Source organism: Rheinheimera gaetbuli, assembly GCF_054781935.1.
Window position 1 is genome coordinate 228,787 of sequence record NZ_BAAGTL010000024.1, and the last position, 57,671, is coordinate 286,457.

51 protein-coding genes (2 of these 51 only partly in view) are annotated in these 57,671 nt (G+C 50.8%); 24 read left to right on the forward strand and 27 right to left on the reverse strand.

The genetic code is table 11. The features are described from left to right. The 4 genes from ACYVIC_RS14825 to ACYVIC_RS14840 all read left to right on the forward strand — a co-directional run. Positions 1-896, forward strand: partial view of an HlyD family secretion protein gene (locus ACYVIC_RS14825; RefSeq protein ID WP_460861185.1) — the 3' portion only. Its footprint begins 118 nt before the window's first position; the window shows 896 of its 1,014 coding nt (coding positions 119-1,014); the start codon falls outside the window, past its left edge; it ends in the stop codon at positions 894-896. Further along, positions 886-2,079, forward strand: coding sequence for an efflux RND transporter periplasmic adaptor subunit (locus tag ACYVIC_RS14830; protein ID WP_460861187.1), 1,194 nt, complete (start codon positions 886-888; stop codon positions 2,077-2,079). Before ACYVIC_RS14825 ends, ACYVIC_RS14830 begins: the two co-directional genes overlap by 11 nt. Continuing rightward, positions 2,079-3,314: an ABC transporter permease gene (locus ACYVIC_RS14835; RefSeq protein ID WP_460861190.1), complete on the forward strand. Its 1,236-nt coding sequence runs from the start codon at positions 2,079-2,081 to the stop codon at positions 3,312-3,314. Before ACYVIC_RS14830 ends, ACYVIC_RS14835 begins: the two co-directional genes overlap by 1 nt. 120 nt (positions 3,315-3,434) lie before the next feature. Next, entirely contained in the window at positions 3,435-4,994 is a 1,560-nt protein-coding gene (locus ACYVIC_RS14840) for an EAL domain-containing protein (RefSeq protein ID WP_460861192.1), read from the forward strand. A gap of 24 nt (positions 4,995-5,018) precedes the next feature. Here the strand turns inward: ACYVIC_RS14840 and ACYVIC_RS14845 are convergent, their stop codons facing one another. Next, positions 5,019-5,618 (reverse strand): redoxin domain-containing protein, encoded by a 600-nt coding sequence (locus tag ACYVIC_RS14845; RefSeq protein WP_460861194.1) that lies wholly within the window; start codon positions 5,616-5,618, stop codon positions 5,019-5,021. 33 nt (positions 5,619-5,651) lie between these two features. After that, positions 5,652-7,715 carry a protein-disulfide reductase DsbD family protein gene (locus tag ACYVIC_RS14850; RefSeq protein WP_460861196.1) on the reverse strand — a complete coding sequence of 688 codons (2,064 nt, stop codon included), beginning with the start codon at positions 7,713-7,715 and terminating at the stop codon, positions 5,652-5,654. Positions 7,716-7,934: 219 nt separating this feature from the next. Between ACYVIC_RS14850 and ACYVIC_RS14855 the strand changes: the two genes are divergently transcribed. From ACYVIC_RS14855 to msrA, 3 genes are all read left to right on the forward strand, one after another. After that, complete coding sequence (locus ACYVIC_RS14855; RefSeq protein WP_460861197.1) at positions 7,935-10,178, forward strand: TonB-dependent receptor; 2,244 nt, start codon at positions 7,935-7,937, stop codon at positions 10,176-10,178. A 145-nt stretch (positions 10,179-10,323) separates the two neighbouring features. After that, a complete protein-coding gene (gene ltaE, locus ACYVIC_RS14860) occupies positions 10,324-11,406 on the forward strand; it encodes a low-specificity L-threonine aldolase (RefSeq protein WP_460861199.1) in 1,083 nt (360 codons plus the stop codon). A gap of 98 nt (positions 11,407-11,504) precedes the next feature. Beyond that, positions 11,505-12,776 (forward strand): peptide-methionine (S)-S-oxide reductase MsrA, encoded by a 1,272-nt coding sequence (gene msrA / locus ACYVIC_RS14865; protein WP_460861201.1) that lies wholly within the window; start codon positions 11,505-11,507, stop codon positions 12,774-12,776. A 5-nt stretch (positions 12,777-12,781) separates the two neighbouring features. Here msrA and ACYVIC_RS14870 read toward each other — a convergent pair whose 3' ends face one another. Beyond that, positions 12,782-13,711 (reverse strand): DMT family transporter, encoded by a 930-nt coding sequence (locus tag ACYVIC_RS14870; protein ID WP_460861203.1) that lies wholly within the window; start codon positions 13,709-13,711, stop codon positions 12,782-12,784. Between the two features lie 210 nt (positions 13,712-13,921). Further along, positions 13,922-16,552 (reverse strand): phosphoenolpyruvate carboxylase, encoded by a 2,631-nt coding sequence (gene ppc, locus ACYVIC_RS14875; RefSeq protein WP_460861205.1) that lies wholly within the window; start codon positions 16,550-16,552, stop codon positions 13,922-13,924. Positions 16,553-16,844: 292 nt separating this feature from the next. Between ppc and ACYVIC_RS14880 the strand changes: the two genes are divergently transcribed. Next, positions 16,845-17,555: a VC0807 family protein gene (locus ACYVIC_RS14880; protein WP_460861207.1), complete on the forward strand. Its 711-nt coding sequence runs from the start codon at positions 16,845-16,847 to the stop codon at positions 17,553-17,555. On the opposite strand, the gene ACYVIC_RS14885 is transcribed toward ACYVIC_RS14880, so the two are convergent. After that, on the reverse strand, positions 17,542-18,378 hold the full coding sequence (locus ACYVIC_RS14885) for an ion transporter (protein WP_460861209.1): 837 nt from the start codon (positions 18,376-18,378) through the stop codon (positions 17,542-17,544). The genes ACYVIC_RS14880 and ACYVIC_RS14885 overlap by 14 nt on opposite strands. Positions 18,379-18,503: 125 nt before the next feature. After that, positions 18,504-21,359, reverse strand: coding sequence for a TonB-dependent receptor domain-containing protein (locus ACYVIC_RS14890; protein WP_460861211.1), 2,856 nt, complete (start codon positions 21,357-21,359; stop codon positions 18,504-18,506). Between the two features lie 534 nt (positions 21,360-21,893). Here ACYVIC_RS14890 and ACYVIC_RS14895 point away from each other — a divergent pair. The 7 genes from ACYVIC_RS14895 to ACYVIC_RS14925 all read left to right on the forward strand — a co-directional run bounded on the left by ACYVIC_RS14895 (position 21,894) and on the right by ACYVIC_RS14925 (position 28,378). Further along, positions 21,894-23,345: a pectate lyase family protein gene (locus ACYVIC_RS14895; RefSeq protein WP_460861213.1), complete on the forward strand. Its 1,452-nt coding sequence runs from the start codon at positions 21,894-21,896 to the stop codon at positions 23,343-23,345. Positions 23,346-23,671: 326 nt separating this feature from the next. After that, positions 23,672-24,103, forward strand: a complete 432-nt coding sequence (locus ACYVIC_RS14900) for a WapI family immunity protein (RefSeq protein WP_460861215.1) — start codon at positions 23,672-23,674, stop codon at positions 24,101-24,103. 100 nt (positions 24,104-24,203) lie between these two features. Next, on the forward strand, positions 24,204-24,953 hold the full coding sequence (locus ACYVIC_RS14905; protein WP_460861216.1) for a hypothetical protein: 750 nt from the start codon (positions 24,204-24,206) through the stop codon (positions 24,951-24,953). Between the two features lie 115 nt (positions 24,954-25,068). Further along, on the forward strand, positions 25,069-25,626 hold the full coding sequence (locus ACYVIC_RS14910) for a GNAT family N-acetyltransferase (RefSeq protein WP_460861218.1): 558 nt from the start codon (positions 25,069-25,071) through the stop codon (positions 25,624-25,626). A 121-nt stretch (positions 25,627-25,747) separates the two neighbouring features. Beyond that, a complete protein-coding gene (locus ACYVIC_RS14915; protein ID WP_460861220.1) occupies positions 25,748-26,881 on the forward strand; it encodes an alpha/beta hydrolase in 1,134 nt (377 codons plus the stop codon). 105 nt (positions 26,882-26,986) lie between these two features. After that, a complete protein-coding gene (locus ACYVIC_RS14920) occupies positions 26,987-28,048 on the forward strand; it encodes a hypothetical protein (RefSeq protein ID WP_460861221.1) in 1,062 nt (353 codons plus the stop codon). Between the two features lie 15 nt (positions 28,049-28,063). Next, the gene (locus tag ACYVIC_RS14925; protein WP_460861222.1) at positions 28,064-28,378 is read left to right on the forward strand and encodes a hypothetical protein; all 315 of its coding nucleotides are present in this window, start codon (positions 28,064-28,066) and stop codon (positions 28,376-28,378) included. Positions 28,379-28,631: 253 nt separating this feature from the next. Here the strand turns inward: ACYVIC_RS14925 and ACYVIC_RS14930 are convergent, their stop codons facing one another. Next, positions 28,632-29,804 carry a cystathionine beta-lyase gene (locus tag ACYVIC_RS14930; protein ID WP_460861224.1) on the reverse strand — a complete coding sequence of 391 codons (1,173 nt, stop codon included), beginning with the start codon at positions 29,802-29,804 and terminating at the stop codon, positions 28,632-28,634. Between the two features lie 186 nt (positions 29,805-29,990). On the opposite strand from ACYVIC_RS14930, the gene ACYVIC_RS14935 reads away from it, so the two are divergent. Then, the gene (locus tag ACYVIC_RS14935) at positions 29,991-32,501 is read left to right on the forward strand and encodes a TonB-dependent receptor plug domain-containing protein (RefSeq protein WP_460861226.1); all 2,511 of its coding nucleotides are present in this window, start codon (positions 29,991-29,993) and stop codon (positions 32,499-32,501) included. 30 nt (positions 32,502-32,531) lie between these two features. Here ACYVIC_RS14935 and ACYVIC_RS14940 read toward each other — a convergent pair whose 3' ends face one another. The 10 genes from ACYVIC_RS14940 to ACYVIC_RS14985 form a co-directional block, all read right to left on the reverse strand. Continuing rightward, positions 32,532-33,302, reverse strand: a complete 771-nt coding sequence (locus tag ACYVIC_RS14940) for an EAL domain-containing protein (protein WP_460861229.1) — start codon at positions 33,300-33,302, stop codon at positions 32,532-32,534. A gap of 84 nt (positions 33,303-33,386) precedes the next feature. Beyond that, a complete protein-coding gene (locus ACYVIC_RS14945; protein ID WP_460861231.1) occupies positions 33,387-34,028 on the reverse strand; it encodes a class II aldolase/adducin family protein in 642 nt (213 codons plus the stop codon). Between the two features lie 115 nt (positions 34,029-34,143). Then, entirely contained in the window at positions 34,144-35,034 is an 891-nt protein-coding gene (locus tag ACYVIC_RS14950; protein ID WP_460861235.1) for an ABC transporter ATP-binding protein, read from the reverse strand. Continuing rightward, positions 35,031-35,885 carry an ABC transporter permease gene (locus ACYVIC_RS14955; RefSeq protein ID WP_460861237.1) on the reverse strand — a complete coding sequence of 285 codons (855 nt, stop codon included), beginning with the start codon at positions 35,883-35,885 and terminating at the stop codon, positions 35,031-35,033. The genes ACYVIC_RS14950 and ACYVIC_RS14955 overlap by 4 nt, the downstream gene beginning before the upstream one ends. Then, a complete protein-coding gene (locus tag ACYVIC_RS14960) occupies positions 35,869-36,909 on the reverse strand; it encodes a putative urea ABC transporter substrate-binding protein (protein ID WP_460861238.1) in 1,041 nt (346 codons plus the stop codon). The genes ACYVIC_RS14955 and ACYVIC_RS14960 overlap by 17 nt, the downstream gene beginning before the upstream one ends. Positions 36,910-36,915: 6 nt before the next feature. After that, positions 36,916-38,163: a toxic anion resistance protein gene (locus ACYVIC_RS14965; RefSeq protein ID WP_460861240.1), complete on the reverse strand. Its 1,248-nt coding sequence runs from the start codon at positions 38,161-38,163 to the stop codon at positions 36,916-36,918. A gap of 18 nt (positions 38,164-38,181) precedes the next feature. After that, positions 38,182-38,967, reverse strand: coding sequence for a hypothetical protein (locus ACYVIC_RS14970; RefSeq protein WP_460861242.1), 786 nt, complete (start codon positions 38,965-38,967; stop codon positions 38,182-38,184). A gap of 2 nt (positions 38,968-38,969) precedes the next feature. Further along, complete coding sequence (locus ACYVIC_RS14975; RefSeq protein WP_460861244.1) at positions 38,970-40,511, reverse strand: phosphate ABC transporter substrate-binding/OmpA family protein; 1,542 nt, start codon at positions 40,509-40,511, stop codon at positions 38,970-38,972. Then, on the reverse strand, positions 40,508-41,269 hold the full coding sequence (locus ACYVIC_RS14980) for a vWA domain-containing protein (RefSeq protein WP_460861246.1): 762 nt from the start codon (positions 41,267-41,269) through the stop codon (positions 40,508-40,510). The genes ACYVIC_RS14975 and ACYVIC_RS14980 overlap by 4 nt, the downstream gene beginning before the upstream one ends. Before the next feature lie 12 nt (positions 41,270-41,281). Beyond that, positions 41,282-42,982 carry an ABC transporter substrate-binding protein gene (locus ACYVIC_RS14985; RefSeq protein WP_460861248.1) on the reverse strand — a complete coding sequence of 567 codons (1,701 nt, stop codon included), beginning with the start codon at positions 42,980-42,982 and terminating at the stop codon, positions 41,282-41,284. A gap of 90 nt (positions 42,983-43,072) precedes the next feature. Here ACYVIC_RS14985 and ACYVIC_RS14990 point away from each other — a divergent pair, with 90 nt between their 5' ends. The 4 genes from ACYVIC_RS14990 (at position 43,073) to fre (ending at position 45,971) form a co-directional block, all read left to right on the forward strand. Beyond that, the gene (locus ACYVIC_RS14990) at positions 43,073-43,336 is read left to right on the forward strand and encodes a DUF6471 domain-containing protein (RefSeq protein ID WP_460861252.1); all 264 of its coding nucleotides are present in this window, start codon (positions 43,073-43,075) and stop codon (positions 43,334-43,336) included. Positions 43,337-43,471: 135 nt separating this feature from the next. Then, complete coding sequence (ubiD, locus tag ACYVIC_RS14995; protein ID WP_460861253.1) at positions 43,472-44,962, forward strand: 4-hydroxy-3-polyprenylbenzoate decarboxylase; 1,491 nt, start codon at positions 43,472-43,474, stop codon at positions 44,960-44,962. Next, positions 44,959-45,237, forward strand: a complete 279-nt coding sequence (locus tag ACYVIC_RS15000; protein WP_460861255.1) for a 2Fe-2S iron-sulfur cluster-binding protein — start codon at positions 44,959-44,961, stop codon at positions 45,235-45,237. Before ubiD ends, ACYVIC_RS15000 begins: the two co-directional genes overlap by 4 nt. Before the next feature lie 26 nt (positions 45,238-45,263). After that, entirely contained in the window at positions 45,264-45,971 is a 708-nt protein-coding gene (fre, locus tag ACYVIC_RS15005) for an NAD(P)H-flavin reductase (RefSeq protein ID WP_460861257.1), read from the forward strand. A gap of 49 nt (positions 45,972-46,020) precedes the next feature. On the opposite strand, the gene ACYVIC_RS15010 is transcribed toward fre, so the two are convergent. Beyond that, entirely contained in the window at positions 46,021-47,370 is a 1,350-nt protein-coding gene (locus ACYVIC_RS15010) for an energy transducer TonB (RefSeq protein ID WP_460861259.1), read from the reverse strand. Between the two features lie 161 nt (positions 47,371-47,531). Between ACYVIC_RS15010 and ACYVIC_RS15015 the strand changes: the two genes are divergently transcribed. Next, on the forward strand, positions 47,532-47,942 hold the full coding sequence (locus tag ACYVIC_RS15015; RefSeq protein ID WP_460861260.1) for an acyl-CoA thioesterase: 411 nt from the start codon (positions 47,532-47,534) through the stop codon (positions 47,940-47,942). Here ACYVIC_RS15015 and ACYVIC_RS15020 read toward each other — a convergent pair whose 3' ends face one another. From ACYVIC_RS15020 to cyaY, 9 genes are all read right to left on the reverse strand, one after another. After that, positions 47,943-48,680: a hypothetical protein gene (locus tag ACYVIC_RS15020; protein ID WP_460861262.1), complete on the reverse strand. Its 738-nt coding sequence runs from the start codon at positions 48,678-48,680 to the stop codon at positions 47,943-47,945. It lies immediately after the preceding gene. A 103-nt stretch (positions 48,681-48,783) separates the two neighbouring features. Beyond that, positions 48,784-50,178 (reverse strand): cyanophycinase, encoded by a 1,395-nt coding sequence (locus ACYVIC_RS15025; protein ID WP_460861263.1) that lies wholly within the window; start codon positions 50,176-50,178, stop codon positions 48,784-48,786. 342 nt (positions 50,179-50,520) lie between these two features. After that, entirely contained in the window at positions 50,521-51,069 is a 549-nt protein-coding gene (locus ACYVIC_RS15030) for a DNA-deoxyinosine glycosylase (protein ID WP_460861265.1), read from the reverse strand. Then, entirely contained in the window at positions 51,027-52,106 is a 1,080-nt protein-coding gene (locus ACYVIC_RS15035; protein ID WP_460861266.1) for a heme biosynthesis HemY N-terminal domain-containing protein, read from the reverse strand. Before ACYVIC_RS15035 ends, ACYVIC_RS15030 begins: the two co-directional genes overlap by 43 nt. Further along, positions 52,103-53,224 carry a uroporphyrinogen-III C-methyltransferase gene (locus tag ACYVIC_RS15040; RefSeq protein WP_460861267.1) on the reverse strand — a complete coding sequence of 374 codons (1,122 nt, stop codon included), beginning with the start codon at positions 53,222-53,224 and terminating at the stop codon, positions 52,103-52,105. The genes ACYVIC_RS15035 and ACYVIC_RS15040 overlap by 4 nt, the downstream gene beginning before the upstream one ends. Then, a complete protein-coding gene (locus tag ACYVIC_RS15045; RefSeq protein WP_460861269.1) occupies positions 53,221-53,985 on the reverse strand; it encodes a uroporphyrinogen-III synthase in 765 nt (254 codons plus the stop codon). Before ACYVIC_RS15045 ends, ACYVIC_RS15040 begins: the two co-directional genes overlap by 4 nt. Beyond that, entirely contained in the window at positions 53,982-54,911 is a 930-nt protein-coding gene (hemC, locus tag ACYVIC_RS15050) for a hydroxymethylbilane synthase (protein WP_460861270.1), read from the reverse strand. Before hemC ends, ACYVIC_RS15045 begins: the two co-directional genes overlap by 4 nt. Before the next feature lies 1 nt (position 54,912). Beyond that, complete coding sequence (locus ACYVIC_RS15055; protein ID WP_460861272.1) at positions 54,913-55,593, reverse strand: alpha/beta hydrolase; 681 nt, start codon at positions 55,591-55,593, stop codon at positions 54,913-54,915. 24 nt (positions 55,594-55,617) lie between these two features. Further along, the gene (gene cyaY, locus ACYVIC_RS15060; RefSeq protein WP_460861274.1) at positions 55,618-55,935 is read right to left on the reverse strand and encodes an iron donor protein CyaY; all 318 of its coding nucleotides are present in this window, start codon (positions 55,933-55,935) and stop codon (positions 55,618-55,620) included. 71 nt (positions 55,936-56,006) lie between these two features. On the opposite strand from cyaY, the gene lptM reads away from it, so the two are divergent. The 3 genes in view from lptM to dapF are tightly spaced (at most 12 nt apart) and all read left to right on the forward strand, a layout consistent with a single transcriptional unit that may run on beyond the window. Then, positions 56,007-56,195 carry an LPS translocon maturation chaperone LptM gene (lptM, locus tag ACYVIC_RS15065; protein ID WP_460861275.1) on the forward strand — a complete coding sequence of 63 codons (189 nt, stop codon included), beginning with the start codon at positions 56,007-56,009 and terminating at the stop codon, positions 56,193-56,195. Then, positions 56,182-57,438 (forward strand): diaminopimelate decarboxylase, encoded by a 1,257-nt coding sequence (gene lysA, locus ACYVIC_RS15070; protein ID WP_460861277.1) that lies wholly within the window; start codon positions 56,182-56,184, stop codon positions 57,436-57,438. The genes lptM and lysA overlap by 14 nt, the downstream gene beginning before the upstream one ends. Before the next feature lie 12 nt (positions 57,439-57,450). Then, on the forward strand, positions 57,451-57,671 hold the 5' end (the start) of the coding sequence (gene dapF, locus ACYVIC_RS15075) for a diaminopimelate epimerase (protein WP_460861279.1). It continues 610 nt past the right edge of the window; the window shows 221 of its 831 coding nt (coding positions 1-221); it begins with the start codon at positions 57,451-57,453; the stop codon falls past the right edge of the window.

A 57,671-nucleotide genomic window follows, 5' to 3' on the forward strand; every position in this document is an offset into this window, starting at 1 on the left:
AGCTCACTGCCGCTACCGCATTTAGAGCCTCACCGCCAAGTGTAAAAAAGCTTTGGCAATACAATATTAAACAGCTAACGCCGGAAAGCAGCCTGCTACAAGCGCAGGATCTGGTGGTGGCCTTTGATGCCCAGAGTTTGGCTGACGATCTGAAGAATAAAACCATTGAGTTGCAAAGCGCCGAGCAGGAACTGGCCAACCGTTTACGCAGCGACGAGCAACGTTTTGAAGAGCTGAAACTGGCATTGGCCGAGCGCAAAATGGAATATGATAAAAATCAGCGCAAAGCCACCATTGTTGATCAGTCGCGGTCTGACAACGACCGGCGCAAAGCACAAATAGATTTCACCATTGCCGACAACCAGCTGAAATTAGCGCAGGCCAGGCTGGCCAGCCATCAACAACAACGCCAGGCCGAAGAGCAAATGCTACTGGCAAAGGTTGCCCGGTTGCGCACCGAAGTTGAAGAACTGAAGAACAGTATCGCCAGCATGCAGGTTAAAGCCCCGTTTGCCGGCGTAATGGTGTATAGCCAGAATTTTGAAGGCGAAAAGTTCTCGGCTGGCGACACAGTGCAGTTTGGCCAACCGGTCGCCGAGATTAGCCAGCTAGACAGCCTGTATGTTAAAGCAGAAATTGATGAGATTGATTTACAACAGCTGCGTGCCGGCCTTAGCGTAGAAGTGACGCTTGATGCCTATCCGGAGCGCCGCTTTAGCGGTGTGCTGCATAGCCTGGGTAATGCCGTGCGGGATAAGTCACGCGATAATTTGCGCCGGGTAGTCGATGCCAGAGTTAATCTGCACAGCCTGGATACCGACATTATGCGCCCGGGTATGACGGCGCGGCTGACGATCAACCTTGGCAATACCGATGGAGTAGCCGATGCGCATTAACCATTCGCTGCCTGCCGTGTTGGCAGCGCTGTGCATTGTTTCCTGCAGCGAACCCGCATTGCAGGTACCCTTGTATCAGCTTAAAAATGACACCCTCATACACAGCGTTAATGCCGAGGGTGAATTGTTTGCCGTTAATTCGGTGAGCATTAGTGCCCCGGGCACGTTGCAGGGGCCGCGTTTTATCGCCTCGCTGACCAGCGAGTACAGTGAAGTACAAGCCGGAGACATTGTTGTCACCTTTGATGCCAGCCAGTTAAAAAAAGCCAAAGTAAAAGCCAGTACCGGGCTGGGTGCGGTAGTGGCCGACGAGCAACAAAAACAAGCTGAACAACTAAAAGAGCAAACCACACTGGGGCTGGAGCAGCGCTTAATCGGCCACGAGTTTAGCTTTGCGGAGCGCTTTACTATCGATGATGTACAGATCCGCTCGCGGCTGGAAATTATCGATTCTATGCAAAACAAAGAATACCTCGGCGACAAACAGGCCTACTTAGGCTGGCAGGAACAAAGCTTCAGCCAACGCAGCCAGGGCGAATTAGAGCTGCTGCAGCTACAACGTGGCCAGCAGCAAAGCCTGTTGCAGCAAGCCGAAACCGGATTGGAGCAACTCGAGGTGCGGGCGCCACATCAGGGCATTATCTTGTATGAAACAAATTGGCGCGGTGAAAAGCCAGAAGTAGGCGGTATGGTATTTCCCGGCCATCGCATCGGCAGTATTCCGGATCTTAGCCTGCAGCATCTTAAACTGCATGTGATAGAGCAGGAAGCCGTTGGCCTGCTGCCTGGGCAACAGGTCAACTTTTCATTAACGGCCTGGCCCGATGAAACATTAAGTGGGCAAATTGTCTCTGTTGCCCCGGTGGCACAGTCGCGTGAGCGCCGTGACCCGCGTAAGTATATTGAAGTACGCGTAGCGCCCAACGCCCAGGACCCGCGGTTTTTACCTGGTAATAAGGTGCGGGCAACCATCGTAGTGAATACGCTGCCCAAGGTCATACAGGTGCCGTTGCAGGCCATCTTCAGCGAGCAACAACAACTCTATGTGTATAAACGCCAGCAAGCGGGCTTTGTTAAGCAAGTTATTCAAATCGGCACTAAAAGCCTGAGCCATGCGCAAGTTCTGGAGGGCCTGCAACAGGGCGATGAAGTTGCGCTGATTAAACCGGAGTCAATAAACTGATGAAAGCCACGGCCCTGCTCAACGATACGCTGGCAGAACTGGCGCAGCATAAACTGCGCACTTTTCTGACATTACTGGGCATGATTTTCGGTGTGGGTGCCGTCATCGCCATGCTGAATATTGGTGAAGGTGCTGAGCGCGAAGCACTGAAAACCATCGAAACCATGGGCCTGCGCAATCTTATTGTCGAAGGCCGCAGTTTTGACGAAAAGATACTGCAAGAGCAACGCAAACATTCGCTGGGATTAAACCAAAGTGATATTGATATAGCCGTAGCCACCATTGGCGGTATTACCGCCTATAGTGCCGAACGCAAACTAGACACCCACTCACTATACAGCCATCAGGGTAAAAGCGATGGCAGCGCTATTGGTATTTCACCCAGTTATATGCAGCTGAGCAAGCTGCAATTTGCCGCCGGGCGCAACTTTACCGAGCGGGAAAACCGCTATGCCGCTCAAGTGGCTATTTTGGGGGCCCGGGTGGCGCAAAGCCTGTTTCCAAACGGTGATGCGCTGGGCAAACCGGTTAAAGTCAATCATGTCTGGTTGCAGGTTGTTGGTGTGCTGGCCGAACCCTATGCTGGCAGTGATGAGTTTCAGGGCATAAAATTGGGCGGCGAACAAAACCAGTTGTTTATGCCACTGCTGACCGCACAAAGCCGGTTTAAAGCGGCACCCTTAAGTGCAGAGCTTACCTCATTCCGCTTACAGCTGGCCGAAGATGCCAACAGCGCATTAAGCGCCAAGGCCTTGGATGCGTTATTAAAGCAACGTCATAACGACATTGACGATTACAATATTGTCGTGCCCGCTGCACTGCTGGCACAGCAAAAGCAAACCCAGCAGATTTTCAATATTGTTATGTCCTGTGTTGCCGGTATTTCACTGTTGGTGGGCGGTATCGGTATTATGAATATCATGCTGGCGACAGTATTAGAACGCACCAAAGAAATCGGCTTGCTACGTGCCATTGGCGCCACCCAGCGCGATATTAAATTGCAGTTTGTCGCAGAAAGCTTTGCCATTGCAATCCTGGGCGGCTTACTGGGCATTGTGTTTGGCATTCTGTTGTCTGAGCTTATTGCATTTTATTCTGATTGGGCCGTAAGCTGGTCGCTGCTGGCAATTGTGTTGTCGTTTAGCATTTGCGCACTTATTGGTATTGCTTTTGGTGTTTATCCGGCGATAAAGGCGTCCAGGCTCGACCCCATCAGCGCATTACAAAGTGAATAATACCAAAAGCCCATTAAACGCAAAAGTAAACCGCTGGTTACATTTTTGCGCTGTACCTGAAAGGCCTTAATACGGTAAGCTACCGCCTAGACGTTGCCGCTATTGTGGTATGAGGTAAGTTTGACACACTGGGTTTATCACCGATATTTTGCTGCAGCAGTGGCGTTGTTTACCGCCGTCAGCCTCTGTACCTTGCTGGCATTTGCCGTTAGCAGCGCTGTGCATTTTAGCCTGAAGCAAAGTGCGCAACGCTATCTTGCCAAAGTTGATGATATTGCCCGCGAAACTCAACATACACTGGATCTGCTTAACAACAGGCCGCCCCATAGCTGCAGTGCAGCTGACTTGGCCAGCATGCGCCGCGTACTCATTAGCGCCCGCCACATTCGCGACATTACCTATTACCAAAACGATGCGGCGTTTTGCTCGGCCAGTGCCGGTAAGTTGCCAGCACCACTACAACCGGCCGAACCTGACTTTTATTCGCTGCAAAACAGCAGCATCTGGCTGGACCAACCACTGGGTGATAGCAGCCAACAGCTTACCGGCACTGTGGTGCGACAACAGCGTTATAGTGTCAGCATTGTCAGTAACATCGATAGCACAGCACCGCGGCACGATGTACGCTGGCAAACCGTAAATATTGCTGGCAAAACTCCGGCAGCCATTGCCGGTGACAAAGGTTTGTATCAACCCGGGCTAGCACAGCCTGCGTTGGCGCGTTTAAGCTGGCCGCATTATGTTTATCAGCAATGCAGCGACATTTCGCGCTTTTGTCTGACGCAGCAGTTTAGTTTTTATCGCTTGTGGCAAAATTATCCGTTACAAACCGCAGTGGTAACCTTCGCGCTATTAGCATTAAGCGCTCTGGCCTGGTTTGGTTGGCGCCAATTGGCAATACGTCGCCACAGCTTACGTTATCGCGTACGTAACGGCTTAAAAAAAGGCTACTTTTCGGTTGTTTTTCAACCCATCATTAATTTAAAACAACATACTGTTACCGGTTGTGAAGTGCTGGCACGTTATCAAGACCCGCTGGGTAGTGTAAGCCCGCAGCAGTTTATTCCGCTGTTAAGCCAACTGGGCTTAAGCGCCAAATTTACCTGCTTTATTGCCAAAGAGGCGCTAAGCCAACTAAGCACGCTAGCTAATTTACCCGAACAATTTCATCTATCAATTAACGTTTACCCGCAAGATATCGCCAGCGGCCAAATCCTGGCACTGTTGCAATTGCCTGAAGTGCAGCAACGCCGGATCAAACTGGTACTGGAAATTACTGAGCAGCAAGAACTAAGCTACACACGCGCTACTGCAAACCTGGCGCAGTTAAAAGCGGCAGGCCTGCAATTGTCTATCGACGACTTTGGCACCGGCTACTCCAATCTAACCAGCCTGCGCTCACTCAACGCCGATTACCTGAAAATAGATAAAAGTTTTATTCAGGACATGGAGGCCGACAGCATTAAATCGACACTGATCCCGAAAATACGTGATATTGGCCAACTGCTGCATTACAGCATCGTAGCCGAGGGTATAGAAAAGGCGGCACAGGCCGAGCTGCTGCGCGCCTTGGGAATAGACTTAGGCCAGGGCTGGTATTTTGCCAAAGCCATGCCAACAGCCGAATTTAACGACTGGCTGCAGCAGTTTGCCGACAGCCAGCCGCGCAAAGCCAGTTAATACAAAAGCTGCTCTCTGTGTTGCCTAATACTTGATACTACAACCATAAGGTTTGCTTACTGCCGGGTCGGGCTTTTCACCTTTTAGTACCGCCTTTGCGGCATTAGCAAAATAGGGTGTGGCTTTGGCGATATCATCTACTTTCGCCGACGGTATACTGTCGATGCCGCCCATATACTGCAATACGCCAGCTTTATCTATCACGTACATATGCGGCGTGGTTTTGGCGTCATAAGCCTTACCTACTACGCCACTCTCGTCAAACACTACTGCGGTGGGCATGGCACTGCGGCTGGCGGTTAGCTCGTCGGCTTTCGCGCCACTAACATGGCCCTGTTTGCCGGGTGCTGAGGAGATCACGCTTAGCCACACCACATCTTGCGCTGTCATCTCGGCCTGTAGCGCCTGCATATTGCCGCTGTAGTGTTTTACCACAAAGGGGCAATCATGGTTGGTCCACTCCAGCACCACATTTTTACCGGCAAAATCTTTTAAGCTATGGCTGTTGCCTTTGCTATCGACCACGGTAAAGTCCGGGGCAGGTGCGCCTATTTGTGGTGCTGCGGCCAGCCCCAGCGAAAACATAGCAGCAGACGCTGCCAGAACCAGTTGTGCTAATTTCATCTGCGTTACTCCTGTTTTATCGTGTTACACACATTAAGGTTGCCGACTTAGCTGCTGCAGCGTGTGCTGTAGCGTGTCGGGGGTTAAAATTTGCGGCAGCACTTCGGGCGGCTGCCCCGGCCAGTACAACACATACAGCGGCACGCCATCACGCTGATACAGCCGTAAATATTCTGTTATTGCCGCATCGCGCAGTGTCCAGTCGCCTTTTAAGTACGTTACATCATACAGCGCCAGCGCTGCCTTACTGCTTTCGGTATTTAACGCTACGCGCTCATTTACCAAACAGGTGATACACCAGTCGGCGGTCATATTCACCAGCACCGGCTTACCCTCTGCGCGCAGTTGCTGCAGGGTTGCTGCCGACCAGCTTTGCCAGTGCGCATTGTTTTGTTTTTCAGCCGGCGTACTGGCTTGTTGTGGCGCTAACGCTGGCAACAGCAACGCCAGCAGTAACATTAACAGCGCCAGCAATGCCGTTAACATCCCAGCCTGCGCCAGTTGTTTGCGGCCCCATAACCAGCACGCTGCAGCAATACACACAACGCCAAATAACAGCAGCGCCTGGGCATCGACGCCACTTTGCCGGCCATAGACCCACAGCAACCACACGGCACTTAAATACAGCGGATAGGCCAGCCACTGCTTTAACGTGTCCATCCAGGCGCCCGGCTTCGGTAGCAGACGGCCAACCCCGGGCACATAAGCCAGCAGCAAAAACGGCAGCGCCATGCCCAGGCCCAAAGCGACAAACACCAGTAGCGCCACTACCGCATTTTGGCTTACCGCATAGCCTAAGGCCGCCCCCATAAAGGGCGCAGTACAAGGGCTGGCAACCACCACGGCCAATACGCCGGTAAAAAAGGCACCTTTGCCACCTTTAGCACTGGCCAGACTGCCACCGGCATTCATCAAACCCAGACCAAATTGCACCACGCCGGATAAACTCAGCCCCAGTGCAAACAGCAGATAAACCAGCAACGCCACCAGATAAGGGCTTTGCAATTGAAACCCCCAACCCACGGCTGCACCGGCAGTGCGCAACACGATCAGTACGCTGGCCAGGGCCACAAAACTCAGTATAACGCCGGTACTATAAAGCAAGGCTTCGCGCCGTTGCGCCCGGGGCTCGCCGCTGTTACTGGCAATGCTAAGCGCTTTTAATGACAACACCGGAAATACGCAAGGCATTAAATTTAATAACAAGCCACCGATTGCCGCCATCAGCAATACTAACCACAGCGCTGTGCTGCTTTGCTGGCTGCCAGTGATCAAAATGTCTGCCGAGCTCTGCGCAGCCCGGCTAAGCTGCACACTATATGACGAGGTATCGCTAACGAGCACCAACTCCAGTTGCTCTGGCGCGGCAGTAAAGTAGGTATTCAGCGGTTGCTGTAATAGCAACTGTTGGCCTTGCTGGCTGATCTGTTGGCTGGCGGCATGATCGACCAGCTCTGCTGTTGCGACAAAAAAAGCACGAATATTAGCAGCTGGCAGCCAGTCTATCATGGCAGAAAAGGCGCCACCGGAGGTGTCAAAGGTGCCGCTAACACTAAGTGGCTGAGGTAGCTTTTGCTCAGCCTGATTAAACAACCCCTGATAACCATCTGCCACTATGGCCTGGTTGCCAACCGGCAAACTCAGACTAAATTGCGCCTCGGCCGGGATACACACTTCCTCGCATACCAGCCAGTCTACCTGCAGCTGTATCGGCAGGCTGTCAGCATTGTAATCAGCCGGAATTTGCAGTTCGGTTAGCAACACTGTAGCACCGGCAAAGCCATAATTTACCAGCGGCGGGATCACAAAAGCCTGTGGCGTGGGCCATTGTATAGCCCCTGCAGCTACCCCTGCAGGCAACTGCCAGTTTAAGCTGGTAGGCAAGCCAGAATCGCCGGGGTTTTGCCAGTAAGTATGCCAGTGCTGGTCTGGCACAAAATGCAGCGCCAGCCGCAGGCTTTGCCCGGCTGTAATCTGCTGATACTCACTAACAAGTTCAGCTTTAAGCTGTTTTGCTGGTTGCCAGCCGGTACTGACGGCTTGCACACTATTAAACAAGCCACAACTGAACAGCAGCAAAAATATTAAGCTGCGCATGACATTCTCAAAAATTTTTTTGTAATACGAGCCTACACTGCTTTAGTTCAAAACACCGCCGAATTTGTAACAAACTTACGCCAGTTTGAGCATTTTGCACGACAAACTGCTATATTAGCCAAGGTTTATACGTAACTTAAGCTGTGGTCACTCCAGCAAACTCATCGTTACTAAACACACACAATATAAACGTAAACTCTCAATATAAGGTTCACCTTAATGAAGCTATTTACTCCGTCAGCCTTATCTGCAGCTATGCAAGCTGCTCTGTTCGGTGCAGCTGTTGGCCTTTCTCCTGTGCTGATGGCGCAGGAAAGTGACAAGGGCCAGAATGCAAAAGAACAGGAACTGGAAACCATTACCGTTACCGCGCAAAAACGCAGCCAAAGTATTCAGGAAGTGCCCATTTCTATCGCTACCTTATCGGGCGAAAAATTTGACGCTATTTTTGCATCCGGTGATGACATTACCGCACTGGCCATTAAGGTACCGGGTTTATACGCCGAAACCTCAAACGGCCGGGCAGCACCGCGCTTTTATATCCGTGGTTTAGGCAACACTGACTTTGACTTAGCCGCCTCACAACCAGTGTCCATTATTATGGACGAGGTGGTAATGGAAAACGTGATTTTAAAAAGCTTCCCGCTGTTTGACGTGCAGCAGGTAGAGGTGATCCGTGGCCCACAAGGCACACTATTCGGCCGCAACACTACCGCCGGTATTATTAAATTCGATAGCGTAAAACCGCGCCAGGAATTTGATGCCTATGTTAAAACAACCGCCGGCACTTTAGGCCAGTTTAACCTGGAAGGTGCTGTGGGTGGTGGTTTAACCGACGAGCTATCAGCGCGTTTATCGCTATTGTCACAGCACCGCAGCGACTGGGTAGATAACAGCTTTAGCGGCGAAAACGATGCCATGGGCGGTTACACTGAACGGGCCGGCCGTTTGCAACTGCTGTGGGAAAGCAGTGATTTCGATGCCCTGTTAAATGTACATAGTCGCAACTATGATGGCACCTCCAGTTTGTTCCGGAAAAACATCCTGACGCCAGGCAGTGACCAGCTGAACAGCAATTATGATCGCGACAGCGTAGCTTACGACAACCCCACTGCAAACAGCCAAAGTTACGATGCCTGGGGCGCCTCGTTAAAACTGGATTTTCAGTTTGACGGCATGACGCTTACCAGCATTTCAGCCATGGAACGTGCAGATGGTGGCGGTATTGGTGATATCGATGGCGGTAACCCTGCAGAAGCGGGCTTTGCCCAGGTTGACAGCGCCGTAACAGAAGACCAGTTAAAAGCGTTAAAGCAATACACCCAGGAAATCCGCTTAGCCAGTGACACCAACGATGCCTTAAGCTGGCAGGTCGGTGGCTTTTACTTTGACTCTACCTTTGGCGTAAACAGTATTGATGGTTTCTTCGGTGCTACCGAAGTATTTCACGGCAATACCAGCTGGGCGCTGTTCGGCCAGACATCGTACAAAGTAAACGATAAGCTGGATATCACCGGCGGTATCCGTTATACCGACGATATTAAAACCTTCTCGGTTGGCCAGCAAAACGTCGATGGTTTCGCCGTGGTTATCGGCTTTGCTGAAGAGCAATATTATGCGCCGATTAAAGTATCAGACGACAATATCAGCTGGGAGCTCAGCGCTAACTATCGTTTAACCGATAAAACCAGCCTGTTTGCCCGCGTAGCAGATGGCTTCCGCGCCCAGTCTATTCAGGGCCGCGACGTCGCTTTTGAAGCGCCACCGTCTGTAGCTAAGTCAGAAACTATTTTCTCCTATGAAGTAGGGATGAAATCTGATTTGCTAAACAACACCTTACGCCTGAATACCGCGCTGTTTTACTACACCATTGATGATATTCAATTGTCAGCCATTGGCGGCACAACCCAGGGCAACCAGTTGATCAATGCTGACAAAGGCGTCGGATACGGCTTCGAGTTTGACTTTGATTACCGTGTGCTACCCAATCTGAGCGTTGGCGGTGGCTTTAGCTACAATAATACTGAGTTACAAGACGACAACTTAACAGTAGCGCCTTGTGGTTCAGGCCTGTGTACTGTGCTGGACCCGCGAAATGCACAAAACCTGGCACTGATTGACGGCAACCCGTTCCCTCAGGCACCGGAAACCATTCTGACGCTGAATGCCCGTTACGATTTCCCAATCCAAAGCGGTGAAATCTATTTCTATGGCGACTATCAGCTGCAGGGTAAAACTAACCTGTTCCTGTATGAGTCTGCCGAATTTAAGTCGAACAACAACTACGAAGCTGGTTTACGTGTAGCCTATATTAACTACGACAATAACTACGAAGTAGGCGTATTTGGCCGCAATATCACCGACAAAGACAACCTGAAAGGCGCTATCGATTTTAGTAACCTGACCGGTTTTGTTAACGAGCCGCGTACCTTTGGTGTCGACTTTAAGATTAATTTTTATTAATCGCTAAGCTACCAACTAAAAGCCGGTTCGTCTGTGTTGGGCGAACCGGTTTAACCCAGCGAATAATTCTGCACTTTAACCCATTCTGATTGCACAACCTTAACCAGCACCTTAGTCTGTCTGCAGCATAATTGTGGAGCACACTATGGCGGATTTTCGCAGCGATACCGTAACCCAACCCTCTGTTGCAATGAAACAACGTATGCTCAGCGCACCGCTGGGCGATGATGTGTTTAACGACGACCCCACTACACTGGAATTACAGCGCTATGCAGCAGAGCTGCTGGGCTTTGAAGCCGCTTTATTTGCGCCCAGCGGCACCCAAACCAACCTGATTGCCATGATGAGCCATTGCCAGCGCGGCGATGAGGCCATCGTCGGCCAGCAGTGGCACACCTACAAATGGGAAGGCGGCGGCATGGCGGTACTGGGTTCTATTCAGCCACAGCCTCTGGAATTACAAGCCGATGGCACCCTGGCGCTAAGCGATATTGCCGCAGCGATAAAGCCGGACGACCCGCACTTTGCCCGCACGCGCCTTATCGTGATTGAAAACAGCGTTGGCGGTAAGGTATTGCCGCTTAGCTATATGCGCGCTGTCGCCCAATTAGCGGAAAATAAAGGCTTAAATTGCCATATCGACGGCGCACGCTTAATGAACGCCGCGGTAGCCTTAGCACCTAAGCATGGCATGGCGCCGCAGCAAATGGCGCGAGAGCTATGCCAGGGCTATGACTCGGTGTCGCTATGTTTATCTAAGGGCTTGGGCTGCCCGGTCGGCTCATTATTGCTGGGCTCGCATGCTTTTATTGCCCGCGCTAAACGCGTGCGCAAAATGCTCGGTGGCGGTATGCGACAGACGGGCATTTTAGCCGCCGCCGGTTTATATGCGCTGGAAAATAATATCAACAGGTTAGCCGATGATCATGCCAATTGCCGGCGTTTAGCCGACGGTTTAACACACTTAGCCCAGCAGCTACCAGCATTGCAGGGCAAACTGACGGCGCTGCCGGTGCAAACCAATATATTGTTTACTGATGTCGAATTACAGTTAGCCGAGCAACTGCTACCCTACCTGGCTGAGTGCGGTATCAAACTCACCGGCAGCAATTATCAAAGCGCCAACGGTAATATTAAACGCCTGCGCTGGGTGTGCCATCTGGATATCAGCCATGATGATATCGAACGCACGCTGCAAGCTGTGGCAAAGTTTGCTGAACAACCTTAACGAGAACCGGCTTGGGCTAAGGCAACCGTTGAAAGCATTTGCACCTTTTGCCTGTCTATTGCGTATAACCCACTACGTGATAACAGGCAGAGGTAATTATGGCCCTATCTTCCATATTAAAATTGTGTGCTGGCGCTTTGTTGCTGGGTAGCACAGCACAGGCCAACAGCGATAGCATGCCAGCCACCACCCATCTTGATAGTATCGTCGTCGGTGCCGGCTGCTTTTGGGGCGTGGAAAAACGCTTTGAAGCAATGCCAGGCGTAGTCGACGCCGTGTCTGGCTATGCCGATGGCAGCGGTGTCGAGCCAACGTATCGCGCTATTACGCAGCGGCGTAATCAGCACAACCCGAATAACCATGCCGAAGTAGTTAAAGTGAGTTTTAACCCGGCACAAATCAGCCTGACAACTTTGCTGCAGCGTTATTTTGAAATGCATGACCCGACCCAGCTTAACCGGCAGGGTAATGATATTGGTACCCAGTACCGCTCAACTATTCTGACTAACAGCCAAACGCAATACGACACAGCGCAACAGGTGATGGCAGCATACCAGCCTCTGCTGACCCAAGCCGGTTTTGGCGCCATTGCCACGCAAATTAAGCCACTACGCCAGTTTTTTCCGGCCGAGCAATACCATCAGGATTACATTGCTAAAAACCCCAACGGTTACTGCCCGGATCACAGCACCGGCGTTCGGTTTGCCAGCGACAACAAGGCGCAAACCGCGGCGGTGGATAACAGCGCCTTGCTACACGGTAAGCACATTCTGGTGATAGATTCACAGAGCTATTGCCCGTACTGCGAAAAGTTTAAAGCAGATGTTGGCAATAGCTACAGCGGCGATATTGCATTGCATTACCGCTACGCCAGTCAGTTGCAGGGCCTGAGTATCAGCTCACCAACCTGGGCTACACCGACCCTTATTTTGCTGGAAAATGGCAAGGAAGTGTTTGGCCGCCAGGGTTATTTAAGCCCGGACGAGTTTTATCTGCTGCTAGGCAAATTTAAGCTCGGCGACAGCGAAGCCTTTAATGTCGCGTTTGACAAAGGCACCGACGCGCGCTTTTGTCAGCAGTATGAAATCTTTAAAAACACCCCGGACGGCATTTTTGTTGATAAATTGAGCGGCGCGCCGTTATTCGACACCCGCAACCGCTTTGACTCTGGCACCGGCTGGTTGTCGTTTACCCAAGCAGTAGACGGCGCCGTAATTGAAAAACCGGATAACCGCTATGGCATGCGCCGCACTGAAATTCGTGCCAAGGTATCCGGCATACACTTAGGCCATGTATTTAACGATGGTCCAAATGGCAGGCCGCGCTACTGTATTAACGCCACCGTACTGAATTTTGTGCCCCGGGGTTAACCGGCTTACAACCTTACCGCATCGGCCACAGCGACAACAGCCCTGGCCGGTTTATGCCGCAGCGCCAGCAACAAGCCGGTAGCAATAATCAGCAGCACCCCGCCAAGTTGCAGCGTGCTTAAGCTTTCATTGAACAGCAACCAACCGGCCAGTATTACCGTGACTGGTTCCAGATACGCCAGGGTGGCGTACACCCGGGTGGGTAAATGTTGCAGCGCAATAATGGCGCAGTAAATGGCAATAAAGCCCGGGAAGATACCAGCCAGCGCTATCCAAAGCAGATCGTCTGCCTGCGGCATCTGCATCGAGGTTAAAAACGGTAGCACGCAGCAAGCACCAATAATAAGCTGGTAAAAAGTACGTTGCAGTTGCGAATGCGCCGGCAAGGCGCGGCGGTTTAGTAGCAAAAAGCCGCTGTAACACAATAGCGACAGCAAGCCACATAACAACCCGGGTAACTGACTGGCGTCGAGCACTAAATCAAACTTAAACTGCTGTAACATAGCAAAGCCAAGAAACGACAGCAAAATCAGGCTGCTATCGGGCAGGTCGAGTTTTTCCTGCAATAGCCAGTGCGCAATAAACGCCGACAACGGCGGCGCCAGATACACCAGCATAATGGCATTAGCCAGACTGATATATTCAATGGCGCTTAGAAAGCTCAGCATAAAACCGGCCAGCAGCACACCATTTACCGCCATGCGCCAGTCGGGTTTGCCTTTTAGCAGCGCAAGCCGGCCGCTTATGCCGACAAACAGCAGCAAACAGAGCGCGCCAACCGCCAGCCGGTAAAAGGTTAACTCAGCCGCAGCAAGGCCACTAAAGCGGGCAATAATACCACTGCTGGCCATCGCCACCGCCGAAACCAATGCCAGTAACGCATAAGTGAGCATAATACCCGATTGTCCTGTGTCATCGGGATTCGGCTCACTCACACCGACACGCCATAAATACGTCCCTGTAGGCTCGAATTATAAACTTCATCCCTGAAGTTTATCCTTACGGACCAGCAGAGCTGTTCAAATTCGCTCCGGACGAATTTGTCGGCGTCCATGCCGTCAACGGTCGGCTTAGAGTAAACCCAATCCCTTCGCCTTAATTCCAGCTCACATTATGCTGGTTCTGCATTTAATAAACGAGATGGCCTAACCCGAATTTCGCATACCGGCAGCGATACCGGCTATGGTGACCATTAAAGCACGGCTAATGGTCGGGCTTACCCGCTCTGGTTGGTGCCTTACCCGATGCAACAGCTCGGCTTGCAGGATATGCAGCGGGTCGACATAGGTATTGCGCAGCATTATCGACTCTCTAATCCAACTTTCTTTCGCCATTAGCGTATCGCTGTGAATAAGCTTTAGCAGCAGCTCGCGATCGGCTGTCAGTTGGGCGCGCAGTTGCTGGCCTAAGTGCTTTAACTCATCCGGCACCAGCACTTTGTCGTAATAAGCGGCAATATCGCTGTCGGCCTTTAAAAACACCATTTCCAGCATCGACATACGGGTGGCGAAAAACGGCCACTGCTGCTGCATTTCATCCAGCAATGCGGCGTTATCCTGCTCAGCGGCTTTCGCCAGCGCCGAGCCGGCACCGAGCCAGGCTGGCAGCATTAAGCGGTTTTGCGACCAGGCGAATATCCATGGAATTGCCCGCAGGCTTTCTACGCCACCGGTCGGGTTACGTTTGGCCGGCCGGCTGCCGAGTGGCAACTGGCCCAGCTCTTGCTCGGGCGTGGCGGCGCGAAAGTACGGCACAAAGTCTTGGTTGTGGCGCACCACAGCGCGGTAGGCCTCGCAGGAGCCTTCTGCCAGCTGGCTCATCAGCTCGCGCCAGCTTTGTTTAGGTACCGGCGGCGGTAACAGCATGCCTTCGAGCACGGCACTGGCATACAGCGCCAGGCTGCGCTCGGCCAATTGCGGCAAACCGAATTTAAAGCGGATCATCTCGCCCTGCTCGGTTACCCGCAAACCGCCGGCCAGCGAGCCCGGTGGCTGCGATAAAATTGCCGCATGCGCCGGGCCGCCGCCACGGCCGATAGTGCCGCCACGGCCATGGAACAGCGTCAGCTGCACCTTGGCTTGCTGGCAAATGGCCACTAAAGCTTCCTGTGCACTGTACTGCGCCCAGGCTGCGGCAAATACACCGGCGTCTTTGGCCGAGTCGGAGTAGCCAATCATCACTTCCTGTTTACCATTGATGTAACCGCGGTACCAGTCGATGCTAAGCAGTTTGCGCATACAATCGGGCGCGTTTTGTAAGTCGCTTAAGGTTTCAAACAGCGGTGCCACCGGCATTGGAAAGCTAATGCCGGCTTCTTTTAACAGTAACTGCACAGCCAGCACGTCAGATGGTTTGCCGGCCATAGAAATAACATAGGTGCTTAGCGCCTCACTGCCATGGCAGGCGACGATATCGCAGGTATCCAGCACCTCCTGTACATCGGCCGACGGCTGCCAGCTTTTCGGAAACAGCGGCCGGCGGTTGGCCAGCTCGGCCAGTAAAAACGCCTGGCGCGCGCTTTCGTCCCAGGCGCTATAATCACCCAGCCCCAAGTGCTGGGTTAATTCAGCAAAGACCTGAGCATGACGACCGGCATCCTGGCGGATATCCAGCTTTAACAGGGTGACACCAAAAGCATAGGCACGGCGCAAGGTATCAAGCAGCCGGCCATTGGCAATGACCGCCATACCGCAGTCGAGCAATGACTGATAACACAGCAGCAAGGGTTCAAGTAATTGCTGGTTGTGCCAGATCAGATCTTGCGGCCGCTGCAAGCGGTCATGCTTCAGCGCTTCGGTCAACCAATCGCGGCTTCGCAGCAGACCACTACGAAGTTGATTCAGCACCACGCGATAGGGCTCGTTTGCCTCACCCGCGGCTTGCCGTAGCGCACTGTTGGCCTGATACATCGACAACTCACTGCTGAGAAAATCCAGATCGGCGGCGAATAAGTCGGCCGCTTTCCAGCGGCTCAGCAGCAATACCTGGCGGGTAACCTTAGCGGTAACAAAGGGGTTGCCGTCACGGTCACCGCCCATCCAGGAAGAAAACTTCACCGGCGCGGCATTAAGCGCCAGCCCTTTGCCCGTTGCGCTAACCAGCTTGGTATCCAGTTCACGTAAAAAGTCCGGTATGGCCTGCCACAGCGAGCTTTCAATTACCGCAAAGCCCGATTTAGCCTCGTCTACCGGCGTTGGCCGCTGTTCACGAATTTCATTGGTGTGCCAGGCCTGAGCAATCAGTTCACTTAGCCGCAGCTCAACCCGCTGCTGCTGGGTTGCTGTTAAGTCTTGCTCTAACTCGGTTAAGCAGCCAGCAATTTCGGTCAGTTTATGAATAAGGGTACGCCGCGATACTTCGGTCGGGTGTGCAGTAAGTACCAGCTCTATCGATAAACTGGCCACTGCCTGTTGCACCTTCGCCGTATCCAGTTGCTTTTCATCAAGCAAACTAAACAGCTCTTGCAATGGCTCAGGCTTTTCAATGCTGGCGTGGCCAATACGGCTAATGCTGTGATGCTGCTCGGCTAAGTTGGCTAAATTTAAAAATTGGGCAAAGGCGCGGGCTACCGGCAGCAGCTCGTCATCAGACAAACTTTGCAGTACCTGTTTTAACTGGTCGGCCTGCAGCTCTTCCCCCTGGCGCGCAGCTTTGGATAGCTGACGAATTTGCTCTACCCGCTCCAACAAGGCATCGCCTAACTGGCTGCGAATAGTGTCGCCAAGCTTAGTACCCAATAAACCCACATTGGCTTTTAGTGCTGCATAATGGTCCATTTTAGTTACCTCAGTTACCCTGTGTTTTACCACCCTAGCCTGTAATCAATTGGTACTCAACACTGATTGATTACAAAACGGGCAACGAAATTGGTAATACCAAATAACCAAAAAATCAGAAATAGAAAAAGCCCGCATGAGCAGCGGGTTGTTAGCATGATAAAATGGCAACATTTTGGAAGGTGCAGCTAACCCTGACCGAACTGTTTGGCAACTTAACCTGAGCGAACAGATTGCTGCTTAAAGCTAACTTGATATACTGACCAACAAACAACCACTACGCAGACACCTTATGACCGATACTGCCCCAGCCGGACAAGCCAAGCCGAAAAAATCCGGCTTGTTATCTAACCTGTTAATAAATGTGGCAATACCCGCCATTATTTTAAGCCGTTTCAGCGGCGATGATACGCTGGGCCCGGTGTGGGCAGTCGTGGTAGCGTTAGCGTTCCCGCTGTTGTTTGGCCTGTGGGAGCTGAAGCAATCTGGCAAGGTAAACTTTTTCTCGGTGCTGGGCATTATTAGCGTGCTGCTCACCGGCGGCATTAGCCTGCTGCAATTGCCGCCATCTTATATAGCCATAAAAGAAGCACTGATCCCAGGCCTGATAGGCATTATTGTGCTTGTTAGCCAATATACGCCTTACCCGCTGGTGAAAAAATTACTGATTAACCCCGAATTATTGGACCTGCCAAAGTTAGAACAGGCGCTGGCAGAGCAAAATAACAGCGCCCTGTTTAACCAGCGTATGGCCCGCGCCGGTTATATTGTTGCCGCGGCGTTTTTTATGTCATCGGCTCTTAATTATGTGCTGGCCAAAGCCATAGTGGTAAGCCAGCCTGGCACCACTACCTACGCAGAAGAGCTGGGCCGCATGACCTGGTTAAGCTACCCGGTTATCGTGCTGCCCAGCATGGTGATGCTGATGGGTGCGATTATCTATATGTTTATGCAAATTGGCCGCCTTAGCGGCCGTTCGCTGGAAGAGTTTATTCTGCAGTAGGTTTTTTTAACTCTGTACGCAGTTGCTGCAGTTCTTGTTGTAACTGCTGCATCTGCACCAGCAATTGCTGCTGGGTAGCCTGTTTAGCATCATGCTCTTCTTTGTGTTCTTCATCGTGCATGCTTTGCACCGCGTTTACGATAACCGCAATAAACAGGTTTAACATGGTAAAGGTGGCAATAAGAATAAAAGGCACAAAAAAGACCCAGGCATAAGGAAACTGCTCCATTACCGGCCGGGCAATCCCCATAGACCAGCTCTCCAGTGTCATCACCTGAAACAACGTGTACAGCGATGCTCCCAGGCTGCCAAACCAGTCAGGAAAAGCCTCACCAAACAACTTGGTTGCCATTACGGCAGCCACGTAGTACACCAACGCCAACACCATGGCGATTGACAACATACCGTTAAGCGACTGAATTAATGCCCCAACAATTTTGCGCATCGAGGGCACAAAGGTTAGCACCCGCAGTACCCGTAATACCCGCAGCGCGCGCAGCACGGCAAAAGGCCCGCTGGCTGGCAGCAGCGCAATACCCACGACAATAAAATCAAACAGGCTCCAGCCGTCTTTAAAAAACGCCAGCCGGTGAGCGTATATGCGCAGCGCTATTTCCACCACAAATACCGCCAGGATCAGTTTATCCAGCAATATCAGTTGCCCGCCCGCCACGGCCATTATCGCGGTTGAGGTTTCCAACCCCAAAATGGCGGCATTAATTAAGATTAAGCTTAATAAGGTGCGCTGCACCCAGGGCAATGCTAACCAGGCCAGCACTTTGCCACGTAACCCCGCTGACGATACTGCAGTTAACTCACTCATCCGGCGTACTCCAAGATTTAATTCGCGCTATTGTAGAAGAACCAAGCGGCAGGTCAATCTCAGGTATGCTGGCTCAAGATAAAAAAACCCGGCGCGAAGGCCGGGTTTGCACAACACAGATTAACTTAGAATGCGTAAGACAAACTGGTGTAGTAAAAACGGCCAATATTATTGTACAAGCCGGTTTCTGCAGTGGTGCCGGTGCTAACGCCTGGTAAGTCCCGGTTAAACATATTGTCTATACCCAGCGCCAGTTTCACACCGCTGGCAAAATCATAACCTATACGCATATCGGTAACAAAATAGCTGCCGTAGCCCATAATGTCGCTTGGGTCCGGGTTCAGCGCCAATGATTGGGCGGTGTACAGCGATACCGCATCGACGTAGCGGGTTTTAACGCCAGCGGTCCAGGCATCGTAGCGGTAGTTTACGCTCAAGTTGGCTTGCCAGCTGGCATCTCCGGCAGTGCCGGCATTTTCAATAAACTCTGCCGGGAAGTTCTGGAACGAAAAGGTTTTGCGCGATTCCAGCCAGGTAGTAATTAACTTGGTGTTAAAGCGGCCAGCCGCAGTATCAAAATCGTAACCCAACTCTAAATCTACACCGCTGGCACTTTGCGCCGCTACGTTTTGCACTACCGAGGTGATCAGCTGCAAGCTTTGTGTTACCGGGTCACGCTGCACCAGATTACAGAACTGCATATTTGGCCCGCTGGCCGAGTCGACACAACGGTTAAGAATATTTTGCGCCGTAATTGACGCAATAGCATCGTCAATCTCGATAGACCAGTAATCCGCCGTCAGACTAAAGCCGCGGATAAATTCTGGCTGGTAAACAAAGCCCAGGGTATAGCTGTTAGATTTTTCAGCCAGTAGATCAGGGTTGCCACCGTTTAAACCCTCAACTGTCGCCGCCGGGCTGTTTAGCTCGAAGTCGGCAGCGATACCAATAGCAGCACAGTTATCCAGCCGGGTTTGGCTTTGCCGCTCTGTAGTGGCGCAAGGGTCCGTTACGCGGAAGAAAGTTTGGTTTTGTGGGCCAAACAACTCGCTGATATTTGGTGCGCGTAAGGCTTCTGAATACGTCGCCCTTACACGTAACTCGCTGTTAATGCTCCAGTCTAAGCCGGCTTTCCAGCTGGTGGCATCACCGATGGTACTGTAACGGGCATAACGCACGGCAGCATCAAATGCTAAATCATATATCAGCGGTAAGTCGGCCAGTAACGGTATGGAAACTTCAGCAAAGGCTTCTTTTACGTTAAATTCGCCGCGCATGTACTGCAGCGAATTTAAAAAAGTGGCGCCTGTGGCAGCAAACGCATCCGGCACCGACTCACTTTGCTCTTTGCGGTATTCCACACCTGCAGAAAAACCGACATTGCCGGCCGGCAGTTCAAACACAGCGCTGTTATTCACACTGGCGTTGGCCACGGTTTGTTGAATTGTGCTATGGCTATAAGACGTAGTATTAAACCAATCACGGGCGCCCTGATTAATGGCGTTATCACCAAACAAGCTGGTAGGTACACAACCTTTAGCCCGTGCGCCAGCATCGCGGCAAACAATGTTGCCACTATCATCGACAACAGCATCCACCGATTGGGCAAAGTTAGCGCGGATCAGGTTGTTATAGTTAACCTGCTCCAGCTTGGTCTCGCCATGTGTCAGGTAAGTTTCAAATGCCCAATCTGCTGTCAGTTCGCCCTGCGCGCCCACTACAAAGCGTGAAGTCGTGCGGGTATTTTGCTCAAAACGGCGGCCGGCATCTTTTTGAAAGCGATGAATGCGGATTGAGTTTAAGCCATTGGCATCCATCAAGGCCGCCATACTGCTGTCCAAAAAGGCGTTGTCACGGGCAATAGCAATAGCAGAGCTGTATTCAAAAAACGATGGCTGGCCTTCGCTGCTACCTTTGCTGCGGGCGTACTTAGCTTCAGCAAACAAGTTAATGCTGTCGGTCAGGTCAAAGTTAACCTTCATATTCAGGTTTTGCCGGTTAAAGCCCGGTTGTAAGTCCTGATATTCGCGCAGGTTCAAAAACTCGCAGCTGCTGCAATGTTCAATATTGCCGTAGGTAGTTCCCAGGTCTTGCAGCCGCACGCTACCGTCCGGGTTAAAAATGTACCAGTTACCGTTTAAGGCAAAATTACCCGCGGTTGAGCTGTCGTACCAACCGGCATTGGCCACGGTGATCTTGTCGGCTATACCATCATGCACAAATACGCCGTTAACATCGCGATAATCGCTGTTAGCCGGGTTTGCAACCGACATATACGCTGTGCGGGTAGCACTGCGCTCTGTGGCATTCATGCCGTCCTGGCCTGAGTACTCTGCGGCTGCGGCAAAATTGCCCCGGCCGCCGGCAAAGTCAGTACCAAACGACAGCGACAGCTTGTGGTTGTCGTACGGGTTATCTTCGGCATAACCTTTACTTACCACCAGATCAACGCCCTGAATGTCTTTTTTCAGCTTAAAGTTAACCACGCCGGTTACTGCATCTGCGCCGTATACTGCTGAAGCACCACCGGTAATAATTTCAACAGAATCTAACCAGGCAGTAGGAATACTATTAGTATCAACCGACGCGGTACCGGCGCTGCTAGCCACATGGCGGCGGCCATCTACCAATACTAAGGTACGCGACGCGCCCATGCCGCGCAGGTCTAACAGGCTTAAACCCGCAGTACCGATAGAGCGGCCGGCATTGGCCAGAGAATAAGTCGCTGCCAGCGACGGCAACGCGTTTAACACTTCACCAATGTTCATCGCGCCGGTTTCTACCAGATCACGGCCTGATATAACGGTAACCGGCGACGGTGCAATGGCTCCCTCACGTAGAATACGTGAGCCGGTAACCTGAATGCGCTCTGGCGCAGCCTCTGTACTTTGCGCTACAACGGTTAACGGGCTTACCGCAGCTACTGCAACGGCAACCAGACTCAGGCGACCACAGGTCGCAGATGAAAAACGTACTGACATATTCACTCCGGATAAAGCAGCCAGCGTATGGCCGATACAACCAAGCCGCCGCTGCAGTTAGCAAACGGCGCACTTCAAAAGCGCGGCATTGTATGGAGTTCCGGCTAAATCGCCAGCTAAAATTGCTTAAAAATTACCGATTGCTGAATATTCATTCAAAAAACGTGTGGCAGATAATCAAACGGCGCAATGTTTAAGCGCCATTTAGCTGTCGATTTACCAACCACTGCCAGCAAGGTAGTGCATAAAAATCTATCCTAGCCGTATTGCCGGCAGAGGTAGCGGTGCAAACTGAGCCGCTGTAGACGCAGCCTGTGTTGTACCATCTGACACCAAGATGATAAATCTATTACAACCCCCCGAAACCAGAAATACAAACCATTAAAAATCATACGCTTAAAATGAGTTAACAAAAAAAATCTGATATCAGAAATACCGTCCACATATGGAATAGCAAAGTGTCTGGCTCTGTTGCAGCCTTAATTGGCACCCCAATCCAAAAGGTGCAAACACGATCAACAGAGGATATGACCTATGAAAAACAATAAAAGATTTAAAATATCGCTGATCACGCTCATGTTGGCCTTTGGCACATCAGTGCACGCCAACAACCTTTCTCTAACAGGCCCCGGCGCAGGCTCTGACGGCTCGAGTAAAGCCAGCGGCAGCAGCTATGGCAATGTAAAAGATGCGGATCTGCAAAGCTTTTGGCAACCGGCTACTAACACCAGCCAACGCGTCTCGGTGAAGTGGAGCAACGCTGTCAGTGCAAACCAGGTAGTACTGCGCGAGCAAGGCAATAATGTTACCAACTGGCGGCTGGTAAATAATGACAACGGCGCGGTATTGGCTACGGGTACAGGCATCGGTAGCAATAGAGTCATTAACTTCAACACCGTTAGCACCAAAAAACTTAACCTGGAAATACTCAGCGCCAGCTCTGCGCCTCGCATAGCCGAGTTTGAAGTGTACCTGAACACTGGCGGTGGAAACCCTACAGATCCAGTTGTGCCGGTCGAACCAGGGCCAATCGGTGCTTGTGCTGCCTCACCACAAGGCTATGCTTCGCTTAATGGCGGCACCAGCGGCGGCGGCGGCAACAATGCAGTAACGGTAACGGTAAATACCGGTGCTCAACTGGTTTCAGCCTTGCAAAACCGTGATTTAAACCGGCCATTAACCATTCGTGTTAATGGCACTATTACACCCGGCAACTCCGGCGGGGTAAGTAAGTTTGATATTAAAGACATGGATAACGTCAGTATTATCGGCGTAGGCAACAATGCGCTGTTCGATGGTATTGGCATTAAAATCTGGCGGTCCAATAACGTTATTATCCGTAACCTGACGCTGCGTTATGTTAACACCGGTGATAAAGACGCCATAACTATCGAAGGCCCGGCGCGCAATATCTGGATAGATCACAATGAGATCTACAATAGCCTGAATGTCGGTAAAGACTTTTACGACGAGTTGATAAGCGGTAAAAAAGACGTGGATAATGTGACTATTTCTTACAACTATCTGCACGACAGTTGGAAAACGTCGCTGTGGGGCAGCAGCGACTCCGACAACTACAACCGCCGTATTACCTTTCACCACAACCACTGGCACAAGGTAAACTCGCGCCTGCCGCTGTTCCGCTTCGGCCAGGGCCATATTTACAACAATTACTACAACGACATTCAGGACAGCGGCATTAACAGCAGGATGGGCGCTGAAATCCGCATTGAAAATAATGTATTTGAAAATGCCAAAAACCCGATAGTGTCGTTTTATTCCAACGCCATTGGCTACTGGGATACCCGCGGTAACAGCTTTAGCAATATTACCTGGCAGGAATACCCCAGCGACGGCATTATCGCCGGGCCAAATGTACAGCCCACCGCCGTGTTAAACCTGCCGTACAGCTTTAACCTGTTACCCACAAACCAGGTAAAAGCCCACGTACTGGCCAACGCCGGTGTAAATAAGTGTAGTTTCTAAACCAGGTAGCAGGCGGCAAACGCCGCCTGCTTAACTGCCCCTGCCCAAGTAGCGCGCGACAAATATAACGGCCAGAACACCGGCTACAAAAACAAGTAAATATAACGGGTTAAAACACCAGTAACTACGCTTGAGTTTTTTATCCACAACTTGCGGGTGCCTCACCCGTAATTTACTGGCTCAAACCTGCTACAAGTTTAAAATGCTTGATTTACAAATAGCTACAAGCCTAGACTAAATGCAATTTTGCAACTTGCGGGATCGTAAACACGCAACTCGCGGGTTTTGATCCTTTGAATAAGCTGTTATAAAACACAGGGATAGTCATGCGTTTTTCCATCGGCAATTCACACCGCGGTCGTATTGAAATACAGATACTTAGATATGAAAGAGATGCCTCTGGATGTATCTATGATGACAACTGGTTATCGGTGACTGTTGATTTGTCATTTGGCGGTTTTAAAGGTTGCTTTGATGCAGCTTTTTTAACAATGGATTTGAAGTCTTTTTTAACTGAGGCAGAAAAGCTCTATAGTAGTTTGAAAGGCACTGCTAAATTTGATTCCATGGAGAGCCAGCTTGTTTTTACCCTTGAAGGAAATGGCAAGGGTGGAATTTCCCTGAATGGTATAGCGCTTGATCAGGTCGGCACTGGTAACGAGCTGAAGTTTTTTGCTGAACTTGATCAAACTGAGCTTGAGGTTTCCTTAAAAGAGCTACGGAAAGTAGTTAATGAGTTCCCAGTTCGTGTTTTATAACAAGCGCCTTAAACATCGCGGCCTGCGGCCGCTGGACTCGCAACAAGTTGCTCGCCGTTTAGGCGTGCGTTAGCCATCAAAACAAGGAGAGTACCAAGTAATGACATTTAACCAAATTGTTACCGATTGGAAATTTTGGTCTGTGGCGATCTCCTTTACTGCGCTGGTACTATCACAACTTCCGCCAATACATATTCTTATGCGTAAAGCCAGATTGGACTTGGAAGTTTATTCTCGGATTTTTATTACACACAAGGTTGGCAATCCAAACTTACAAGTCCACCTAATTTTAAGAAATGTCGGCGGCCGCTCGCTTCGCGTACGGAAAATAGATGTCAAAATAGCTAGAGATGGTCAAAATATTATGTATTTACCAGCTCAATCCTACGTGTCTGACCCAAAAGATAATCAGTTAGTACTACTTACAAGCTTTAATTTAAAACCAGAAGAAGAATGGAATTACCTCACAAGCTTTCTGAATTACTTCGACAGAAACGATGAAAAAACATACAGGGAGGCGGAGCTGAAGCTGAAGAATGAAATAATTCGGCAGAAAGACGAACATGGTGAAAAACACTTCGCCCTTGCGCCTCCAGAAATTGTTAAGCCACTTAATGAATTATTTAATAGGAAATACAATTGGCAGCCAGGCGATTATTCTCTGGAGATTTCAATTGCAACTGATAACTCTAAGGCAAATATCTCAAAGCAGTTCCGGTTCACGATATTTGAATCACAATCTGATAGTTTAATACAACACAAGGAAGGATATCCCAGCGGAGCTGGAATATATTGGGATTCCCCTGTATATGCTGGAATTTGGGTGAATGTTGAGGAGAGAAATGGCTAACAAGGCCAGTCAATCTGACCTCCGTAAATTGTCTTCTTTTTTGCAAAAAGCCGCAAAAAAGCAGCCAGTTCACTACGGCAGTTGCTGGCGGCGTTATGTTGAAAAAGGAATTTAAATGGCATTTCCATCATTAGAAACTGAACGGCTATTACTTACAGAACTTCGTGTTGATGATGAAGCTGATCTGTTCAGTTTGTTCTCTAATCCATCAGTGGTTGAATACTACGATTTAGATGTGTTTCGGGAAAATAGCCAAGCGGCTAATTTGATTAGTCTTTTTAAATCAAGATATGAGGAGCAGCAGGGTATCAGGTGGGCCATCCGGTTAAAGTCATCTGGTCGATTGATAGGCACCTGCGGCTTTAACTCGTGGAGCAGCAAAATGCGTAATGCCGTTATTGGTTATGACCTGCATCCTGAGTTTTGGCGGCAAGGTTATTCCTCAGAAGCTGTGCGCGCCATTATTGCTGCTGGGTTTTCGGGTTATTTGCCTTGTGGTGAACTGCACCGTGTTCAGGCAGATACAATTCCAGGTAATTGCGCTTCTGAGTCATTGCTCCGTCGGCTTGGGTTTAAAGAGGAGGGGCTTCGGCGTGAGTGTGGATATTGGAAGAATAAGTTTCATGACCTCAAATGTTTCGGCTTGCTCCGTTCAGAGTTCAGTGAAACATAACAATTGCGTCATTCAGGGCCTTCGGCCCCTGCGAGCAAGTTCTCAAGCATGCGCGTGGCGTTAGCGCTAAAATCGTCTCACATCCTGGTTACGGGTAGCGTTATAAAATTAAGGAAGAACAATGAAAAAAGTAATATACGGATTACTGTTGCTAATAATGGGAAGCCACTGGAGTAGCTGGGCTGCAGCGCACCTGCCTGTTTTACAAGAACTGGTGATTGACAGTGCCGTGCTTGGCGAAAAGCGTGACTTGGTGATTTATTTGCCATGGCGTTATCAAAATAGTCAGGAGCGCTATCCGGTATTGTACCTCACTGATGGCGACATTCAGGGCCCACATACGGCCGGTACGGTAGATTATTTAGCAAAATTCGAGCAGATGCCGCCAATGATTGTTGTCGGTATTGTTAACCCGCCTGAAACACGTGCCAGAGATCTGACGGTGACCAGTGCAGAGAAGCAAAACCCTAATCAACTGGAAAATGCAGACAGATTTTTATCCTTTGTTGAGAACGAAGTAATTCCGTTAGTTAAACAACAGTACCGTACTCTGGACTATCAAGTTCTGTCTGGTACGTCGCATGGTGGTCAGTTTGCTATCAATGCATTGGTAAAACGACCAGGCTTGTTTCATGGCGTTATCGCCATCAGCCCGTCTTTATATTGGAACAACCAGCAGTTGCTGGGATTAGCTGAGCAGGCTTTAAAAAGCGAACAGTTACAAGGGCGCTTGTATGTGTCGATAGCTAATGAAGAACCAACCATGACACAGCCTTATCAACGCTTTGTTGATTTGTTAGCACGTTATCCATCTGACAAGTTGACTGTCGCGTCACAGACTTTTAGCGATGAAACGCACAATACGACAGTGCTGCAAGGACAGTATGCCGCGTTAAAATATCTGTTTTCCGAATGGCCTATTGCAGAAGGTGAGCCTAAAACGTTGGCTGATTTGCAGGCAAAATTTGCCAGTCGCTCGAAGCTACTCAAAACAGACATCATGATCCCGCAAGATAAAGCCAACGGTTACGCTGGGTGGCTGCAATATTTAAACCGGCAAGATGATGCGTTGGCGTTAATGAAGTGGAGTCGAGCAAATTATCCTCAATCGTTGAATGCTCATACAGCCTTAATTAAGGCTTACTTACATTTCAAAATGACAGAAGATGCCAAAGCAGCCCTTAAAGATGCATTGCAGACACTAAATGAGCTTAGCCCTGAACAAAAAGCACAGCTTGAGGCTTTGTTTACTTAGTATGTATCTAAGTTGCGCTAACAAACGCCAGCACAACGCGCCTTCGGCGCCACTCGCAACAAGCTGCTCGCGTGTATGGCGGCGTTATGCCGTTCGGAGATATCAATGAATGATTCGTTCAAATCAAAACTTCCGTTTTTATTTCTTGTCTGTATTTCGATATGGTGGAGTTTCTATTACCAATCTAACAGCAAGCTAAATGATTATGGCAGCGCGAATTTTGAATTGCTGTTTCTTTTGGATGCATTAATAGTACTACCGATAATCTGCGTCTTCTGTGCTAAAGACAAAAAAGAAGGCTTGTTAAAAGCTCTTGTTTTGAGCTGCTTAGCTGTTCTGATCGGTAGTTACATTATTCCTGAGCAAAGTAAACTGATCTGGCATTATCTTGAAAATGGTCGCTATTTTGTCTTGGCTGTTATTCTATTGTTTGAACTTGTTGCAATTTTAACAGTGTATCTTGCGATTAAAGCAGCCATCGGCAAGAGTGAAGATCCCGATCTTTCGATAGAAAAGCCAATAAAAAAATATTTGGGTGAAAGTCCGGTTGCGTCTTTATTGACTTTCGAAACGAGGATGTGGACATTTGCATTTTTTGCAAACCGCATAAAACCAGAACATTTCAGAGGTGAGCAACACTTTACCTATCATCAGAAAGATGGCGCAAAAAGTAACTTGCTAGGTTTCATCTTCCTCATTGCGTTTGAAATACCAATTATGCATCTGGTGTTGCACTTTATCTGGTCACCACTTGCCGCAAATATTGTCACATTACTCACGATTTTTAGTTTGGTATTTTTTATTGCAGAATATCGGGCACTTTCGAGAAGGCCAATTTCTTTAATTTGTAATAAGGTATTTGTTCGTTATGGACTTTATCAGCCTTTGGTAATACCGTTAGAGAACATTGTTAAAATTGAAAGAAATAACGAGTTTGTTCCTCGCTCGAAATTTGTAAAGCGTTACAATTACTCAGGTAATCCTAATATCAGAATTGAACTTTCAGAGCCGTTGGGGTCGGTTAATTCAATTTTCATTGGTGTTGATAATCCCGAGTATTTTATCTCAGCTTTGTTAGATTCAGCATCACGGCATAACAATCAAATATTATCGCCAGCAAAAAGCGCTGGCTGCGACGTCAACCCGCTGCACGGCTTTCCGAGCTAAATTTGGGCGGTAGAAATGCATCGTACTCATATTTTGATAATTTGCTTCAGCGTGCTGCTGGTTGTGCTATTTGTCGCTTTTGCTACCAGTCATATTTGGCTTGCAGGAGCACGTGACAACGACTTGGGTAACGGCTTAATCGCTGTCGGCGTTTTTGCAGTTGCTTATATTGGCCTTTCGTTAGGTGTTGTAGCTGCAACTGTGGTCGCGTTTGTTACATGGCTTAAACAAGCTGAATCACGCAAAAAACCAGCTGGTGCTTCTCTTGTGCTGGGCTTGGTTGTGTCATTACTCGCCATTGCTTATGCGTTTTTATTCGTACTGGGGTAGCAGATAGCAGCCAATTAATAAAAGGGGTCACCCATTAGCCCCTCGGTGTAAGATAGAAATTAAATTAGGCATCGGGTTTAATTTTGATCTGACCCTAAAATATTACTCATGTTTTAATAGTGAAAAGATTAAGTAATGCCCGGTTTTTGTGGGCATTTCCTAATCGTATTTTCGGTTTCCGGTTTTGCGGCTTCGGTGACGTTTTCAAACCGGAACAAAGCAAGGATGAATATCGACACCATAAAGTTATGCCTTACTCTGTCTGATTAAACCGCTCAAAGGCCGCCGCCAGATCGTCGAGTAAGTCATCCACATCTTCCAGGCCAATATGCAGGCGAATTAACGGCCCGCTGTATGGCCATGTTGTGGCTGTACGCAGGTTTTGCACTTTCATGGTGGCGGTAATTAAGCTCTCGTAGCCGCCCCAGGAAAAGCCCATTTTAAAATGCGCCATGCCCTCGATAAACGCCTCTACCTGTTGCTGGCTGCCCTGCTTTAACACAAACGAGAACAAACCGTTGCTGCCGCTGAAATCACGCTGAAAAATGCTGTTACCCGGGTGGTTTGGCAGTGCCGGGTGCAGCACAGTTGCTACTTCCGGCCGCTGCGTTAACCAGTTGGCTACCGCAAGCGCACTTTGTTGGTGCTGCTTTAGCCGCACCGACAGCGTGCGCAAACCGCGCAGTGCGGTGTAGGCGTCATCAGCCGAGGCACAATAGCCCATTAAGTAACTGTGTTCGCGCAGTTGTGGCCAGTGTTTTTCATTGGCACTGGCGGTGCCCAGCATCACATCGGAATGGCCAACGATATATTTGGTAGCCGATTGCACCGAGATATCGACACCCAGCTCAAAGGGTTGACACAAAATAGGCGAAGCCCAGGTGTTGTCCAATATGGTGACGATATTGTGCTGCTTTGCTACTGCGGTAATAGCCGGAATATCCTGCATTTCAAAGGTTAACGAACCGGGCGACTCGAGAAAAATCACCCTGGTATTAGGCTTAACTAAACCGGCAATAGCCGCACCAATTTGCGGATCGTAATAGCTGGTTTCTATTCCGAGGCCCGCTAACAACTTATCGCACAACGCCCGGGTTGGCTCGTAGGCGCTGTCGACCATCAATAAGTGATCACCAGTTTTTAAAAAGGCCAGCAACGCACCGCTTATCGCGGCTGCACCGCAAGGATACAGGGCACAGCCGGCGCCGCCTTCCAGCTCACAGATGGCTTGTTGCAAAGCAAAATGGGTTTCGGTACCACGGCGGCCATAAAATGGCACGCGGTTGCCACGCTGTTGTGTCGCGTGTTTTAACTCAGCAAAGGTATCAAACACTATAGTAGACGCACGCACCACAGGCGGGTTAACCACGTTGCCGGTGTATTGCCTGGCGCGACCTGCATGTATCAGGTGTGTGTCTTTCTTCATTTTTACTCCTACCCTCTGAACCATCTCGACTATTGTCGCATATAAGCCATCTGGACGGCCATGCTATAACAAAGTTACTAGCATGAGCTACAGTTATATTACCTTATCAGGTGATTACAGAATAAACAGAGCATTACAACAAGCAATCTATACCGGGTAACAACAAAAAAATACATGGAGAACACTATGCGCAACTTTAAACCCGCCACTTTGAGTTTGGCGCTTGCAACCGCGCTTGGCGCCGGGCACGCTTATGCGCAGCAGGCTGACAGTGCTGACGCAGCAGAAGACCAGCAGATAGAACAAATTGTCGTTACCGGCACACGGGTAGCTGGCCGCTCGGTTTCCGATACCGCTGTCCCTATTGATATTGTCGGGGCCGAGTCGCTGGCACGCTCTGGTAGCACTGAACTAAACCAGGCGCTATCGGTAGCACTGCCGTCATTTAATTTTCCCCGCCCTGGCCTGGCCGATGGCACAGACACCATTCGTCCGGCAACTATGCGCGGCCTGGGGCCGGATCAGTCGCTGGTGCTGGTAAATTCAAAACGACGCCATGCAGCGTCATTAGTTAATGTCAACGGCACCGTTGGGCGTGGCGCTTCGGCAGTGGATTTAAATACTATTCCGATGGCCGCTGTGCAGGCTATTGAAGTACTGCGCGATGGCGCTTCAGCGCAATATGGCTCTGACGCCATCGCCGGCGTATTAAATGTGCGGCTGCGCGAAGCCAGCGAGGGCGGCAATTTAACCGCTTCTTATGGCTATCGTGATAGCAGCTACACCACCCCGACCACACCACCACCTGCTGGTGCAACCTGGAGTGCCCCACAACAGATAACGCGCTCTGTTACCGACGGCGAAACCCTGACACTGTCAGGCTGGAAAGGTTTTGATTTAGATGGCAAAGGTTATGTGACCGTATCGGCCGAGTATAAAGATGCTGAACGCACTGAGCGCGGCGGCTGGGATTACCGCCAACAATATCCGTTAGTAAATAGCGGGTTTGACCCGCGCGAGCAAAGTATCAATCGTTTTAATGCCTGGTACGGTGAGCCCGAAGTACAGCAGTTCACCTTATTTGCCAATGCCGGGCTGAACATTGGCCCAGGCAAACTCTATAGTTGGATTAGTTATCAGGACAGGGCGGCTAAGTCCGGCGGTTTTTATCGCAGAGCTTTGGATAACCGCAATGTCATTGAAGTACACCCTGATGGGTTTTTACCTATTATTGCACCTGATGTTACCGACAGCAGCTCAGCAGTGGGTTACGAGTGGGACAGTGGTGATTGGAGTTTCGATGCGTCTGTCGTATACGGTTATAACCAGATGGAATTTACCATCGAGAATACCGTAAACCGCTCTATTGGCCCCACAAGCAAAACGGTATTTGACGCAGGCGGTTTTAACTACGATCAGATTGTCGCTAACTTTTCTGCGGTAACCAGTTTTGATGTTGCCGCCTTTGCGTCACCGGTAAATATAGCAACCGGCATTGAAGCCCGGCGCGAAAGCTATAACATTTTTGCCGGTGAGCCAGACTCTTACCGCAATGGCGGCGTGCTGTTGCCAAATGGTACCCCCGCACCTTCAGGCGCTCAGGTATTCGCTGGTTTCAGACCATCAAATCAGGTGGATGAAAACCGGCGTGCTATTGGTGTGTTTGTCGATATGGAAGCTAACCTGACTGACAATGTGTTGGGCTCGGTAGCGCTAAGGGCCGAAGATTATTCGGATTTTGGCAGCAATCTTACTGGTAAGCTAGCGCTACGCTACGATATCAGCGACAGCTTTGCCCTGCGCGGCTCGCTGCAAAACGGTTTCAGAGCGCCGTCGTTGCAACAGCAGTACTTTGCCACTACCTCAACCAATTTTGTCAGCGGTGTGCCTTTTGATATCGCCACCTTTCCGGTGAACGATCCGGTGGCCATTGCATTAGGTGCCAAGCCACTGGATGCTGAAGAATCGGTTAACCTTTCACTAGGAACGGTGTTTCGCCTGGGTGAGGTGTCGGTAACCCTCGACGGCTATCAAATTAATATTGATGACCGCATCGTGTTGTCCGAAAACCTCGGCACCACCGCCAGCCAGGCCAATGTCGGCCAGTATCTGGCACAACAAGGTTTTATTGGCGTGGCCGGTGGCCGTTTCTTCATTAACGGCGTAGATACCGAAACCAAAGGCGTGGATCTGGTGGTTAACTGGTCCTTACCCACTCATGCAGCAGGTGATTTTGATTTGACCTTCGTTGCCAATTATAACGAAACCAAGGTAACGCGCATTCCACAAACGGCAGAACTGTCGGCGCTCGACCCGGCACCTACGCTGTTTGGCCGGATAAATGTGCTGACCTTTGAAAAAGGCAACCCGAAAGACAAGCTGGGCGCCATTGTAAACTGGAACCTGGACCGGCTGAGCGCCACCTTGCGGGCCACCCGGTATGGAGAAGTGTTAACGCCAGGCAGCACAGCCGCAAATGATTTTTTGCTTAGTGCAAAAACATTGGTAGATATAGAAGGACGGCTTGATATTACCGAAAATTGGCGTTTGGCGGTCGGTATGGATAATATATTTGATCAATATCCGCAGGCCTACCCGATAAATCTTAATACTACCGGCAACACACCGTTCTCCAACTATTCACCTTATGGTCGCTCTGGCCGTTTAGTGTATGGCAAAGTCAGTTACAATTTCTAAGCATCAAGCCGGCGCTGCAAAGCGCCGGTTTTATAGCAAATTACTGATATCGGATAGCGTAGCTAGCCGCTCCAATTCTGGTTTGGCAAAATAATAACCCTGAAAATAACGAATCCCAACTGAGCACAGATAATCCAGCTCGGCTTTAGTTTCTACGCCCTCTGCCAACACCTTAGTGCCCTGCAATTCACACTGCGCTATGGTTTGCTCAATAATAAATTGCTTGGGCGGATTTTGTTCAATATTGCGTACCAGCTGCATATCCAGCTTTAAAATATGCGGCTTTAGCTCTATCAGCCAATCCAGAGTCGCGAAGCCGGAACCGTAATCGTCAATTGCAGTATAAAAACCCCGCTTGGCGTAACTGCGGAAAATACGGTTTAAATGATCTTTATCCGGAATCTGCTCACCTTCCGTCACCTCAAACACCAGCTTGTGTAAATCAAAACCATATAAGTCGGCCGCCTCAATGGTGGCTTTGATGCAGGTTTCCGGGTTGTACACCGCATTGGGTAAAAAGTTAATGTTCAGCAAGGTTTTGCAACCTAGTTTGGCTGCAGTTTCTATCGCTTTTACCCGGCAAGCCTGATCAAAATAGTACTTATTATCATCGTTAATATGCTGAAATACCCAGCCGGCACCCTGGCCTTGCGGCCCGCGCACCAGCGCCTCGTAGGCAAAGATACTTTTGCTTTGCCAATCAATAATCGGCTGAAACGCCATACGAATTTGAAAACCCAGTGATTGGCCGCTTAAACAGTCACTGCAAGTTTGTTGTTTAACACTGGCTGGAAATTGCATAAATCGTCATTGATATCAAGACACTGGTGTTATGACTTTAGCGGGCAATACGCTGGGTTGCCAGCACATTGCCGCAGTTTTGCGTTAGTTTGGTACAGCGCCGCGTTTGAGTGCTGCAGCATAAACGCAGATCAGCCGCTGTGCCGCCTGCTGGGCCGAACCGCCAAACGCCACCACACCATCTTCATGCCCGGCCATGGTAAAGATGCCCTGTTGCAGCACATCAGTATCACCAAACAGCCGCGCTACTTCCTCGGCCATGGCTACCGTGCCGTAAGGCACTTCAGCGCGGGTTTGCACCAACCCTAAAGCGCTTGCAAGTTGCCAGATCTGTGGGCAATGGGCATGAATAACAAAGTTGATATCGCGGCTTAACTGGTACAACTGGCCATGGGTCATGGCTTCAGATGAGGGCTTGGTTTCACCTTTAGCGGCTATGCGGTTTTGCTCTGGCAGGCAAAGTGTGACCAGAGCATAATCAGCCGCCCGCATTTGCACAATACCGCCGGTTTGCGTACCGCTGATAACAAACCGGTTATCCGCACCAAAGCGCTGGCTAATATTGCCAAAGCCATAATTGTCATAGCGCTGTGGTGTTTGCCCCAGCATGCCCAGCTGCAGCATAATGGCACGCCAGCTGTTGATCTCAGCCACATCCGCAGCGCTTAGCGCCGGCTGTGGGCTGAAATCCAGTTGAAATTTTATGACCCCTTCTTGTTCTGTCATCGTATTGCCCGTGTAGACTGCAGAACAGAGATTATAAGCCGCTTCGGCGCTGCACCCCAGCCGCATAGCAGGCCGCACAGCTGTTTTACCTGCTATGCGGCTGTGCTGGCTGAGCTTAAGGCTGGCTTTCTTGCCAGGTCAGCGTTTGAAACGAGTGTGGATGTTTTAAGTTGAAATCGCGTACATGGCTGCGGTTATTCGGGCTAAAACCATTGGCACGAACCTGCTCTACAAAGGCTTTAAACTGCGCGCTGGCTTTTTCGGTGGTGGGCAAGGCTTCGCGCGACAGCCGGTAATCGCCGACAATTTTTGCACCACGGCTGACTGAGGGCGCGTCACCGCGATCATCAGTGTAATACTGCGATAGCACCAGCAGGCGGGTACCGATATAACAGGCTTCATCCAGATCATGAGTAACAAAGAAAATGGTCAGTTTATGTTCTTCATGCAACTCCATCAGATAGATCTGCATTTGCTCACGGGTATCCGGGTCAAGCGCACCGAAGGGCTCATCCATCAGCAATACCGGCGGCTTGCTCATCAATGCCTGGGCAATAGCCACCCGCTGTTGCATGCCACCGGATAGCTCATGCGGAAATTTATGCATGGCATCCATTAAGCGTAAGCGCTCCAGCATACTCACTGCCATAGCTTCCTCGGCCTCGTCGCGCCGCCACGGCAAATACCAGGCTTGTTTGCTTAACCGTGTACCGGCCATTACGTTATCAAACACCGTCATATGCGGAAATAACGAGTACTTCTGGTACACAATACCGCGATGCGGATCCGGATGACGTGCCGGTGCGCCATCAATAATAATATTGCCGGCATCAGCAAATTCCTGCCCCAATAGCAAGCGTAACAAGGTACTTTTGCCACAGCCACTGGGACCAACCAGGGTACATAACTCACCGGCAGCAACTTTTAAATCTATGTTATCTAATACCAGCTTGTCGCCGTACGACTTATAGACATCTTCGATACTAAGCTTAATTTGTTGATTCACTTACTGTTTACTCCGGCATACCAGGGATACAAGCGTCGCGATAACATCCGCAGTGCCCAATCCAGCAAAAAGCCAAGCAGGGTGATCCAGGCAACGTAGGGAATAATAATATCCATTGCCAGATAACGCCGGACCAAAAAGATGCGATAACCCAGGCCATCAGTAGAGGCAATGGCCTCGGCGGCAATTAAGAACAGCCAGGCCGCGCCCAGACTCAAGCGGAAGGTATCCAATGCCCGCGGCATAATCTGCGGCAAGGCGATACGGTACAGATACGCCAGTTGGCTGCCGCCTAAGGTCAGCGTTTTCACCAACTGTTCGCGCGGAATGGCTTTGGTAGCAATAAACACATCGCGCGTCATCAGTGGAAAGGTACCGATAAAAATCAGTGCTACCTTGCCCACCTCATCCACACCCAGCGTAATAAACAGCATTGGCAACAGCGCCAGCGGCGGGATCATCGAGATAAAGGTAATAAAAGGACTAGCCGCCGCCTCTAAGCCGCGAAAGGCGCCCATATTTAGCCCCAGCCACAGCGCACAGATAAACGCCAGGCCAGCCCCCAGCGCCAGCCGGGTTAGGCTGGACAAGGTATCAGCCCAAAACACATACTGGCCATTACGTGGGCTGGGCTCTAACACTAACGGCTGCATGGCTTCTACCATCTGACTAAACCCCGGCAACAGTTTATCATCCGGGTTTTCTGCCAGACGCAGATGTGACGCATAAGCATATACCGCTATGATCAGTAAAAACGGTAGCAGACCCAGCAACAGCTTGTGCCAGCTGCCTGGTGTGGCATGCACACCAAACAAACGGGCAGGCTTTACCGGCTTATAGTTTGCCGTCACGCGCCATCTCCATGTAGCTTGCATCAAAGCGCAGTTTGACGTTGTTGCCGTTACCTAACACCTTACCGTTAGCGAAACTGATGCCAACATGGTCAACTGTTTTTGCGCCAGCACCAAACAGACCCTTGGCAAAGCTAAACTGCCGCACGCTGTCCATGGTGTCAACCAGCTTACTGTTATTGGCCACTGCAACCGCATCGGCCGGCTGATAGAACATCTGCGTGGTTTGTAGCTGGGCATTGAATTCAGCAACGGTAGAGCCGGCAGAGCGGGCCATGGCACTGATCGCGTCTTTTTGCGCTTTGCCGCCACCATTCATCATGGCCATTGTCTCGTACCAGGCACCGGTTAAGGCTTTTTTAAAGCGCTCATCAGCCGCGGTTTTTACCAGGGTTAAATCAAGGATTTCCGCCGGTATTTTGGCCGAATCAAACACTAAATTGGCATTTTTAACCTGACGGACTTGTTGCAGCGGCGGGTTCCAGGTAACTACTGCTACATCTTTTTGTGCCACAAAAGCAGAGGCAATATCGGCATCTGAGGTATTTACCACGCGGATATCGCGCTCGCTCATGCCGTGCATTTCTAAAGCCCGTGCCAGTAAATAGTGTGACACGGATAGTTCAACCAGCAACACGTCTTTGCCTTTTAAATCGGCAACAGATTTGGCGTTACGCATCACAATACCGTCGTTACCGGCCGAGTAATCACCAATAATCAGGGCTGTAGAATCAATACCACCAGCGGCCGGAATCGTTAACGCATCCATATTGGTCATGGTGCAGGCATCAAACTGACCGGCGGTGTACAGGTTAATAGACTCGATATAGTCATTTACCAGTGTTAGCTCTATCTCGATACCGTATTTGTCGGCCCATTTTTTTAAAATGCCGGATTCCTCCGCATAGGCCCACGGCTCCCAGCCGGTATAGTGTGACCAGGCCATCTTAAATTTGTCAGCAGCCAAAGCGCTGCAACTGGCCAGCAGCGCTGCGCCAAGTAAAGCGGTACGGAAAAGTGTCATTCGGTGTTACTCCTTGCTATTCAATGTGTGGTCCACTTTGTTATCCAGATCAAATAACTGATCAATCTGACTGCCCAGCCCCAGTTTCGCCTGCGAGTCACGGCCTTTTAACAGTGACTCAATACGTTCGGCATTGGCCTGATTAGCCTGATCCATTTCTGCAATATTTTGCTGCATTTGTGGCAGGGCAGCACGACGAAACTGCTGAATGTCATCCAGAGCGGCGGCAATATCTGCAAAGGCGGTACGCAGCACAGCGATATCCAGTTGGGTTGCGGCAGCTTGCTTATGAATAGCCACACCCTGAGTGCGTAACTTGCTGGCAGTGCCTGCGATTAATTTGTTTGTTGTCTCATTAACCGCAGTCACTTTTGCCAGCGTAATACGCTGATTTTCAAGCGCTAACGCCAATGTCACAGCCGTTTGTAGCGCGGTAACAGTAACGTTTAATGCACGCTGCACACCACGAATTAACTCTTTGTTATTACGGATAATCACTTCGACGGTTAGCACGGCTTGTTGCGCCACCGCTTGCTGTTGTTGTAAGTCCATAATGCGCTGGCGCAGCGGGAACAGCAGCTCCTGCTCAATAAAGGCATAACGCGGATCATCTTTTAACAACTCGTTAAGCCGGGCACTGAGTTTCAAATCGATTTGCTGGCCCAATACCACAGCTTGCGCCAGCTTCTTAGTCAGCTGTTGCAAAAACTTCTGATCATCGGCCAGGGTAATGTTGTCACGCTTCAGTTGCTCGGCGCCTTTATCCAGCGCAGTAATAATATTATCTATCACGCCACTGGCAGACTGAAACTTGGAAAAGTAGCGCCGTAGTGCCGTGCCCACGCCGGGGATCAGCGCCAGCAGGCGCCGCATGCCGGACATCGAGAAATCATACTGGTTCGGGTCCAGGTCTTCTACCGTATCGCGCAGGTCCAGCAATGACTTGGCCACCGGGCCGCCATCTTCGCTATTGCGCGCCAGCGTCGCTATCGGCTGTTTTAAAATTTCAGACCGGCGCGAGGCCTCCTGCTGCAGCTTCAGGCCCATGGTTTCTACCGATTGCACCGCCTGCTGTTTAGCCGTCTCATTGTCGACATCCACTGCAAACAATTGCGCCACCACGTCATCGGCCGCCTGCACAATGTCAGCAGGTACCGCTTGCAGTGCTGAGGTATCGGTTTCCATCTTTAGCATGTCAGCCGACACGGCTTGCAGCGCGTCATGCTGATGCTCACTTACACCTGTTGTGCTCATATCAGTCTCCATTAATCCTTATTGGCTGGCGTACTCTGCCAGGCGCAGCCCCTGCCGGTGCAACTCGGCAATGGCCGACTCTGTGTCGGAATCGGCCATGCCCCGCTCTACTTTAGTTCTGGCTAAACGTTGTGTGACATCATCCAGTTGGGTTAACGCTTTTTCGTTTAGTAGCAACAGTTCGCTGATCTGCGCACTGGTGTTATTAAAACCGTCTAAGCGGCTTTGTAGCGCCAACCGCTCCGGCGCATCAGCAGCCAGATCAGCCAGGCGCTGCTGCAATCTGGCAACATTGACAGCACCCAGCGCTTTTTGCGCAATCATAGCGTTACGGATATTATCCAGCCCGCTTAAATACACCTGCTCTGCCACACCGAGGTAGCGGGCATAAGTCAGCTCGGTTACCGAAAATCTGTCACTGAGCACGGCAACAAAGGTACTGAATTTTAAATTAAAAGTGTCAACCTGCTCGGCTGCTAAAGGCAAATCCAGGCCGGTCAACTCCTGCTTAATACTGGCAATCACCTGCTGGCGGCGTTGTTCCATCTGCCGCGTCGCCTGCATTAAAATCTGCTTGGCGTGCTCATCACGGCGCCAGCCAAATTCGGTGGCAAAGGCCGTTACCGCTGTCACTGCGCCCAAACCCACTGCCCCCAGCGCCAGGCCGCCAAAACCAAATAGTGCCCCTGTTACCGCACCTAAACCACTGAGCACGGCCGGATACAGCACAAAAGGGCTAATGGCCGCTTTCCTGGCGACAGCCTTTTTGATCTGGCCGGGCTGAAACAAATCTTTTGCCGCCATCGTTACAGCTGCTCGGTTAAGAAAATCAGTTCAACCCGCGGCAGGCGATAAAAATAACTGCGCTCAGTTTCGCCGGGTTGGCGCACTAACGGCTGCTTTCCACCCATGCCCAGCGTCCGCATGCGGTTGCCGGAAAAATTATGCGTCAGTTCCAGATAGCGGGCCACTGCATCGGCCCTGTCCTGTGATAACTGCCGGTTGGCTGCCGGGTCACCGCGCACGCCGGAATGGCCACGGATATCAATATAAAAATGCGGATAATGCGATAAGGTGGCGGCAATATCATCCAGCCGCGTTTTGTCATCCAGTGACAGCACATCACTACCGGAAGAAAAGTTAATCGCCCGCAGCTTTAACGTGCCCACTTCGCGCATATTCTGCCACTGGGCGTCAGTTAAAGCCGCATAGCTCTGGTGCGCCTGAGGCAGCGTATCGGCCGCGCTGGTAAAGCCGCTGCTGCTTTGCTGATACAGCTGATGCACAAAACTGCTGTTCAATAACCGGTAAGGATCTGCGTCCGGTAATGGGTTGCGGTTAAGGTCGCCGTAGTCGGTCAGTACCGAGATCACCGACTCAATGCTGCTGATCGCGGCTTCTTTCGACGGTACCTTAGCGTCGTGCGCCATCCAGATTAAGGCATTGTCGGTCAATGAAGCCCAGGCCACGCCTTTTACCATTGTTGCCACGTCTGTTTCGGCTAAGCCGGTATGTTGCATCAGCTCCTGTTGCAACAATTGTGGCTCATCCCGGTAACGCTTTAATACACGAAAATACTGTTGTAAAAACACCGTCACCAGCTCAGGCTTTTTCGCCACCAGTTCACGCTGTGCCACTAACACATCAACCACCATGCGCTCAGTTTGCTCTGTACCTATCAGGCGGTGAAATGCTGAGTCTTGCAGCGCGCGACTAACATCCGGCTCCCATAATACGGCAGCATCCACTTTACCCTGTTGCAATGCTTGTAACGCCTGAGCAGAACCTTCGGTTGCTACCAACCAAGGCTGCGACCGGGCCAGCGGCGGTAAGTCAAAATGCACCGCCAGCGACTTAGCCAGAAATTCACTGGGCGAAGATGGCGTTAGCGCCACTTTGATATTGCCGGTTTTTAAATCGTCCAGCGAGGCAAAACGTGCCTTCCGGGCAATAATGGCATCACCACCTTTAGACTCGTCTATCACACTGACAATCACCCCGGGGTAGCGCACAGCCTCGCCAGCCACTACATAGCTGTCTACCGTTGCTACGGCGAAATCAATATCACCTTGCTGCAACTGCTTCATTCGGCCCGGATAATCGGCGCCATCGTCAACGCACTCCAGGGCATAGCCCAGTTCGCGCAGGCGCTTTTTCAGCTCGGCCGAGCACAACGGGTAATAGCCCACCCAGGAGTCAACTGCAATGCGAATGCGGTCTTTGGCACCGGATGCGTCCGAGCTGGCTTTAAAGGCATTTTCCAGGTGTTGTTCTTTAAACAGGTAGTAACCACCTATCGCAATGGCGCCTAGCACAAACAAAACCACAGCAGAGCGGGCATGGTTCATTCGTTGTCCGTTCTATGGTAATCAAGCAGGCTATAATCATCGGCCTCCGCCAGCACTTGCGCCAGGCCGGCGTCTAGTTCTTCCGGGCTGCCAGCAGCGGCATAATAGGTTTGTCCGGGAATATTTAAGCTATGGCCTTCGCCGATACAAAAGCCTATGGTATGAATTTGCACCGGTGAATCGCGCAGGATTTGCCGCACAACTGACGCCGGATCTTCATTGCTGCTGGCTTCACCATCGGTCACGATAACCAGATGGTATTCACCATAACCCAGTTGCTTTTTTGCTTGCTCGGTCAGGGCTTTATAGCCAGCCTCAGCGGCTGAACGCAACGGCGTACCACCATTGGCCAGCACCCGCTTCACCGACTGCAGCAGCTGGCTTCTGTTTTGTCCTAATGCCACACGCTCCTGCGCGCCGTAGTGGTCAAACACATACAGACCAACGTTAGCCGTTGGCGGAATGCTGCTGATAAATTTACTTACCGCCGACTTTGCCACCACAATTTTTTCCTGCGATGAGGCACAGTTACGCTCTGACATAGAGCCGGAACCATCAAACACCAGATAATAATTTTGAGCCAACACATTGTCTGCCAAGGTCTGGCTCTGGCTGGCCTGCGGCCAGTCATAACGGGTGGAATCTAAAGCGTAACTTTGCAACGCCGGCCTGTCGGCACTGGCGTGGTCAACCGTCGGGACGCTAACCGGGCCACAACCAGCAAGACATAAAGCAGATAAAATTAATAAAGTTCTCATTGGCATCCTGCTCTAAAGAGGTTTAAACACGTCGGCTTCGGCTTCTACCTGAATGATGCGAAATACCACACGCATATTAGAACGCCATTCCTGCTCAGTTTTTGGCGCACAGGGATCATCACCACAAATACCGGTTTTCGGCAGTGCAATACCATGGCCCACCGTAACAAACTGACTGGCATCAAGTGCTAAGCCACGACTATTGGCATAGCTAATAATTTCACTGCGTACACTTTGCGCCCGGCTGAAACTTAAATTTTTCGCCGACTGTTTCACTCTGCCCAGTACTAACGCATTCTCATCGGCCTTTTTTTGCCGTAAATAGCCCATAGGGTCGGTATGGCCCTCTACCGTGATCAGCGCGCCACCATAGGTAGACGCCAGATTAAGCACTTTATCAAAGGCTTCTTTATACAGCTCCGCACTAAAGGCATTTTGGTTGGGCGCAAAATACACTTCAAACGAATACAATTCACCATCGGCCAGCGAACCTTGCTGTTGTTTGCGTGACACCACGGCGGCGGCCGCATTTTCATCAAAGCGCGCTGCCTCAACGACTTTCACTGCACCAATACCGCTACGCAGCAGCTCATAGTTCCAACTCTTAGCGGTTAGCGGCGCAGCACCGCTGGCCATCTGTAAAGCTTTTACCCCTGCCAGTGATTCTTCGGCAATCACCGCGAAACGGCGCAAGTCGGTGCTGCTGGAGAAAAACGCTTTATTGCCGTTAAATAGCGCCAGCGCCGCATCCTGATACAAGCCTTCAGCGTCTGCCGTTGCTGTTTCGGCGTCCAGCAACAAGCGGGCTGATGCGCGCAGCAAGCTGTTATAATCCTGCTTTTGTTGATTGCGCTGGCTAACCAGCGTAGCAACCTGTTCCTGCGCTTTTAATAAGCTGCTGACAAAAGCCTGTACTTTGTCCGGCTGCTGCTGCAAGTAATCACTGCGTACCGCATACACATCAACGATGACCTTATTAGCCGTTTTGGTCGACAGCAAAATGCGCGCACCTTTTACGGAATCTTCTGAACCGGTACCAACGGCACCGTTTGAGGTTAATGCCAACGCATCAGGAGTTATAACAAAGGCCGCATCGATGTCTTTAGTGCGCAACGCAGCCGCCGGCGAGTTATCACTACCGGTTAAATCTGCCACCCAGCGCAGGTTAACATCTTTTAGCGACATACCGGCATCTTGCAAAATACGCGTCAGGTAATCGACGTGCGGCCCATAAGCCTGCAGCACTATGGTCTTGCCTTTCAAATCAGACACGGTACGAATACTGTCTTTTACCACCAGGGCGTCACCACCGGCAGAATCTGACAGTTTAAAAATAACCACCGGCTTGGTTCGGCTGTCTTTGTTTAACACATCTGCGGCCATGTTCAGCATACCCATAGTGCCGCGCAGGTACGGGGTTTGGCCGCTAAGGTAGTTCGACAGTTGCGCGGCAAAAACATCTTCACGCGCCAGAGTGAAATCCAGTCCGGCAGCGCCAAACAAAGATTGCGGCGTGGTTTTTTGGCTATTGCCGTTGGCGTAGATGGTTGCCATATCAGCGCCCCAACTGATAATAGGTAACTGTTGCTGGCCTGGCTTAACTGCAGCTACCGGCGTTTTCACCACTTCCTGTAAAGGTTTAGGTTGAATATAATCCACCGCAAATAGCGGCGCACACCACAGCGTCATTAACATTACGCTTAACAATCTCATCGGCAGAACTCTCCGTAGTAAACCTACACCTTGATATGCAAATGTGTACCATGTATTTTAAATGTGGTCAATGTTATTCAGGTGTGCACTATGAGCAACAAATTATCACCTTGGAATTGTGTCGCCTCACGCCTGGTAAAGGCTGAGTTGCAAAAACGTGGCATTAAGTACACCGAGCTAAGCAACATGCTGGCCGAAATGGGTATACAGCAAAGTCCCGCTAACTTGCGCTCTAAATTAAGTAAGGGCATATTTTCTGCGAGCTTATTGCTACAGATATTTCATGTTATTGCTGCCGATATTAACCCCAACGAATTGGGCGTTATTCTGCGTGGTTGCGATAAATGTAATTAAGCGCTTCATTATCCTGCTGACGTAACTGCGTATTGGCAAAACTGGTCAGCGCGCAACAGAGCTGTATAATGGCGTTATTCTGATCGAAGTGGCATTAATGCCGTATTTATGCCCTTTTGCTGCTAACAGGCCACCATGAAATATAAAGACTTACGCGATTTTATTGCCCAGCTGGAACAGCGCGGCGAGCTGGTGCGGGTTACCGCTGAAGTAGACCCGGTGTTAGAGATAACCGAAATAGCCGACCGCACTTTGCGTGCCGCTGGCCCGGCGTTATTGTTTGAAAACGTAAAAGGCCACAGCATGCCGGTATTGGCTAACTTGTTTGGCACGCCACAACGGGTTGCTTTGGGCATGGGCCGGGAAGACGTAAGCGCGCTGCGTGAGGTAGGTAAGCTGCTGGCTTTTTTAAAAGAGCCAGAGCCACCAAAGGGTTTAAAAGACGCTTTCAGTAAATTGCCTTTGTTTAAACAAGTGCTGAACATGTCACCAAAGCAGGTTAAAAAGGCACCCTGTCAGGATATAGTGCTCAGTGGCGATGATGTCGATTTAACGCAGCTACCCATTATGACTTGCTGGCCCGGCGATGCCGCCCCGCTGATTACCTGGGGCTTAACGGTCACCAAAGGGCCGCACAAAGAGCGGCAAAACCTCGGCATTTACCGCCAGCAACTGCTTGGTAAAAACAAGCTAATTATGCGCTGGCTGTCACACCGCGGCGGCGCGCTGGATTTTTATGAGTTTCAAAAAGCAAATCCGGGGCAAAACTACCCGGCATCTGTCGCTTTAGGTGCCGACCCTGCTACTATTTTAGGCGCGGTAACGCCGGTGCCTGATACCTTATCTGAATATGGTTTTGCCGGCTTGTTACGTGGTGATAATACCGAAGTAGTGAAATGCATCAGCAATGATTTACAAGTACCTGCCAGTGCCGAAATTGTGCTGGAAGGTTATATTGCGCCGGGCGAAATGGCACCAGAAGGCCCCTATGGCGACCACACCGGTTACTATAACGAGGTAGACAACTTTCCGGTGTTTACTGTCACTCACATCACCATGCGTAAAGATCCGATTTATCACAGTACCTATACCGGCAGGCCGCCAGATGAACCGGCGATACTTGGCGTAGCATTAAATGAAGTGTTTGTGCCGATACTGCAAAAACAATTTCCGGAAATTACCGACTTTTACCTGCCACCGGAAGGCTGCTCGTACCGACTAGCAGTAGTTACCATGAAAAAGCAGTACCCGGGACACGCCAAGCGGGTGATGATGGGCGTGTGGTCATTTTTACGCCAGTTTATGTACACTAAATTTGTTATTGTTTGCGATGACGACATTAACGCCCGTGACTGGCAGGACGTAATTTGGGCCATTACCACCCGAATGGACCCGGCGCGCGACACCACTTTAATTGAGAGTACGCCAATAGATTATCTGGATTTTGCTTCGCCGGTATCCGGTTTAGGCTCCAAAATGGGTATGGACGCCACTAACAAGTGGCCTGGCGAAACCACGCGCGAATGGGGCGAACCTATAGTGATGGACGGCGCGGTTAAACAGCGGGTCGACGCTATCTGGGATAGCCTTGGCATACCGCTGCCAGCCAAGGATACCAAACTGTGAGCTATCTGGTGACCATAGCCCCTGCGCAACTGAGCTTTGCCGTGCAGGAAGGCGAAACGATACTGGCAGCAGCGCTACGCAATGGTATTGATTTCCCCAACCGTTGCCGCCAGGGCGTATGCACCAGTTGTGTTTGCAAACTAAAAAGTGGCGAGGTGCGTTACAACGAACCGCAACCATTAACCGAACTGGACAAACAACAGCAGTTTACCTACTGTTGTTTAGCCTACCCCAGTACTGATTTGGTGTTACACCATCCTTTTATCCGAAGCTAAGCACTAAGGTTATTGCGAAGAGCATTATGACAACTATTTCCTGTACCGTAGATTTAATTGAAGCCCTTACCCCAACAGTAAACCGCGTGCTGTTAACGCCGGCGCAACCGGTAAGTTTTAGCAGTGGCCAGTATTTGCAGTTATGCCTGAGTGACAGCGATAAACGGCCGTTTTCTATTGCCAGTATGCCGGGCCAGCGCCAGCTTGAGCTGCATATCGGTGGCAGTGTAGCCGACCAATATGCCAGCCAGGCTTTAGCGCACCTGTTACAACAACACCAATTACAACAGCCAGTGCAAGCCGAGGTGGGTTTAGGCAAGGCACAATGGCGCGCCGACAGCGAGCGGCCGCTAATTTTGCTGGCCGGCGGTACCGGTTTTTCGTATGTGTATAGTATTGCGCAAAGCATTGCCGCCGCTAACGTAGACCGGCCGGTATTTGTGTACTGGGGGGTGCGCGAACAAGCCGCGCTATACCACAGTGCCGTAATGCAGCAGTGGGCAGCACAAAACAGCAAATACCGTTTTATTCCGGTAGTACAACAGCCAGATGATAGCTGGCAGGGGCGCAGTGGCATGGTGCATGAAGCTGTGCTGGAAGACTTTGTCTCGCTGGAGGCATACGATATCTACGTAGCCGGCCCCTTTGCTATGGCTGGCGTAGTGCGGACTGCCTTTATCGAACAAGGCGCACACCGCGAACATATGTTCGCCGATGCCTTTGCTTATATTTAAAACTAAAAACGCCCTGAATGGGCGTTTTTTTAGTTACGGTACATTGCAACTACATAAACTGCTGTTTCATCTCTTTTGCCGGTGCATAGTTTTTCGCTATCGCCTGCTCCAACAACGCCATACCTTGTTCACGCTTGCCTTCGGTCATCAAACGAACTCCAGCCCAGGCCATCGTTTGCGGATCTTGCTGCAACACCAGATACTGCTCCCATTGCAAATCATAGCCTGCCATTATGCGCTGTGCTTGATGGTTACCATTACGGGCCGCTTGCTGCCACCAATAACGTCCGCTCAGGCCTGGCTCGATGGTATGCACCGGCATCACCGTCACAAGATTACTGCCATCTTCATCTGTACCTTTTACCTGATATAGATTTGCAGCATCGCCACCTGACAGCCGCGCACCAATTAATGAGCTAACGGCCTTACCCGGTAGCAACTCAACATCAAATTCCTGCTGCACTGTGCCACTGTCATCTACCTTTACCAGCGCCTTACCGTAAAAAGCTTTAGTGCTGATTTTTGGCGGCTGTTGCGGCGTAAAAATACTTAAATCAGGCATTGTCTGTGTTAATGCCGCTGAATGATCCAGCCGGAAGCGAGCCCGGCTTTGCAGACGACACAACTCGAGTAATGTTCCCAGCACCAACTGGTGCTCCGGCGAACCATTCACCGCATGCTGCCATAGTTGGTGTTGTTTAATCTGTGGTTCTACTTTGCTACAACTGTTATCCGGCCCGACAGATGGCGAATCACTAATCAAGTACTCCAGACTAACATAACCAAGTTGCTGCTGGTCACTTGCCGGAAATTTCCAGCGAGACAACGCCCGTCGCGACACCCTGCTAAACACCCGTGATGGGTATTCATCCAAGATGTCAATAGTGGCGACATTGCCATCTTTGTCGATAATAAAACGCATCGCCGAGTAACCAAATACGCCTTTAAACGCCGCTTCTTTCGGGTATACCGGATGCACTTTTTTTATTGGATCTGGCCGTGGCTCATTTGCAACGTAATCTGTAACCGGCAGGTTTATTACACGTTGCTGTTTTAACTCAACCAGGTATTGCGCTGCTTGCTGTAGCTGTTCTGCTGTGGCCTGCGGGCTGATTTGCTGCAAAATGACATCAGCTTGGCTATATCCCTGATCTGCCGCCAGACCGAAATAGGCAATCGCGCTGACGAGGTCCTGCGGTTGCCCCTCACCCTGATAGGCCATAGCGCCTAAATTGTATGCGGCAAGTTCATTACCCAGCGGCAATAGCCCGGCAAAATGCTGCTGTGCTTCCTCGTATTTCTTTTGCTCATAAGCTTTTAAACCGGCCAACATATCTGCCTGCGACGCACCGCTGGCAAACAATAAAATGACCCACCCTAGTCTTTTGCTTAGTTTCATCTTCAGCCTCCTGTCGTAACAATGGCATTACCGTAACCAACAAAGACACAAATGTAAAATATTAATTAAATAACGCTACAAAAATGCATTAAGTCTATTCTGGTTTGGCCAGTTAAACTATGCCACAATCATTGCACCTGAATTAAGCACAGAGCCCGAGCATGACACACAAAACCCTAATTAAAGTACGCGGTTATCATTTAGATATTTATCAGCATGTGAACAATGCCCGTTATCTGGAGTTTCTCGAAGAAGCGCGCTGGGGTTATCTGGAAGACAGCGGCGATATTGACTGGTTTGCCAAGCACAATCTGGCATGGGTGATTGTGAATATTAATATTAACTACCGGGTAGCTGCGACGATGGGCGATACACTGGAAGTGTTTACCCGCTTTAGCAAAGTCGGCGGCAAAAGTGCGGTGGTCACCCAGGAAGTGCGTATTGCCGGCAAAGATGCTGTTGCCGCCGATGCCCAGGTAACCTTTGTTTGTCTGGATCAGAAAACCGGCAAAGCGGTGACCATTGAAGGCGAGCTAAAAGCCCGCTTAGAGCAGCATATTGCTGAGGCCTGATTAGCGCTTACTGTGTTTTTCCAGCGCCTGTTTTAGCAGGTCGCTGGTCTTTTCTTCATCACCGCACGGCACTATTGGGTTGGCGGCCATTAAAGCTTCAAAACCATCTTTAGTTGGATCAGCGATGCGGCAACCGCCCTTAATACGGATAAGCTGTATACCATCACCCAATTGCGCTACAACCTGCTGCGCCGGATCATTGCTTAGCTCTTGATGGCGCTTTTCTACCGTCAATTTCGGCTGTTGCTGCGCCTTTAACAACTGCTGGTAATTGGCCGCTGCGGCTTGTTCAATCGCAACAGGGTCGACGGTTGCTGCGCGGTTAAATGCCCGTTGGGCCAGGCTCTGTCGCGGTGCGGTTGCAGTGTGTTCAGCACTACGTTTGTCTGCGCTGTCAGGCAAGGGCGCTGCAGCACTTTGCTGCTGGCTAGCCGGCCTTTGCTCTACAGCTACGGCAGGCGGTACGGTATTCGCGGGTGTAGACTGAACCACTTCAGGCGCTACGGTGTTTTCTGTGACGGGTGGCTGTGTTTCGGCCGATGCTGGCTTTGGTGGTTGGTATAAATACGACACTATTGGCTCAGATACTGCCGGCTCAGTAAGCGGCGGTTTGGCCAACGGCGCAAATTCAGTTTGCAGCAACGCCGCCAGCAGCACGGCATGCAGCAGTAATGCCAGTAAAGCCGGCCGGCCATATGTTTGGCTAAATGAATTTAACGCGCCGCGAATATCAGACAAAAAATTGCCGTCCCTGCTGTTGCTGTGATTTAGTCAGCATCAGACCAGCGGGACAGCAATAAATTCCGCTATCGCAGTAACTTAGCTGCGATAGCGTTTAAGCTTAGTACGGATTGGTCGGGCTATAGAAATTACCGCTGCGGCCATCGATACTCAGCCTGGTCGGATTTACCGCCGTGCTGTTGTTCAACAGGTTGTAGCTTTGGTCAGGCAGCAGTTTATAGCGCAGCAGGTTGTTAATAATAACCGGCTGGCCACAGCTGGTTTGCTGGTACTGGGTTTGGCTGTCGGCGCGCAGCACATACACTTCGTGGCTACCATCTACCACACCATTACCGTCTGCAGTTACAAACAACGATGTCGCCTCTGACACGGCTACTACGCGTCCAGTGCTACCCAGTTTGGCCTGAAACACAGCCGAACGGCCCATGCGGTCACGCTGTTTAAAGTGGGTGTCGGTAATAATGCCACTTAGCAGCGGGATGCTAAGGAAGTTATTGCTGATATTGATTGTTTGATGGCAAAAATCGGTTACAGCTTCTGAACTAATCGCACCCAGTACACCATCCGGGTCGTAAATAAACTGGCCCAGTACATGATTACCGGCAGAAGTGCCGCCTACCGCACCGCCTTTGTTATAAACATGCATTAATGCATCCTGTACTTTAGTGCCCTGCCACTGGTTCAGATAATCAGATTGGTCGCCGCCGGCAATAAACACAAACTCGGCACTGCGAATGGCCCAGTCGACATAGTCACTGTTGGCCTTAGTGCGGGTGTTTACAATTAAGGTTTCTACCGAAGCCGCGTTGGTAAGCCCTTGCAGGTAGTCGTTGTAGGCTGCGGTGCCGGACGCACGCAGTACTACGATATTGCCGCCCTGAATATGCGGCGCAATGCGGTTAGCAAAAGCGGCATCAACATCTGCGCCGCCGCCCATTAACAGCACCGCCGGGCTACTCAGGCTGACGCAAACATCGCTGGCGCTGCCAAGCAGGGTTGCCGACAAACCGCCCGGCTTAGCTGGCCGTGGGCCATAGTTACAGTTTTCTGGCTCTGGATCGGGTTCCGGATCGGTGCCACCACCGCTACCGCCAGCGAAGTTTACCGTCAGTTGATAATTGCCGGTGCCACTGTAACGGGTTACCTTAATAAAATGTGGCCCGGCCGGTGACGCAACATAGCTACCGGTTTCCGGGTTGGCGCTGCTTTGGCCTGAGGCAATATAGCTGCCACTGGCGCGATAGAGGAACCAATCAAAATCAGCATTATTGCCATGGCTTAAACTGACGCTGATATCACCGGTTGAGGTAGTATCAAAGGCATACCAGTCCTGATCGGTACGGCTGCCTATTGCTGCCTGTACCGCCACGCCGCTGCATAGCGGGCCATCCGCCGCGCCTTCGCTGTTGTTATTTTCGCTTTCTTGTTGCAAACAGGCCTGCGCATTGCCACATAGCAAAAGCGCAACTACGCCTAACAGACTTAGTGCTTTCATTTTTAACTTCCTGCTTATTGTAATGTTTTAGGAAAAAGGCCAAACGGCCACAGCATTTTGCTCAGCACAAGGCCGGGCAAAAAATTTGGGTATTAGCTGAAGGGGAAATGGCTACTCGTCGAACCACTCTGACAGGTGATAGTCTGTTGAACAGTCGTGCAGGTTTGCAGGCCGGGCGACCCACTGCTGATAGTTTCCAGCGCTGCAGACAAATGTTGGCATAACACAGTCACATGACAGTTCAATTACCAATCAATATTGTTTGCAGCGCCGCTTCTGTCAAGAAAATAACCGGTCTCATGTAAAAAAAACCAACACGTCCCGAAAAAAACCAAGCAGACATTAGCGTAAATAAGCGCTAAGTTGTTGCCATTGTTGCAGTTTTTCGTTAAAACTAAGCGCGGCGTGCGCCGGGCTGGTAGAGGGTAAGCTAAGTAGTTGCAGCTGCGGCGGGACTATGCCGAGCGGCAATACGTGGCGCTTAAAACTTTGCAGGGCTTTGGCACCGTTAAAGCCGATAGCCAACAGCTGAGGTTGGGCGGCGAAGAAAGCGGCGAAGTCATTTACCTGTTCATCACGAATCGCGCTGTCCAGGCTGCCGGCTCGCCGGCAACTGCTAATCACGTCCCACAATGCCACACCACTTGCTTGCAAGGCCTGCACTCTGTCTGCATAAGGTAATGCCAGCGTAAAGCCGAGCAACTGCGCCATAATCGGCCACAAAGTATTACGCGGGTGGGCATAGTATTGCTGCTGCGCCAACGAGACTGCGCCGGGCATACTGCCAAGAATTAATACCCTGGCATTAGCGCCGGCAACAGGCGCCAGGCCAGTTAGCGGATCTGACATCAGGCTTTTAACGACGGCTCGTATTGCCGGGCTTTTTGCCACGCCAGTGCCGCTTGTTCCGTTTCGCCTTCTTCAGCGGCCATATAAGCTAGTAACGCATACAAATAACCATTGGTTGGCTGCTCATGCAGCCAGCCCTGAACCTGTTTTCTTAGTTTAAGTACACTGCGCCCTAACGGGATCTGGCGTAAGAAAGGTAGCGTTTGCGCTAACTCAGCCAGTTGCAGCTGACTTAACAACAGCTTTTCGGCCGCGTCTGTCTGGCCACTTTGCGCCAGCGCCCAGGCCCGGCCAATGTTGGCAGCGGTAGACTTACGCTCTTTAGATGGTAAAGCCTGCCAGTAATCTGCAGTTTCATCAAAACGCTGCTGTTGGCTAAGCTGACTTATCGCGGCCGGATATATATTAAAACGTTGCTGCGCCCAATTGCTTTTATCAAACCATTGTTGTTTTAACGCTACAGGCACCAGTTGCAATAACTGCTGCCATTGCCCGGCTTGTTGCAATGCATGCAAATACAACTGCCCCAAACCTTTATCATCAATACCGGCTTGCACCCGCTCGGCCAGTAACACGCAAGCCTGGCCAGCCTGGCCTTGTTGCAACAATAAATCGGCTTGCAAAAACAGACCGCTATCGCTTTGTTGTAGTTGCTGTGCATGCTGGTTAGCCGCGCTAACATCACCCGCGTAAAATGCTGCATAGGCCGCTATCAGATGTTTTTGCGTTGCCATAAATTCATCGGCACAAGCTTGTTGCAAATGCTGACTGGCTAGTTGCCACTGCTGCTTGGCGTAGGCCTCAAGCCCAAGCTCAAAGGCCTGCTGTGCTTTACGTTCACGGCGCCAGCGTAGAAAGTTAAACGACACATGCTGCAAACGAAACAGTTTTCGTAACAACCAACTGGCTAGCCACAGCATAAACATTGCCGCGATACCAAGTAATGCCAGCCCCAGCAGAGTAGTTTCAAATACCTTGCCCGCCACTATTACTTTGACATAACCGGCGTTATTAATAAGCAGCGGACCAAGCCACATTGCTGCAGCCAGGGCCAGTACCAGCAGCAGAAGCCGCATCATAAGCCTTCTCCCGCCAGCTGTTGGATATACTGTTGTAATTGCGCCGGGCTGCTAAGAGCGCTAAGCACAGGCGGCGTAATATCCACGCGGGCCAGTTCGGTTAGTTGCGTACTAAACTGCTGTACCGCGTTGTCATTGGCACTGAAATAACGCTGTAGCTGATCGCTGCTATGTTGCAATGCCGCCACATACACCTGCGGCTGTTGTTGCATCACCGCCAGTTGTGCTAATTGCAATTGTTGCTGCATCGCTATACGCAGCATCAGCTGTTGCGTGCTGGTTAGCTCAAAATAATCTTCCGGCATCGCGTCTCTGGGGTTTAGCAGCCCCTGCCAGGTACTATGCCAATGATAGGCCAGTGTCGCCCGCCAGTTTTGCAGTGTAGCCTCTGGTGCCACAACGGCTGCCTGCGCTGTCTGCTGCTTTAATGGCAGCAACATGGTCTGTTGGCGCAGTTGCTGTAACTGTACATGCAGTTTACTGACATCGGGCGTTACCACTGCCTGCAATTGACGTAAATCAACGGCTATTGCCTGGCGCACCGGCAGCAATGAAGCATCATCCAGGCTGGCCAGCTTTTCATCAGCACTGTGCAGTAAGGCGATAGCCGTGGCGATGTCCTGTTGTAACCAAACTTTTTGCGCAGCCAGTTTTAGCTGATGCTCTACTTCGGCCAGCAGCCAATGTCGCGGTGGCGCACTGTCACGCGTCTGCACCAGTTGCCGTACAGCCTGTAACTGCGCGGACACTTGTGCAGCCTGCTGTTGCTGTTGTTGTGTTAAGTTTTGTTGTAATTGGCTTAGCTGCTGTTGTTGAGTGTTTTGTAAATTTTGCTGCAACTGACGATTTGCATCCTGCAGCTGCTGATTTTGTTCAGACACTTGTTGCTGCTGTTGCTGCAGTGCCTGCACTTGTTGTTGCACTTGCTGCCACTGTGGCCAGGCCCAGTAATAGCCGCCAGCGGCCAGGGAGGAACCCAACGCCACCACTAACAATAAACTTAACCCGCCACTAAAACTACCGCTACTGCGCTGTACCGGTTGCTCGGCATTCATCTGCTGTTTTAGTTGCTCCAGCGGCGCTTCAACATCATTTGCGCGCTCTAAGGTGTCACTCATTGATATTCCCTCTTCAGCTGGCTGATAGCGCTTAGCAGCGCCCAGTCATTGGCATTATCTGCCAGTATAATATGTTGCTCTGCAATACCCAGAGCCAGGGCACTGTCACGCATCCGCGGGCTAACCAGAATAAAGTCACGCTGCGTCAGCCAATGGTGATGCTCTTTGGGCACAAGCGTAAACAGCTGCTGTAAAATTTCATTGCTGGTAGCCACAATACAACGAATACCCGCCAGCTGCCACTGCTGGCACAGTAGCTCGCCGTCCAGCGGCAAGGCCACTCTTTTATAACTTTGCACATAGCGCACTGCTGCGCCACGGGCAACTAAACCCTGCTTAATCAGCTCGCGGCCGGCATTACCGCGTACCACAACAATGTTCTTTCCAGCTAATTGCTGCAGCTGTGGCAACAACAACAGGCCTTCACTACGTTGATCGTCCGGTACGCTAACCTCGCGGCCAAGCCAGCGCTGCAGCGCCATAGCTGTAGTTTGCCCTACGGCAAATAACGGTGCCTGTAGCAAGGCTGCTTCCAGCTGATTTTGCAAACTAATAACAGCGCTTACACTGACAAAAATAACAGCATCCGCCTGCTGCAGCTGTTGAATATCATAGGGTGTGATATTAACCTGCGCCGTGGTGATCAGCGGCTGGTATAAATAGCCAGCACCGATTTCATCCAAAGCCGCCAGTAAATTATCTGCCTTACCGGCCGGCCGGGTAATTAAAAACGGGATGCTGTGCGCCGTTTGCTCTGTCATGGCGCCGCCTGATATACCGCCTGTAAAATCCGGCCTGCACCCTGTGCCAATAAATGCTCTGCCAGCGCAGTGCCTAACTGTTCTGCCTCGGCAACCGGGCCACGCAATTCATGGCGGATAATTTCACTGCCATCGACCGCGCCAACTAAACCGCGCAGCCACAGGCTGTCACCGCTGATTTCGGCATAGGCGCCAATAGGTACCTGACAGCCGCCCTGCAATTTACGGTTCATCGCCCGCTCGGCCAGCACGCAGCTGCGGGTAAGCGCATGCTCCAGCGGTGCCAGCAATTGCTGTACCGCGATATCATCACTACGACATTCAATACCTACTGCACCCTGGCCGTTGGCAGGCAAGCTCAGCGCTACCGGCAACAGGCTGGCAATACGCGCTTCAAAGCCCAAGCGGATAAGACCGGCAGCCGCGAGAATAATAGCGGCGTATTCGCCGTTATCTAACCTGGCCAGCCGCGTATTCACGTTACCGCGTAAATCACGCACGGTAAGATCCGGCCGCAACGCTTTTAACTGGCATTGCCGGCGTAGGCTGGAGGTGCCCACTACCGCGCCCTGCGGCAGTTCAGCTAAAGATTTAAACTGATTCGAGACAAAGGCATCCTGCGGATTTTCCCGCGGGCAAATGGTATGCAGCATTAAGCCTGGCGGAAACTCCACCGGCACATCTTTCATACTGTGTACGGCGATATCGGCGCGGCCGTCCAACATGGCTTGTTCCAGCTCTTTCACGAACAGGCCTTTGCCACCAATTTTAGCCAGCGGAGTATCAAGAATTTTGTCACCCTGGGTCGACATGGGTACCAGCTCAACGTTCAGCTGCGGATGATGGCGCAGCAGTTCAGCTTTTACGTACTCAGCCTGCCACAGCGCCAGCGCACTTTTGCGCGTTGCAATACGGATTAAGTTCATTTTAGTTGGTTACCTGAGTCAGTAAACGCCGTTGGATAAAGCTGCTGATGTCAGCCACTTCCTGCGCGCAAACACTGTGCTGCATGCGGTAGTCATGCCAGCTAACGTTAAAACCGGCATTTTTCAGTGTATGAAACGCCTGCTGACCGGCCGCCATCGGTACCACCGGGTCCTGACTGCCGTGCGCTACCAACACCGGCGTCGCTTTGTTACACGTGTTGCTTTCGTCTTTCAGTTTGTCCGGCGCGCACATGTAGGTAGACAACGCCATTACGCCGGCCAGCTTATACGGTAAGCGCGGCAGTAAATGCAGCGCTATCACACCACCCTGACTGAAACCGGCCAGAATAATGCGTTCGCTGCTGATGCCATCGCTAATCAGCTTATCCAGCAACTGTTGCACTGCCGCTGCAGACTCACGCACCCCGTCTTCATCAGCACGGTTGCTTAAATCCATGGTTTTAATATCGTACCAGGCGCGCATCCGCATGCCGCCATTTACCGTTACCGGCCGCTCGGGGGCATGCGGAAATAAAAACCGCACACCGGCGTCTGCCGGCAAGCGCAGCTCAGGTACGATAGGGGCAAAACCGTGGCCAGAATCGCCAAGGCCGTGCAACCACACCACTGCCGCACGGGGTTCGCCCTGTGCCTTAACATCAACAAAAGGAAGTAACGCCATTACAGATCCCAAAAACAGCGGCGCCTAAGGCGCCAGATTAAGCGGTTTGCCCGCCTGCTTGGCAGCGGCATCGTTCAGCAATTGCCAAAACTCAGCGCCACTGCGGTTATCTATCCATTTGTCGCCGCGCAACTCAAAATGGTGGCCGTTAAATTTAGTTGCCAGCCACAATTGCTGCAGCGGCGGCTGCTTATTGAGAATAATCTTGCTGCCATCGGCAAAGCTGATACTGAGTAAGCTGCCGTGAGACTCATAATCCAGGTCGGCATCGGCATTTTCAACAGCCAGTTCTACCGCCAACATCACGCTGTCGGTTAATTCTTCATATTCCAGGTCATTCATCTGCTTCACCTGTTTGCTTTTATCGCTAAGGATGCGATTATAGACCGCAACCACCATAAAAAAATAACATCATGCACGCTTTTACAACCAAAGGTCCGCTGTTAACTGTCGCCGCTGTCATTTTGCTGTGCAGCTTACTAAGTGCGTGTGGTCAAAAAGGCCCGCTCACCTTACCACAACCGGCACCGGAAGTGGCAGAACCACAGCAAAACAACGCTAATCCAACCCAACAACCGGATGAACAACGTGGACCATTTTAATTATCAGCACAACCATCTGTTTGCAGAACAACAACCGCTTAGCGACATTGCCGGCCAATTTGGCACGCCTTGCTATGTTTATTCACGCGCTACCATTGTCCGTCATTATACTGCCTTTGCCGATGCCGCTGCAGCACATCCGCACAGCTTGGTGTGCTATGCGGTAAAAGCTAACAGCAATCTGGCCATTTTAAACCTGCTGGCCAAACTGGGCAGTGGCTTTGACATTGTATCCGGCGGAGAGTTGCGCCGGGTTATTGCCGCGGGCGGCGATGCGAAAAAGGTCGTATTTTCCGGCGTGGCTAAAACCGCCGACGATATGCGCTTTGCGCTGCAGTTGGGCATTAAATGCTTTAATGTCGAGTCGATTGCCGAGCTGGAGCGTTTACAGCAAGTCGCTAGCAGCATGGATAAAAAAGCCCCGGTGTCTATTCGGGTAAATCCGGATATCGATGCTAAAACCCATCCTTATATTTCTACCGGCTTAAAAGCGAACAAGTTTGGTATTGATATTTTGCAGGCGCGCGATATTTACCGGCTGGCGGCCAGCTACAGCCACCTGGATGTGGTAGGTGTAGATTGCCATATCGGCTCGCAATTAACCGAAACCCAGCCTTTTTTAGAGGCATTGGAAAAACTGCTCAAGCTGATTGACGAACTGGCCACAGATGGCATCAAACTGAGCCATATTGATATCGGCGGTGGCCTTGGCGTTACTTATGATAAAGAAACACCACCCTCGCCGGCCGATTACATCAGTAAAGTAGTGCAGCGGTTACAAAGTTACCCGCAGCTGGAGCTAATTATGGAGCCCGGCCGCGCCATTATGGCCAATGCCGGCGTTCTGCTAACCAAAGTAGAGTTTTTAAAACCCGGCCAGGAGAAAAACTTCGCTATTGTTGATGCCGCCATGAACGACTTAATTCGCCCGGCCCTTTACAGCGCCTGGCAAGCTATAGTGCCGGTGGATATTAGCAGCAGCGCCAGCCCTGCCGTATATGACATTGTTGGCCCGGTATGTGAAACGGGCGATTTTCTTGGTAAAGACCGCGAGCTGGCCATCGCCCAGGGCGATTTGCTGGCGGTGCGCTCAGCCGGTGCCTATGGTTTTACCATGAGTTCAAACTACAACAGCCGCCCGCGCGCTGCCGAAATATTGGTAGATGGCGATAAAGCACATTTAATCCGCCAACGTGAGCAGTGGCAGGATTTATGGCGTGGTGAACAGGTTGTCACCGAATAATTAAGGGCGCTGATGTTGTTACATTTTTCCAAAATGCATGGCCTGGGCAACGACTTTATGTTGGTCGATGCGGTAAGCCAAAATGTGTTCTTAACCAAAGAGCAAATCAAAGCGTTGGCCAACCGCTATACCGGTATCGGCTTTGATCAACTGTTGATGGTAGAGCCACCCTATGATCCCGAGTTGGATTTTCATTACCGTATTTTTAATGCCGATGGCTCTGAAGTTGAGCA

Coding starts and splice junctions, on each gene's coding strand:
- ACYVIC_RS14890 (WP_460861211.1), bottom strand. CDS start 21,359: ATGTCAGTACGTTTTTCATCTGCGACCTGTGGTCGCCTGAGTCTGGTT.
- ACYVIC_RS14925 (WP_460861222.1), top strand. CDS start 28,064: ATGCATCGTACTCATATTTTGATAATTTGCTTCAGCGTGCTGCTGGTT.
- ACYVIC_RS15040 (WP_460861267.1), bottom strand. CDS start 53,224: ATGAGTGACACCTTAGAGCGCGCAAATGATGTTGAAGCGCCGCTGGAG.
- ACYVIC_RS14920 (WP_460861221.1), top strand. CDS start 26,987: ATGAATGATTCGTTCAAATCAAAACTTCCGTTTTTATTTCTTGTCTGT.
- ACYVIC_RS14900 (WP_460861215.1), top strand. CDS start 23,672: ATGCGTTTTTCCATCGGCAATTCACACCGCGGTCGTATTGAAATACAG.
- ACYVIC_RS14970 (WP_460861242.1), bottom strand. CDS start 38,967: ATGGCGGCAAAAGATTTGTTTCAGCCCGGCCAGATCAAAAAGGCTGTC.
- ACYVIC_RS14835 (WP_460861190.1), top strand. CDS start 2,079: ATGAAAGCCACGGCCCTGCTCAACGATACGCTGGCAGAACTGGCGCAG.
- hemC (WP_460861270.1), bottom strand. CDS start 54,911: ATGAACTTAATCCGTATTGCAACGCGCAAAAGTGCGCTGGCGCTGTGG.
- ACYVIC_RS14945 (WP_460861231.1), bottom strand. CDS start 34,028: ATGACAGAACAAGAAGGGGTCATAAAATTTCAACTGGATTTCAGCCCA.
- msrA (WP_460861201.1), top strand. CDS start 11,505: ATGGCCCTATCTTCCATATTAAAATTGTGTGCTGGCGCTTTGTTGCTG.
- ACYVIC_RS14930 (WP_460861224.1), bottom strand. CDS start 29,804: ATGAAGAAAGACACACACCTGATACATGCAGGTCGCGCCAGGCAATAC.
- ACYVIC_RS14965 (WP_460861240.1), bottom strand. CDS start 38,163: ATGAGCACAACAGGTGTAAGTGAGCATCAGCATGACGCGCTGCAAGCC.
- ACYVIC_RS14830 (WP_460861187.1), top strand. CDS start 886: ATGCGCATTAACCATTCGCTGCCTGCCGTGTTGGCAGCGCTGTGCATT.
- ubiD (WP_460861253.1), top strand. CDS start 43,472: ATGAAATATAAAGACTTACGCGATTTTATTGCCCAGCTGGAACAGCGC.
- lptM (WP_460861275.1), top strand. CDS start 56,007: ATGCACGCTTTTACAACCAAAGGTCCGCTGTTAACTGTCGCCGCTGTC.
- ACYVIC_RS14915 (WP_460861220.1), top strand. CDS start 25,748: ATGAAAAAAGTAATATACGGATTACTGTTGCTAATAATGGGAAGCCAC.
- ACYVIC_RS14905 (WP_460861216.1), top strand. CDS start 24,204: ATGACATTTAACCAAATTGTTACCGATTGGAAATTTTGGTCTGTGGCG.
- ppc (WP_460861205.1), bottom strand. CDS start 16,552: ATGGACCATTATGCAGCACTAAAAGCCAATGTGGGTTTATTGGGTACT.
- ACYVIC_RS14850 (WP_460861196.1), bottom strand. CDS start 7,715: ATGCGCAGCTTAATATTTTTGCTGCTGTTCAGTTGTGGCTTGTTTAAT.
- ACYVIC_RS15045 (WP_460861269.1), bottom strand. CDS start 53,985: ATGACAGAGCAAACGGCGCACAGCATCCCGTTTTTAATTACCCGGCCG.
- ACYVIC_RS14975 (WP_460861244.1), bottom strand. CDS start 40,511: ATGAACCATGCCCGCTCTGCTGTGGTTTTGTTTGTGCTAGGCGCCATT.
- cyaY (WP_460861274.1), bottom strand. CDS start 55,935: ATGAATGACCTGGAATATGAAGAATTAACCGACAGCGTGATGTTGGCG.
- ACYVIC_RS15035 (WP_460861266.1), bottom strand. CDS start 52,106: ATGATGCGGCTTCTGCTGCTGGTACTGGCCCTGGCTGCAGCAATGTGG.
- ACYVIC_RS14980 (WP_460861246.1), bottom strand. CDS start 41,269: ATGAGAACTTTATTAATTTTATCTGCTTTATGTCTTGCTGGTTGTGGC.
- ACYVIC_RS15055 (WP_460861272.1), bottom strand. CDS start 55,593: ATGGCGTTACTTCCTTTTGTTGATGTTAAGGCACAGGGCGAACCCCGT.
- ACYVIC_RS14885 (WP_460861209.1), bottom strand. CDS start 18,378: ATGAGTGAGTTAACTGCAGTATCGTCAGCGGGGTTACGTGGCAAAGTG.
- ACYVIC_RS14895 (WP_460861213.1), top strand. CDS start 21,894: ATGAAAAACAATAAAAGATTTAAAATATCGCTGATCACGCTCATGTTG.
- ACYVIC_RS14855 (WP_460861197.1), top strand. CDS start 7,935: ATGAAGCTATTTACTCCGTCAGCCTTATCTGCAGCTATGCAAGCTGCT.
- ACYVIC_RS15015 (WP_460861260.1), top strand. CDS start 47,532: ATGACACACAAAACCCTAATTAAAGTACGCGGTTATCATTTAGATATT.
- ACYVIC_RS14880 (WP_460861207.1), top strand. CDS start 16,845: ATGACCGATACTGCCCCAGCCGGACAAGCCAAGCCGAAAAAATCCGGC.
- ACYVIC_RS14845 (WP_460861194.1), bottom strand. CDS start 5,618: ATGAAATTAGCACAACTGGTTCTGGCAGCGTCTGCTGCTATGTTTTCG.
- ACYVIC_RS15010 (WP_460861259.1), bottom strand. CDS start 47,370: ATGAAACTAAGCAAAAGACTAGGGTGGGTCATTTTATTGTTTGCCAGC.
- ACYVIC_RS14940 (WP_460861229.1), bottom strand. CDS start 33,302: ATGCAATTTCCAGCCAGTGTTAAACAACAAACTTGCAGTGACTGTTTA.
- ACYVIC_RS14990 (WP_460861252.1), top strand. CDS start 43,073: ATGAGCAACAAATTATCACCTTGGAATTGTGTCGCCTCACGCCTGGTA.
- ACYVIC_RS14935 (WP_460861226.1), top strand. CDS start 29,991: ATGCGCAACTTTAAACCCGCCACTTTGAGTTTGGCGCTTGCAACCGCG.
- ACYVIC_RS14910 (WP_460861218.1), top strand. CDS start 25,069: ATGGCATTTCCATCATTAGAAACTGAACGGCTATTACTTACAGAACTT.
- ACYVIC_RS14960 (WP_460861238.1), bottom strand. CDS start 36,909: ATGACACTTTTCCGTACCGCTTTACTTGGCGCAGCGCTGCTGGCCAGT.
- ACYVIC_RS15025 (WP_460861263.1), bottom strand. CDS start 50,178: ATGAAAGCACTAAGTCTGTTAGGCGTAGTTGCGCTTTTGCTATGTGGC.
- fre (WP_460861257.1), top strand. CDS start 45,264: ATGACAACTATTTCCTGTACCGTAGATTTAATTGAAGCCCTTACCCCA.
- ltaE (WP_460861199.1), top strand. CDS start 10,324: ATGGCGGATTTTCGCAGCGATACCGTAACCCAACCCTCTGTTGCAATG.
- ACYVIC_RS14985 (WP_460861248.1), bottom strand. CDS start 42,982: ATGAGATTGTTAAGCGTAATGTTAATGACGCTGTGGTGTGCGCCGCTA.